The sequence below is a fragment of the Mesorhizobium sp. M1399 genome, from assembly GCF_040317735.1.
Classification (GTDB): domain Bacteria; phylum Pseudomonadota; class Alphaproteobacteria; order Rhizobiales; family Rhizobiaceae; genus Mesorhizobium.
The window spans coordinates 170,800-226,226 of the sequence record NZ_JAMYKZ010000005.1 but is presented as its reverse complement, the minus strand read 5'-3'; the positions used below and the strand labels follow the sequence as shown (position 1 = coordinate 226,226).

Here is a 55,427-nt window from a genome sequence, read left to right as displayed (position 1 = left end):
AGTTCGGCTAGATCTCCCAAGGCGTGAATCAGCGGCTGAATTGTGCTCTCATATTTTTTCCAGCGCTTGACCGATGATGTATAGATCGGCTGCCGCACCTGCCAGCGGCTGGGGGTATTGACCGACCTGTCCTTCTCGAAAAAGCGCAGGCAGGAATCGTCCCAAGGCAAGCCGAGATGATCGATGAGACGGCGCGACTGCGCCTCCTGATCCGCAATCAGCGTCTCGTAGCGGCTTTCGAAAATACGTCCGGGAAAGACCTTATTCCAATGCCGCATCAAGCGATCATATTCACGGTAGTATAGGCCGAGTGTCTCAAGGTCGGCGTTGTAGCCGTGGTCCTTGGTGAAATGCAAGACGAAGCAGGACACGCAATTGTCGATGGCATCGCGCCGGCAATGAATGATGCGCGCGTGGGGAAAAAGAATTCCAATCACTCCGATAAACTCGAAGTTGTGCGGCATCTTGTCGACTATGCGGAGCGCGGCAGGCGCGTGCTGGCGCAGATAAGACAGGTATTCTTCGGCCAGCGCCCTCGACTGATCCCTCGTCATCGACATGATCGAACTGCGCAGGTCCTCATCCGATTGTGTTCTAAAGCCCATCGAGTTCGCGATTCGGCGCAGCTTCGTAAGCTCCCCGGCGCCATGGACGTCCGGATGGCTCGCGCAGATCTGCTCGGTCAGCGTCGTCCCCGACCGGGGCATGCCCAGCACAAACACAGGCACTTCGGATGGACTGCCGTGGCCAGCCTTGGCTTCCAATAGTGACGGGCTGAATATCTCGATCATGGAATCGACACTTCGGCGGTAGTACTCCAGGTCGAAATCGTGACCAGCGGCCTTTTTTGCCTTCTGGAAGTGATCCATCGCCTCATCGTAGCGCTCGAGATCGTTCAGCACTTTGCCTGCAGCGTGATGGAGCTGGGATGCAGCAACCGGTTCGAGCCTGGGATTGGAGAGTTCGCGCAGGATAGAGTCGAGCTCGGCAGGTTTTTCGGTGAACTTTTGCGTGTCGACCAGGTAGTTGTAGGCTGCCCCAACATCGACGCGACGTTCTATTGCCTGATTGAGATAGGCTCTGGCTTCGTCCATGCGACCGAGGCTGGCGAGCGCACCAGCCAGACCAATTCGGACCATGGGATGGTCGCCGTTGATCTTCAGTGCCTTCTCGTAAAGGGGCAAAGCCATCTCGGCCTTGTCGAAGTTGACGTAGGCACGCGCCAGTCCGCAAAGCGCTTCCACCAGATCGGGCTTCAATTCGCAGGCGCGCTGCAGGTGCCTGATCGCAAGCAAGCTGTCGCCAAGCTTCAGACCGGCCTCTCCCAGGCTAAGGTGGAAATACGGATTTTGAGGCGTCTGGCTTACTGCTCGTGCAAAATATTTGAGAGCCAACTCATCGTCGATACCGAGCCCCAGCGTGCCGAGGATGTACAGCGAAAGCGGGTGGTTTGGCGTGCGGGCGAGAACGCGATGGCATAACTCCTCGGCCTCTGGAAGCCGCTTGGCTTGCTGGAGTTCGAGCGCCTGTCGCAACAGCATGTCGTCAGCTTGCGCGCGCGACGGCGGTTTCGCTTTCGGCGGCTGCACTTTCGGCGCCGGGCGGGACTTTATGTGTTTGGACCAAGCGGGCGGCAGTCGGTTGCTCATCATGTCTCGCTAGCAAAATGATCTGGGAGAATCCAGCCTGACGTGCCCGCCCGCCGCAGAACTTGGCAGCCAGGCCGGCAGCTTAGTCTAGCAACCGGTGCCCCGCCGCAATTGCAGCCCCAGCCCACAAACCTGGCGATTCAGATCTCGTGGCCCACACAAATGCAAATTGCCGACTGCAATTCCCGAGTCAAATCTCGGCGAGATCACCGAGCGACTGGATCAGCGGCTGGATTGCGCTCTCATAGTTTTTCCAGCGCTTGACAGATGAACTGTAGATCGGTTGCCGAACCTGCCAGCGACTGGCCGTGTTGACCGATCCCTCCTTGTCGAAGAAGCGCAGGCAGGTATCGTCCCAGGGCAATCCAAGATGATCGATCAGACGGCGCGATTGTGCCTCCTGATCCGCAACCAGCGTCTCGTAGCGACTTTCGAAGATGCGTCCGGGAAAAACCTTGTCCCAATGTCGCATCAGGCGATCATATTCACGGTAGTACAGCCCGAGTGTCTGCAGGTCGGCGATGTAGCTGTGTCCCTTGGAGAAATTCTGGAAAAAACACGAGAGGCAATTGTCGATGGCATCGCGACGACAGTGAATAATCCGTACATTGGGGAAGAGAAGCCCTATGAGACCGATCAGTTCGAAATTCCGGGGCATCTTGTCGACGATGCGAAGCGCGGTCGGCGCACGCTCACGAAGATAGGACAGGTGCTCCTCGGCCAGCATTTTGGATAGGTCGGGGGTGATCGGAACGATCGATTGGTCCAAGGTCCGTGCCGAAACCTTCGTGAGGCCGATAGCATTTGCGGCTCGCCTTATCTTTTTCAGCTCTCCGGCGCCATGAACATTCGGGTGGCTCGCGCAAATCTGCTCGGTCAGGGTGGTGCCCGATCGGGGCATGCCCAATACAAACACGGGCACTTCCGACGGGCTTCCATAACCCGCCTTGGCGGCCAACATGTCCGGGTTGAAGAACTCAATCGTGGAGTCGATCCAGCGGCGATAGGTCTCCAGATCGAACTTATAGCCGGCGGCCCGCTTGCCTTTCTTGAAATGATCTATCGCGTCTTCGTAGCGCCCAAGGTCGTTCAGCACTTTGCCGGCAGCGTGATGAAGTGTCGTCACACTGTCCGGGTCAAGCTTTGGCTCACCAAGCTCGCGCAGGATGGACCTAAGTTCGGCCGGCTCCTCGGTGAACTTGCGCGTACGCACAAGCTCATTATAGGCGGCGGGCATAGCGATGCGACGTTCGATCGCCTCCTTCAGATAGATTTTGGCTTCATCCATGCGACCAAGACCGGTGAGTGCGCTGGCAAGCCCCGTCCGAACGCGGGGATGATCGCGGTTGATCTTGAGCGCTCTCTCGTAAACCGGCACAGCCATGTCAGCCTTGTCGAATTCGACGTAGGCGCGCCCCAATGCGCAAAGCGCCTCCACCAAATCGGGCTTCAACTCCAGAGCGTGCTGGATGTGCGTGATTGCGGGCGAATATTCGCTTACCCTCAGATAAGCTTCACCCAGACTAAGGTGATAATAGGGGTTTCGGGGCTCCACGCCGACGGCTCGCGCCAAATATCGCAGGGCCATTTCATCGTCGAGCCCGATGAATAGCGTGCCCATGATATACAAAGCCAAGGGATGGTTGGGCGTGCGCTCCAGCACGCGACGGCACAGTTCCCGAGCCTCGGCCAACCGCTTGGCCTGCTGCAAGCCATACGCCTGTTTCAGCAGCGCATCGTCGGCCTGCACGCGCGTCAATGGTTTCGCCTTCGGCGGTTCCACTTTCGGCGCCGGGTGGGACTTTATATGCTTGGACCAGGCGGGCGGCAGTCGGTTCCTCATCATGTCTCGCTAGCAAAATGATCCGCGAGAATCCAGCCTGACCGTCGCCGCCGTTCGTGGAACTTGCGCAGGCCCAGCCGGCAGGCTAGCAAAGAAGGCCCTTTTTGAACGAGCCTTTGCCATGCGCCCTCCCCTTACGCCGCTCATCGACGCGCTTCCCTCTACGGTGCCGTTTGTCGGCCCTGAGGCGCAGGAGCGTGATCGCGGCCGCGGCTTTCGCGCCCGCATCGGCGCCAATGAGAGCAGCTTTGGCCCCTCGCCGCGGGTCGTTGCCCGCATGGCCGAGATTGCCGGCGACATGTGGATGTATTGCGACCCCGACAATCACGATTTGAAGGTAGCCGTGGCCCGACATCTCGGTATCGGCGCCGAAAACGTCGTCGTCGGCGAAGGCATAGACGGGCTGCTCAGCCTGGTGGCGCGCATGTATGTGGCGCCCGGCGACGCGGTGGTGACCTCGCTCGGCGCCTACCCGACCTTCAACTTTCACGTCGCCGGCGTCGGCGGCCGGCTGGTCGCAGTGCCCTACGAGAACGACCGAGAAAACCTCGACGGCCTGCTGGCGGCAGTGGCCAGGGACAAGGCGCCGCTGGTCTATCTGTCCAACCCGGACAATCCGATGGGCAGTTGGTGGGAAGCGGCCGAGCTCAGCCGCTTCCTCGAGGCCTTGCCGGAGACCACAATGCTGGTGCTCGACGAGGCGTATGGCGAATTAGGGCCAGCCTCAGCGATGCCGCCGATCGATGTGGCGCGGCCGAACGTCATCCGCATGCGCACCTTCTCCAAGGCCTATGGGCTAGCCGGCATACGCTGCGGCTACGCGGTGGCCGAAGCCCAGGTGATTCGCGACTTTGAGAAGATACGCAACCATTACGGCGTCAGCCGCATGGCGCAGATCGCCGGCGTCGAGGCGCTTGCCGATCAGGCATGGCTGGAGAGCGTGGTGGCGCGGGTCGCCGCCGGCCGCCGGCGCATCGCCGGAATAGCCGAGGCGAACGGGCTGAAGCCGCTGGCTTCGGCGACCAATTTCGTCACCATCGAGTGCGGCCGCGACGGCGCTTTCGCGCTGAAGGTGCTGCAGGCGCTGTTGTCGCGCGACGTGTTCATCCGCAAGCCGATGGTGCCAGTGCTCGATCGCTGCATCCGGGTCAGCGTCGGCCTCGATCACGAGCTCGACATTTTTGCCGAGGAACTGCCGGGCGCACTGGCCGCAGCGCGGGGGAATTGAGGCGCCAAAAGGGGCGACGGAGCACCACGACCTCCAGTACCGCCGCTACTTCTCCCCACCACCAAGCAGGCGCGTGACCCGTTTCAAGGCGTCCGATAATTCGGCAGCCGCGTCATCGGCGAGGCTGGCCGTCAGCCGGGCGAGATCGCGATCCGTCGCAGCCTGAAGCCTGGCGAGTTCCGCACTTCCGCGAGCGGTTAGCGACAGGATGCGTCTGCGCCGATCGGCTGGGTCAGTGCGTATCTCGGTCAGGCCAGCGGCGGCGAATCTCCTCAGTATGCGTGTGACATAGGCCGGATCGAGCCGGAGTTCGGCGGCGATTTCGGAGGCTGCCGGTCCGAGACCGAGGTGGAACGCCCGTGCCAGAAACCCAGCCTCACCGCCGCTATTGGCGGCAGCGCGGAATCGGTCGCCCAATTCGAACAGCAGCCGCGCCTCGCCCAGCGTATAGGCGCTATGCGTCAAGGTCAGGTCGAGCAGCCCGATCAGGCGCGTGTAGAAGCGATTGAAGCAACGTATCTCCGCGACAAGGGCATTCCGATCGGCCGGCATGTGGACCTCCTTCGGGCTGATCGCTCCTAAGGACCATGATGATCTATTATTTGACTTAGTCAATCATTCGATGGAGACGCCGCCTATCTCGCACGTGAAGCTGGCGGATAGCGATCGGCAGAGAGACCTTCGATGCACGTTGCCTGGTTGAATTTGCACAGCGATGCGCCAGACTCGACTCAGAAGATGGAGAGCGCGATGGCCGACCGGACGGTGCAGGTACGCATATACGGCAAGGTGCAAGGCGTCAGCTACCGGGTCTGGGCGCGGCGCGAGGCGTCTGGACTTGGCCTTGCCGGTTGGGTGCGCAACGAAGTTGACGGCTCGGTGACAGCCTCGATTGCAGGTGCCGATGCGGCGGTCTCGACAATGATCGAACGTCTCTGGCAAGGGCCGCCAGGGGCAGCAGTTTCGAAGGTCGATGTCGAGGAGATCGAGGCACGCAACATGTCCGCGGGTTTCACGATCGTTGCCTAGCAAGGCATGATCCTGCTCATTCGCTTCCATCGCACAAAATCTCCAGGGTGCAGATAGAGCAAACCTGAAGCCATTGCCTTACCCGAACACACTCCTTGAATTAATTGAACGTTTGTTTTATTGTTCTGAAAAGGCGGCTTGTCATGGCGCGTACGACCGGTTCCGACGGAGAGAAGACCGAAGCTGCGGTCCGGGAGGCGGCGGTCAGCCTGATTGCGCGTCTCGGCTACGAGGCGATGTCGATGCGCCAGCTGGCGGCCGAGGTCGGCGTCCAGGCAGCGGCGCTTTACCGCTATTTCCCGACCAAGCAGGACCTTCTGTTCACGCTGATGCGCGAGCATATGGAAGGCCTGATCGAGGCGTGGCGCACAACACGCCCTGTCGGCGCCGATCCGGCAGCGCGGCTCGCCGCCTATGTTGAAAACCACATCGCTTTCCACGTCGAACGCCGCCATTCCACCCATGTCTCGAACATGGAGCTGCGCAGCCTGTCGCACGAAAGTCTCACGCAGATCCTGCGCATGCGCACCGCTTACGAGAAGGAGCTGCGCGCCATTCTGCGCGACGGCGTCGAAGCGGGCTTGTTCAGCGTCGAGGACACCGGGCTCACCGCCATGGCGCTGATCCAGATGATGACCGGCGTCATCGTCTGGTTCCGGCCGGGCGAACGGCTGTCGATCGCCGAAGTCACCGCTACATATCTAGCAATGACAATGCGCCTTGTTGGAGCAAAGAGCGATGGCGCGAGGACGAGCCACGGCACCGTGCGTCCATTCGAGCGCGCAAAGGACGCTGTAGCACTTTGATTTCGCGCATGATCCCGATTTTCGCGGTCGTGCGCCGGGAGGAACGGCATGTACACGCAGACGCTCAACTTCGGGCTTGACGAAGACATCGAGGCGCTGCGCGATCTGGTGCGGCGCTTCGCCCAGGAGAAAATCGCGCCGATAGCCGCCGAGATCGACCGCTCGAACGAATTCCCGGCACATCTGTGGGCGGAGCTCGGCGGGCTCGGCCTGCTCGGCATCACCGCCGATCCCGATTTCGGCGGCAGCGGCATGGGCTACCTCGCCCATGTCGTGGCGATGGAGGAGATTTCGCGCGCCTCGGCCTCGGTCGGCCTCTCTTACGGCGCCCATTCCAACCTCTGCGTCAATCAGATCAACCGCTGGGCGACGCAGGCGCAGAAAGAAAAATATCTGCCTTCGCTCTGCAGCGGCGAAAAGGTCGGGGCACTGGCGATGTCGGAATCGGGTGCCGGCTCAGATGTCGTGTCGCTGCGCCTGCGCGCCGAAAAGCGCAATGATCGCTACGTGCTCAACGGCACCAAAATGTGGATCACCAACGGGCCGGATGCCGAGACGCTGGTCGTCTACGCCAAGACCGATCCGGAACTCCATTCGCGCGGCATCACCGCTTTCATCGTCGAAAAGGCTTTTGCCGGTTTTTCCGTTGCGCAAAAGCTCGACAAGCTCGGCATGCGCGGCTCGAACACCGGCGAGCTGGTGTTCGACAATGTCGAAGTGCCGTTCGACAATGTGCTGCACGAGGAAGGGCGCGGCGTCGAGGTGCTGATGTCAGGCCTCGACTACGAACGCGCCGTGCTTGCCGGCGGCCCGATCGGCCTGATGGCTGCGTGCCTCGACGTGGCGATCCCTTACGTGCACGAACGCAAGCAGTTCGGCCAGCCGATCGGCGAGTTCCAGCTGGTGCAAGGCAAGCTCGCCGACATGTATGCGACGATGAATGCGGCGCGTGCTTACGTCTATGCCGTAGCCGCCGCCTGCGATCGCGGTGAGACGACGCGCAAGGACGCCGCCGGGTGCGTGCTGTTCGCCGCCGAAAAGGCGACGCTGATGGCGCTCGACGCCATCCAGCTTTTGGGCGGCAACGGCTACATCAACGATTACCCTACCGGCCGGCTGCTGCGCGACGCCAAGCTCTACGAGATCGGCGCCGGCACCAGCGAAATCCGTCGCTGGCTGATCGGGCGGGAAATCATGGCGGAGGGCGCCTAATGGCATTCTTTTGAGATTTGCCAGAAGCCGCACGATATGGCATACTTCTGGACATATGCCATAAATACAAGCGAGACGGACCTTGGCGGGCAGAACGGGAAAGTCCGGATTTGATGAAGATCCGCAAGCACAGTTCGATGCTGGCGCCCGCAAAACGCGGCTTCGGGTTCCGGCGAAACGCGAGCGCGTCAAGCTTGGCGAGGGCGGGCGCTTCGTCATCCCTGCTGCGATGCGCGAGGAGATGGGCGTGAAGCCTGGCGAGGACATGATCCTTCATGTCGAAAACGGCGAGTTGCGGGTAAGATCGTGGCTGCAGAATCTGCGACGCGTTCAGGCCGAATTGTCGGCGCTGAAACAGCCCGGTGAAAGCGTCGTCGACGAATTTCTGAAGGAGCGGCGGGAAGAGCAGCGTCGAAGCGACAAGCGTCTCGACCGGCTTCACGCCGAAGGGACGACAGGAAAGCGGGTGAAATGAAGCCCTACGTCATGGACAGTTCGGCGGCGCTCGCAATCCTGCTCAACGAGCAAGGCACCGAGAATGCTTTGGGGTTCGCGCCGGATGCACAATGCAGTTCGGTCAATGCGGCCGAGATCATTGCCAAGCTGATCGACAAGGGACGCAGCTTGGAACAGGCTGCCGACGACCTCGGAAGTCTCGGCATGCCGATCGCCGTTTTCGACCAAGCGATGGGCATCGCCGCCGGCCAGCTTCGCCAACTGACGCGGCATCGCGGCTTGTCGCTGGGCGATCGGGCCTGCCTGGCGCTGGCGATTCGCGAGAACGCCATTGCCGTCACCGCCGATCGCGACTGGGGCGACCTGGATGTCGGCTGCAAGATCGAGCTGATCCGGTAGCGCCATGGCCCCCCTCACCTCGCAGATCTCGCCCGTCTCCGATATTTTCCGCGCCAATGCCGAGCGCATGCGGGCGCTGGTCGCCGATATTGCGGAAAAGGCTGCTACGGTCGAACACGGCGGCTCGGAGGAAGCGCGTGAGCGGCATGTTTCGCGCGGCAAGCTCCTGCCGCGGCAACGTCTTGCCCAATTGCTCGATACCGGCTCGCCCTTCCTCGAGATCGGCCAGTTCGCGGCGTGGTCGATGTATGGCGAGGACATCTCCTCGGCCGGCCTCATCGCCGGCGTCGGCCGCGTCGAAGGCACCGAAGTCATGGTCGTCGTCAATGACGCCACGGTGAAGGGCGGCACCTATTATCCACTGACGGTGAAGAAGCATCTGCGTGCACAGGAGATCGCATTGCAGAACAATCTGCCTTGCGTCTATCTGGTCGACAGCGGCGGCGCCAATCTGCCCAATCAGGACGAGGTGTTTCCCGACCGCGATCATTTCGGCCGCATCTTCTACAACCAGGCCAACATGTCGGCCGCCGGCATTCCGCAGATCGCCTGCGTCATGGGTTCATGCACGGCCGGCGGCGCCTATGTGCCCGCGATGTCGGACGAGACAATCATGGTGCGCAACCAGGCGACCATCTTTCTCGGCGGGCCGCCGCTGGTGAAGGCGGCCACCGGCGAGGACGTCACCGCCGAGGACCTCGGTGGTGCCGACGTGCACACAAGGCTTTCCGGCGTTGCCGATCACTATGCGCTCGACGACGAACATGCGCTGGCAATATGCCGGCGTATCGTCAAAAACCTGAATCGGAACAAGACTGTAAGCCTGGCCCTGAAGAAATCGATTCCGCCGCTTCACGATCCACATGAACTCTACGGCATCGTACCGACGGATTTGCGCCAGCCTTACGACGTGCGCGAGGTGATCGCCCGCATCGTCGACGGCTCCGAGTTCGATGAGTTCAAGCAGAATTACGGCACCACGCTGATCACCGGCTTCGCCCACCTCAGCGGCATGCCGGTCGGCATCGTCGCCAACAATGGCGTGCTGTTTTCGGAAAGCGCGCTGAAGGGCGCGCACTTCATCGAGCTGTGCTGCCAGCGCAAGATCCCGCTGGTCTTCCTGCAAAACATCACCGGTTTCATGGTCGGGCGAAAATACGAGGCCGGCGGCATCGCCAAGGATGGCGCCAAGCTGGTCATGGCGGTCGCAACGGCCAAGGTGCCGAAGGTGACCGTGATCATCGGCGGCTCGTTCGGCGCCGGCAATTACGGTATGTGCGGACGCGCCTATTCGCCACGCTTCCTGTGGATGTGGCCGAATGCCCGCATCTCGGTGATGGGCGGCGAACAGGCAGCAACGGTGCTGGCCGTCGTCAAGCGCGAAGGCATCGAGCGCAAGGGTGGCGAGTGGAGCGTCGAAGAGGAAGCCAAATTCAAGAAGCCGATCCTGATGAAGTACGAGCATGAAGGGCACCCGCTCTATTCGTCGGCAAGGCTCTGGGACGACGGCATCATCGATCCGGCGAAGACCCGCGAGGTGCTGGCGCTTAGCCTGTCGGCCGCGCTGAACGCCGGGATCGAGGAGACCCGGTTCGGCGTGTTCAGGATGTGAGATGAGCGCAGTCGGCCAGAGGATTCGCGTTCACACCGGCGACATCACGAAGCTGGCGGTCGATGCCATCGTCAATGCCGCCAACACCTCGCTTCTCGGCGGCGGTGGCGTGGACGGCGCCATTCACCGCGCGGCCGGCCCCGAGCTTGAGTTCGAATGCCGGATGCTGAATGGCTGCAAGGTTGGCGAGGCAAAGCTCACCAAGGGCTACAGGCTGCCGGCACGCTACATCATCCACACGGTCGGACCGGTCTGGTAAGGCGGCGGTAAAGGAGAAGCCGAGCTGCTCGCCTCCTGCTATCGCCGGTCACTCGAAATCGCCGCCGCAAAGGACTGCCGGACGGTGGCGTTTCCAGCGATCTCGACCGGTGTCTACCGCTATCCTAAGGATCAGGCGACGCAAATTGCTGTCGGTACCGTGAGTGCCTTCATCGGCCAGAATATCGTTCCGGAAACTGTCATTTTCTGCTGCTTCGACGAGCCGACGGCCGAACTGTATCAGCGGGTCGTTGCTGCACTCGGCAGGGTGTGACCCTGCGCGGGCGACGAACCCGTCCACACCTCCAGACCAATTTTTTTGCTTCTTCATCTGGCCAGCCGAAAGAATCACGGCTATTGGTCATGTCAAATACCAATGGGGATTGGGCGAAGATGAAACGGCGGCTTTTCAAGGAAACAACTGCGTCTATACTTGCGGGGTTGCTTATATTAGCGACGCCTGGCGCCAGTGCAGCGGCGTCGCTGGCTGGGAAAGTCGGCGACAAGCGTTCCTTCGTGTATCTCCCTCAGCAAGGCTCGGAAGGCAATTGCAGGCAGGCCTACAACGCCTATGTGGCTGCGGCCGGTCATTCCGCCTACGCATCGACCATCACCGGAGCAAGGGTCCTGTATTTCGTCTGCGGCGTGCACATTAACGCACCGTCCCAGAAGGCTGCCGAAGCGCTCGCGCTTAAGTCATGCGAATCCGGTCGCAAGAAGTTCAAAGTGGACATGGTCGGCGGCTGCGGCGTAGTCGCTTCCAAGTAGCTTTCGGCATCAAAGCGCCAGATAGCAATGGGGGATAGGGCGAAGATGAGACTTCAGCTTTTTCAGAAAACAACTGTATCCATATTTGCAGGGTTGCTCGTGTTGGGGGCGCCCGGTATCGGAGCAGCGGAGTCGCTGGCGGGAAGCAAGGGCGACAGCCGCTATCCCGTCTATTTCGCACCTGGCTCGACGGGAGGCTGTCAGAAGGCATACAGGGCCTATGTGGCGACCGGCAGCCATTCCGCTTATGCGTCGACTCCATTCAATTGGGCGACCGAGTTCATGATTTGCGCGCGTGCAAATGCAACGTCGCAAAAGGCTGCAGAGGCGCAGGCGCTGAAATCCTGCCAGTCAGCCAAGAGGAGCTACAAGGTCACAACCGCGGGAGCTTGCAGCATCGCTGCCTCCAAGTAGGAGATGCTGTTGGCGTTCGCTCTTCCAGGGGGAAAAATGACACCGAGACACGTCAAAAGTACAATCGCTTCGATACTTGCCGGCTTTCTTGTATTCACGGCACCTGGCATAGGAACGGCGGAATCGCTGGCGGGAAGCAAGGGCGAGACCCGTTTCTACCCCTATTTGCCGAAGAATCCGAAGGATCCATGCACCATGGCTTACAAGGCCTATGTAGCGGCCGGTGGCCATTCGGCCTATGCAAGCACTCCGTATTCCCGGGTGCGTTCGCTGTACATCATATGCGGCTCGCGCTTGAATGCACCATCACAGCAAGCTGCCGAAGAGTTGGCGTTAAAATCCTGTCAGGCCACCCGCAACAGTTATAAGGTTACGACAGGCGGAGGCTGCGAAATAGCCGCCTCCAAATAGCTGAATATCTGCCAGTCTTGGGTTTTTCAAATGGGTTGGGCAATGAAATCTTTATCCATCAGGCGAGCAACCATATTGGTACTTGCACTGTTCGTGGCCTCTGCACCGAATATTGGCGCCGCCGAATCGCTAGCTGGAAGCAAGGGCGACGTCCGTTTCTACCCGTATTTGCCGGCAACCGCGGATCGGCCGTGTACCAAGGCATATAAGGCGTATGTGGCGGCCAGCGGCCATTCAGCCTATGCGACCACTCCGTATTCCAGAGTGCGTTCGTTGTACATCATGTGCGGCTCGCGCTTGAATGCGCCCTCGCAAAAGGCTGCCGAGGATATGGCTATGAAATCCTGCCAGGCCACCCGCAGCCATTACAAGGTCACGACCGGTGGAGCTTGCGAAATCGCGGCCTCCAAGTAGGCAGGCCTCGCTTGCCTATCCTTTGACGGCCAGATTACAAAGCGGGGTATTGCCGCAGCTCGCGTGAAGAGAATTCGCGCCGTTGGCGGCGAGCTCTGCCTGTGGAGGCCCGATGTTCGCCAAGATCCTGATCGCCAACCGTGGCGAGATCGCCTGCCGGGTGGTCCGCACGGCACGCAGGATGGGTGTGCGCAGCGTCGCCGTCTATTCTGACGCCGACGCTCGCGCCTTGCATGTCGAGACGGCGGACGAGGCGGTGCATATCGGTCCCTCGCCTGCCGGCGAAAGCTATCTGCGGGGTAACAAGATCATCGCGGCGGCCTTGGCCACGGGTGCCGAGGCCATTCATCCGGGCTACGGCTTTCTCTCGGAAAATCCCGACTTCGTCGACCAGGTGGTCGCGGCGGGGCTGATCTTCATCGGGCCGTCGGCGGCCTCGATCCGCGCCATGGGATTGAAGGACGCGGCTAAGCGGCTGATGGAAAAGGCCGGCGTGCCGGTGGTGCCGGGCTATCATGGCGAGGCGCAGGAGATCGTGTTGCTCGCCTCCAAGGCGCGCGAGATCGGCTACCCCGTATTGATCAAGGCGCGCGCCGGTGGCGGCGGCAAGGGCATGCGGCGCGTCGAGCATCCCGATGATTTTTCGGAAGCACTGTCTGGCGCGCGGCGCGAGGCGAAGGCCGCCTTCGGTGACGACCGCGTTTTGGTGGAAAAATATGTCGACAAGCCGCGCCACATCGAAGTGCAGATATTCGGCGACAGTTTCGGCAATGTCGTGCACCTCTACGAGCGCGACTGCTCGGCGCAACGCCGCCACCAGAAGGTGATCGAGGAGGCGCCTGCCCCCGGCATGACGCCGGCGTTGCGCAAGGCGATGACCGAGGCGGCGGTGAAGGCCGCCAAGGCAATCCACTATTCCGGCGCCGGCACCATCGAGTTCATCGTCGATGCCTCGCAAGGTCTGAAGGCCGACCGTTTCTGGTTCATGGAAATGAACACCCGCCTGCAGGTCGAGCACCCGGTCACCGAAATGGTCACCGGCATCGACCTGGTCGAGTGGCAGTTGCGGGTGGCCTCCGGCGAAAAACTGCCGAAGACGCAGAGCGAGGTCGCGCTCTCCGGCCACGCCTTCGAGGCGCGCATCTATGCCGAGGACGCAGCAAGAGGGTTTTTGCCGGCGACCGGCACCTTGCACCATTTAAAATTTCCGCAACCGGCGCCCGAAGGTGCGAGCATGCGCATCGAAACCGGTGTGCGCGCCGGCGATGCGATCTCGCCGTCTTACGATCCGATGATCGCCAAGCTGGTCATCCATGGCAAGGACAGGCGGACGGCGCTCACGGCACTCGGCGCGGCGCTGTCGCAGACCGAAATCGCCGGCTCGACGGTCAACACCGCCTTTCTTGCCGCGCTGGCCGCTGATGCGGATTTTGCGGCGGGCGATGTCGATACCGACCTGATCGCCAGGCATCAGCAGGCGCTGACGGCGGTTCCGCCGCCGAGCGGTGAGACGATTGCCGCTGCGGCACTTGCCGCGTCTGGTGCGGGCGACTTGCCGTCCTCCGACGATCCCTGGTCGTCACTGGCCGGCTATGCGCATTTCCACGCGGTGGCGCGGCGCACGCTGCTGAGATTTGGCGAGCAGGGGATCGTCGCGCGCGTATCGGTGCGGCCGGACGGGCGGTTCGAGGTGGCGCTGGATGCCCCCTATGACAGCGCCAATTCGCATGATCTCCGCGCCGCGCCTCGCCTCGCCCGCTGGCCGGGCCACGTCACGGTCTTCGAAGGCGCCATCGGCTACGGTTTTGCCGTGCCGGATCCGCTGGCGCGGGCCGACGAAGCCGCAGCCGCTTCCGGCAGCCTGCGCGCGCCAATGCCGGGACTGGTCAAATTGGTTCGTGCTGGCAAAGGCGAGGCCGTGATCAAGGGGCAGCCGCTGCTGATCCTGGAGGCGATGAAGATGGAGCACACCATTGCCGCCCCCCATGACGGGGTAATCGCCGAAATCGCTGCCGAAGGCGCGCAGGTCACCGACGGAACCGTGCTGGTTCGCTTTGCCGAGGAACCACAGCTGACTGCTGTTTCCCTATCCACGAAGTGATCTCGAACGCGTCACAAAGGCATCGCCAAGAACAACATGGCCGGGTTTGACCCCGGCCATGTTCGATTACACCAGCGCAGCTTGCGGCGCCGCGGCCATTACGGCTGGATCGGGGCGTATTTGCCGTCGTGCCACTGGTTGATGTCGTAGCTGGCGTTCTTGAGGTCGCCTTTCTCGTCGAAGGTGACCGGACCGACAACCGTGCTGATCGGCTGGCCGTTCTTCAACGCTTCAGCGACCTTGGCCGGGTCGTCGCTGCCGGCGCGCTTGATGCCTTCGGCGAAGGCCTGGATCACCGCATAGGAAAACAGCGTGAAGCCCTCCGGCACGAAGCCGCCGGCCTTGATCTTGGCGATGGCTTCCCTGGCTTCGGGCTTCGCCTGCGGATCCGATGGGAAGACGAACATGGTGCCTTCACCGGCCGGACCGGCAACCTGCCAGAATTCCGGCGAAGCGATCGAGTCCGGCATGATCAGCTGGAACTTGAGGTTCTGCTCCGCCGACTGGCGCAGGATGAGGCCCGCTTCGGGATGATAGCCGCCGAAATAGACGACATCAGCTTTCAGCTCCTTGAGCTTGGTAACAAGCGCGGAGTAGTCCTTCTCGCCGGCGTTGATGCCCTCGTAGAGGATCTCCTTGAGACCGTTCTGGTTCATCGTTGCCTTGACGGCATCGGCCACACCCTGCCCATAGGCGCTCTTGTCGTGCATGATGACGACGTTCTTGCCGGCATATTTCTTGGCGATCCATGGACCGATGAAAGCGCCCTGCGCATCGTCGCGCGTATAGAGGCGCATGATCGTCGGCCAGCCAGCCTTCGCCGCTGCGTCGGTTAGCACCGGGTTCGAGGAAGCCGGACTCATCATCAGCGCGCCGGCTTCGGCGTAGACAGCGGAGGCCGGGATGCTGGAGCCCGAGCAGGCGTGGCCGTCGATGAACTTGACACCATTGGCGATGATGCGGTTGGCGACCGAAACCGCCTGCTTCGGATCGCACTGGTCATCCTCGATGTCGAGCTTGATCTGACGGCCATCGACACCGCCAGCCGCGTTGATCGCGTCAGCGGCGGCTTGCGCGCCCTGCTTGAACTGATCGCCGATGGTGGCAAGCTGACCGGTCATCGGTCCGACCACCGAAAAGGTGATGTCGTCGGCGAAGGCGACCGGCGCGGTCATCATCAGGCCAAATATGGCGGCGCTCAAAATACTGAATTTCTTCATGGTGACACAACTCCTCCACTCTCGCGCGACCGTCCCGGCCGCGCCTCTTCCAGAGTGGCGGGAGAATTTCATCCTTCACCGGAGCTGTCTAGGCGCATCGTCGGCACTCGATTGGGCCTGCAACACGCGGTCCCAAAGACAAAGCCGCGCCAGCCTTGTTCCGGCCGGTCGCGGCTTTTGTCATGAGCTTCCCAACGCAGCCGCGCCAGGACCCGCTCGCCTTCCCTGTCTATTGCTCAGCGGCTGCCGTGTTCTTGATCTTCTTGGCCCTGCCGTCTTGCGCGGCCTTGATTTTTCGGGCCTAACCGTCTGCGCGGCTTTGACCCGAAGCGTCCCTGTCGTGAACTCAGTACCCCCGTGAAGTCGACGTTGACGAATTCAGTGCATCGTCATCCATTCGCGGGCTTCGCGGAGCGCCTTGGCGATCTCGACCTTCGACATGGCGGCCGACAATTCAGAGCGCAGTTCCGCGGCGCGGGCCGAACCCTTGATCGCGGCGATATTGAACCATTTGTGGGCGGCGACGACATCGGTCTCGCAATCGCGGCCGGTCGCATACATCATGCCCAACTCGAAAAGAATATCGGCCTGGGCAGTTGCCCCCATGGCGCCGAAGCCGGCTTCAAGCATTTCAAAACGTGCCATTTCAAATCCCCTGTTCTGGCTCCCGAGAGGTGTCTCCGTCTGTCCCTCGGTGTCCTTGACTACCTTCGGGGCGGCTCTCTTTCGATGCTTTCGAGAATGCCGCGGAGGCTTGAATCCGTCGTTAAATGGCGTGCTTAATTTGAGGAAAACAAAGCTAAAACAAGAGGTAAACGCGAAAATTCGTTAAGGATACAAAGCCAGCAATCGCGCCGGTTTGCACAAAATTTGAAGAAAACTTGCGAGGCGCGGATCAAGACTCCGCTAACCACGGAACACAAAGACGTGTGCGGCCCGTTTCATTTTTCGCCGGCGCGGCCGTTCGGGAGCGGGCAAAAACCCGCAACCCTTCCGTCGCGGCACCGCTTTTGTTTTTCCGAGAGCTGGACTAGCTTACGTTTGCGTAAGGGGCAGACGGCCGGGGCGGAGCCCGATTGACTTGCCTGAGGGAGGAGAGACATGTTTCGACAAGTGAGCCTGGCCCTCGCGGCCGCAATAACGATGACCGGCGCGGCATGGGCCGATCCGATCGAAGGCAATTGGAAAACGCAAGCCGGATCGACTGCCGCCATTTCGGGTGGCGGCGGGGCATTTTCGATTACGCTCAAATCCGGCAAATTTGCCGGCAAGAACATCGGTTCACTGAAGGTGGCCGGCGACAACAAATATGCCGGCACGATAACCGACCCGGAAACCGACAAGACCTATTCGGGCAAGGCGTCGCTTTCCGGCAGTTCGCTCAAGATGAGCGGCTGCGTGCTCGGCGGGCTGATCTGCAAGAGCCAGACCTGGCATAAGCTCTGATCGAGCCCTTCCTGCCGGGATGAGCGGGGCCAGTTGGCCCCGTTTTCATGTTATCGGTCTCGCAGCCACGGCGTCGCCACCGGTCGCTGCTTTCAAGGCGGCCCGTCCAGAGATCATCAACCATTTTGAACCCCAGATGAACGCCGGCATCAGAGCTGGTTCAGCCGGGGCAAGGCATTGTCATGCGTGTTGAAGGAGACACCGCGCAATGCTTGCCCGCCGCTTCACCATCGTCTGCCTGCTGATGAGCCTGTTCGGCATGTTGTTCGCTGTCCTTGTCGCCGAAGCCGGCCGTCCGGCCCGCGCCTGGGACGTCGCCATTTCCTGCCGGCTCGGTTGCCCGAACCAGCTTCGCCACTGAACCCGACAGCGAGAATCTAGAAAACCACGCCATGACCCACCTCACCGCCAACGTCCTCAAGACCCTTCGGCTTCTGCCGCGGACGGCGCTCATCCTAATGCTTCTGGCGGCCCCGGTTCTGGCCGTACCGACGATGCGCGCCGATGCCGGTTCGACCATCGAGGCGCCTGCGCTGAGGAAGTCCGGTCTCGGCTTTGTGCTGCTGGTCAGCCTGCGGCGCGGTTGAATCGCAGGAAAGAAAACGCCCAACAGCGTTCTGAGACCGCCTTACCCCCTCCCAACCGCGCGCCCAACTCTCTATATTGGGTCATGGAAAAGCGAATCTATCCCCAAGCCATTGAATCGGTCGTCACGCCGGAGCCGTTTGGCCGACAGAGCTTCAACGACGCCAAGAAGGCGGTCGCCGCCCTGCAGGTGCTTTACGACCGCAATACCAAGTTCCTGCGCGATTCATTTGCCGCGCTCGCCGCGGGCGGCGACAACAACAAACGCTACCGGGCCTTCTATCCGGAGATCGGCGTCACCACGAGTTCGTTCACCCAGATCGACTCGCGGCAGGCCTATGGCCACATGCCGACGCCGGGGCATTTCTCGACCACCGTCACCCAGCCTGCCCTTTTCGAAAGCTATCTCACCGAACAGCTTCGGCTGATCATGCGCAACCACGGCGTTCCGGTCACGGTTTCGGAATCGACCACTCCCATCCCGCTGCATTTCGCCTTTCTCGAAGGCACGCATGTCGACGGCACTGCTGCCGAGCGCATTAAACGGCCGATCCGTGACCTGTTCGACGTGCCGGATCTCGACGGCACCGACGACCAGATCGCCAACGGCACGTTCGAAGTGGCATTGGGCGAGGCACGGCCGCTGGCACCGTTCACCGCGCAACGGATCGACTATTCGCTGCATCGGATGTCGCATTACACCGCGACCAGTCCCCAGCATTTCCAGAACTTCGTGCTGTTCACCAATTACCAGTTCTATATCGACGAATTCGTCGCCCGTGCACGCGATTTGATGGCCAATGGCGGTGACGGATACGTCGAGTTCGTCGAGCCGGGCAATATTGTGACCAAAGTCGGGGACAGCGCGCCCGGTGAGGGTGCCGCGCCGCCTCGCCTGCCGCAGATGCCGGCCTATCATCTGAAGAAGCCGAACCATGGCGGCATCACCATGGTCAATATTGGCGTTGGCCCTTCCAACGCCAAGACGATCACCGACCATATCGCGGTGCTCCGGCCGCATGCCTGGGTGATGCTCGGCCATTGCGCCGGTCTGCGCAACACGCAGGCGCTGGGGGATTATGTGCTGGCGCATGCGTATGTACGGGAAGACCATGTCCTCGACGACGACCTTCCGGTCTGGGTGCCGATTCCGCCGTTGGCTGAAATCCAGGTGGCGCTGCAGGAAGCGGTCGCCGAGGTCACCGGGCTTTCCGGCTACGACCTCAAGCGCATCATGCGCACCGGCACCGTCGCCACCATCGACAACCGCAATTGGGAGTTGCGCGACCAGCGCGGGCCGGTGCAGCGGCTGTCGCAGTCGCGGGCGATCGCGCTCGATATGGAATCGGCGACGATCGCCGCCAACGGCTTTCGCTTCCGGGTGCCCTATGGCACGCTGCTTTGCGTCTCCGACAAGCCCCTGCATGGCGAATTGAAGCTGCCTGGCATGGCGACCGAATTCTACAAGCGGCAAGTGGCGCAGCATTTGACCATCGGCATCAGGGCGATGGAGAAGCTGGCCGAAATGCCGATGGAGCGGCTGCATTCGCGCAAGCTCAGGAGCTTTTCGGAAACTGCCTTCCAGTAGCTGCCGATCGCATGTGTCGGTCCACGGCAGGACGTTTCGTCATCTTGATTGAGCCGCATTTCTGCCGATAGACAAAGCGATGGCACGTGTTCGAGACATGACGGTTGCACTGGCGTTCGTCGCAATGCTTGCACTCTCGGTCGCGCTGGTGGCCGGGTTCTTCGGATCGCTGCATCCGGCCTTCGATTCTTTTGCTCATTTCCGCGTTCATTTTGCCTTCTTGATGGCGCTTTGCGCGCTGCCGCTGCTCGCCACCTCGTTTCGCCTGCAGGCCGCCGCCGGATTGCTGTTTGCGGTGGCCGCCTTTGCCACCACGTCGAATGCCTTGCCGCTTTCGCGGCTATGGCAGGTGCAGGCCGCCTACGACGCCAGGCCCGGCGGCGAGGCGGACTACCGCCTGCTGCAGATGAACCTCAGGTTCAACAATCCAACGCCTGAGAAGGTGCTGTCGCTGATCGGCCGGACCCAGCCTGATGTGATCACCCTCGATGAGGTGTCCGAAATGTGGAAGGCAAAGCTTGGGCTGCTGTCCGGCGCTTATCCCTACCGGATCCTCTGCCCGTATCCCAATGGCGTGTTCGGCGTTGCGCTGCTGTCCAGACGACCGTTTGCCGCGGGCACAGAGCCGCACTGCGACAGCCGCGGCGCGATGGCAATCGCTACGGTCGATTTCGGCGGAACCGACGTCGATGTCGCCGCCATCCACCTCACCTGGCCATGGCCGCACAACCAATCACGGCAGATTGACGGACTGTCGAACGAAATCGTCTCGCTTGGCGAGACGTCGATCCTGGCGGGCGACTGCAACGCAGCGCCATGGAGCGCCGCTGTCCGGCGCGTCGCATCGCTTGGCAAGCTGACTGTAATGCCATCGGTCGGGCCGACCTGGCTCTACAGAAAGCTGCCGGATTTCCTGCGCTTCGCCGGACTGCCGATCGACCAGGTTTTCAGCAAGGGCGCTATCGCCATCCGTTCGGCGTCGACCCTTGGGGACACCGGCTCAGACCATCTGCCGGTGCTGGTGGAATTTTCGCTGCGCTCGGGTGGACAAGAGCCGCTCGACGAGCACCAGACGGCGACCGCACTTGCGGCGCTGCCTGGCGGGGCCCGAAGCTGAAAATCCGCAGTCCAATCTCTACCCTGGCTTATTATTGGCCCACAAAAGCGCGGATGAGGTGCTCGACGGGGCCGCCGTCGCGATGCTCGCGCGCATCGAAGGCCTTCTGCTTTGCTTCATATTCGGCATAGATGGCATTGATCCGGCGCTTTGCCTCGCGACGTGCCTCGAAACAGTGCGGGTCATCACCGACTGTCAACCCTCGAACCGACTTTTCGGTGGCCCGCATCATCTGTCTGGCGATGCGGCCATGGGTCTCTTCATGGGCGCGGACGCCAGCGAAGAACCGCTTCCACCGCTTCTGCAGTGCCGGCGACGTGGCTGAGGCTAGTTTGGGATAGGTATAGAAGAGATTGAGCGTCCCGTTGGCCTGGCGCAGGCGGCAGACGCCGTTTTCCGTATAGGCGTCGAAGGTCCAATCATCGACGCTGTAGCCGGTCTGCGCGATGGCGTGGGTCATGAAGCCGTGCTTCGGCCCACTGCGATCCATGGCCTCGATCAGGGCCGCGCCGGTGGTTCCGGCAATGTTATAAGTTCGTGTCTTGACCAATACTTTAGTGTCGGCCAAGGCTAAAGGGGTGCACAACGCCCCGATCGCCACAGCGCTCGTCAGAACTGCCAGACGCATTTTCCTTCCTCCCTGTCGTCACAGAAAGGAAACACAGGCAGGCGGTCTATTCAACAATCCTATGGTTGCGCTGCTCCTCATCTTGTTTGGTCCGGAGCAAACCTTGTGACTTACATGTTCTGGTAGACCGGGCCCTCGCCGCCCTGTGGCGGCACCCAATTTATGTTCTGGTTCGGGTCCTTGATATCGCAAGTCTTGCAGTGCACACAGTTCTGCGCGTTGATGACGAAGCGCACATCCTTGGCCGCAGGATCGGCGGCGGCATTGCCGTCCTTGTCGACCCATTCGTAGACGCTAGCCGGGCAGTAACGCGTCGAGGGCCCGGCATAGACGTCATGTTCGGAGCGCTTCTGCAGGTCCATGTCGGCGACGAGCAGATGCACCGGCTCGTTTTCCTCGTGGTTGGTGTTGGACAGGAACACCGACGACAGCCGGTCGAAGGTCAGCACCCCGTCCGGCTTCGGATAGGCGATCTTCTGGTGCGCGGCGGCCGGTTCCAGCGTGGCGTAGTCGGCCTTGCCGTGCTTCATCGTGCCGAAGGGCGAGAAGCCGAACAGCGTGTTCAGCCACATGTCGAGCCCGCCAAGGCCGACGCCGACAATGGTGCCGAAGCGCGTCCATAGCGGCTTGACGTTGCGCACTTTCTTCAGATCCTTGCCGATGTCGGTGGCGCGCCAGGCGGCCTCGTAGGAGGCCAGCTCGTCATTGGCGCGGCCGGCGGCTATCGCATCACAGACATGCTCGGCGGCCAGCATTCCGGAGAGCACGGCATTGTGCGAGCCCTTGATGCGCGGCACGTTGACGAAGCCGGCCGCGCAGCCGATCAGCGCACCGCCGGGGAAGGACAGTTTCGGCACCGACTGCCAGCCACCTTCGGTGATGGCGCGGGCACCATAGCCCAGCCGCTTGGCGCCCTCGAAGGTGCCGCGGATCGCCGGATGGGTCTTGAAGCGTTGGAACTCGTCAAAGGGCGACAGATAGGGGTTCTTGTAGTTCAGGTGAACGACGAAGCCGACTGCCACCTGATTGTCCTCGAGATGGTAGAGAAAGGAGCCGCCGCCGGTCTTCATATCGAGCGGCCAGCCGAAGGAATGCTGGACAAGGCCCGGCCGGTGGTTTTCCGGTTTGACCTGCCAGAGTTCCTTGAGGCCGATGCCGTATTTTCCGGGCTCACGACCGTCGGAAAGGTGATATTTGGCGATCAGTTGCTTGGCCAGCGAGCCGCGCGCGCCCTCGCCGATCAAGACATATTTGCCCATCAGCGCCATGCCCGGCGCAAAGCCCGGGCCGTGCGTGCCGTCCTTCTCGACGCCCATGTCGCCGGTGACGACGCCGGTGACCGCACCGGCCTCGTTGTAGAGCAGGCCGACCGCGGCAAAGCCCGGATAGATCTCGACGCCCAGCGCCTCGGCCTTTGTCGCCAGCCAGCGGCAGACATTGCCGAGCGAGACGACATAGTTGCCGTGATTGTTCATCAGCGGCGGCATCAGGATATTGGGCAGACGGAACGAACCGGCGGGGCCGAGAACCAAGAAATGGTCGTCGGTGACCGGTGTCCTGAAGGGATGACCCTCCTCTTCGCGCCAACCCGGCAACAGCCGGTCGATGCCGATCGGATCGACGACGGCGCCGGACAGGATGTGCGCGCCGACTTCGCCGCCCTTTTCCAGCACGACAACGGAAAGCTCGGGATTGACCTGCTTGAGACGGATCGCGGCGGCGAGGCCGGCCGGGCCGGCGCCGACGATGACCACGTCGAATTCCATGCTTTCGCGTTCGATATCGCTCATCGACCCCTCACTGGCTCGCTATTCCCGGCATCTTGCTGGCTCACGCGCTGCATAGCGCATCAAATAGCGACGGGAAACCGGCGCGGACGTGACAATACCGATTTCGTCAAAAAGTCGCGTCCTGCCGCACAGATTCGCGGTGGCGAGCACCAATCTTCAATCCTATTCCGTTTGTAGAGATATGTCGCACTGATGTTTTTAATTGTTCGACGGCTTGCTTATCGGCCATACTTCCCGCCATGCGCATATTCGGGCCGGCTGGCTTTTCATCGACGCGCTTTTTTTTCACGCCCGGCCGGATTTGCCGTGCGGCGTTCTTGGCGCTTCTGCCGCTGGCGGCCGTTGATGCCCGCGCCGACCCACGACTGGTCTGGGCGACCGGCGCCTACTCCTTTTCCGACGAGCGCGGCGGCTTCCGCATCACCGGGGCTTCGGGCGTCGGCACGAAGGAGGATCCGCTCGTCATCACCGAAGAGCTGAATTCAGCGACGCCGGTAACGCTGGCCATTCGCACGACCAAGCCGATCCAGCCGTTCGGCAAGGCTGGAGACTTCGCCAATGGGCTGATGTACATGCGCATCGACGTGCTCAACAATAGCGGCCAGGCCTGGGTCGAGTTCCAGTTCGAACTCCAGGAGATCCTCGACCAGCCGAGCGTGTTCGGCGACGGCCTGTCGTTCGACCAGCGCAACAAAACGCCCGAAAATATCTGGTCGAGCAGCTACGCCGATTTCGACCGCAATTTCGAACCGTATGACCGCCTGCTGTTCAAGAACGGCAAGATCGACCCGCTGAAGACCGCCAGCTTCTATTTCCTGATCACCGACTACACGCCGCGCTGGACGTTCTATCTGGTGCAGGATCCGCGCATACCGTCGAGCTGAACTTGCAAATTCAAGCTCCGCGGCCGAATGTGAAACCATGACTGCCGCCCCCCACAATAACCGAGCCGATCTCGCCGAGCTGCTGGCCTTCTACGCCAGCGCTGGCGTCGATGAGGCACTTGAAGAACAGCCGGTAAACAGGTTTGCAGAAGCCAGGCCGCCGGAGCGGGTACCCGCGGCGGCCGCTCTGCCGGCCGGTGAAAATGCGGCGCCGCAACGCTCGACGAGCGTGTCGCGCGCCGAAATGGGCGAGAGACCGAATACGGCCCCGGTTGTGCGAATGCCCCCGGCCACCGCAACGGTGCCCGACGAGGCGCAGGCAGCGTTAGCGCGGCAACTGGCGAGGTCGGCGGCAAACCTCGACGAGCTTCGCCAGCACATGGCGGCATTCGACGGCTGCAATCTCAAATTCACGGCCAAGAACCTGGTGTTCGCCGACGGCAATCCGACTGCCGAGGTGATGCTGGTCGGCGAAGCGCCGGGCCGCGACGAGGACATAGAGGGCCTGCCGTTCGTCGGCCGCTCTGGCCGGCTGCTCGACCACATCCTGGCCGCGATCGGTCTTGATCGAAATTCAGTCTACATCGCCAATGTCATTCCCTGGCGGCCACCGGGCAATCGCACGCCCACGCCGCACGAGACCGAGATATGCCGGCCGTTCATCGAACGGCAGATCGAGTTGGTTGCTCCGAAAGTGCTGGTCAATCTCGGCGGCCCGTCGGCAAAGACCCTGCTCAACACCTCTGAAGGCATATTGCGGCTGCGCGGCAACTGGCGCGTCCACACGACCCCATCCGGCGTCGCAATTCCCGCCATGCCGACCCTGCATCCGGCCTATCTCCTGAGGACGCCGGCGCACAAGAAGCTGGCGTGGCGGGATTTCCTCGAAGTGAAGGCGAAGTTGCGGGCGCTGAGTTGAGGTTCGCGCGCCTCTTCCTTCTCTCTGTGGTGGAGAAGGGAAAGACAGTGCCGATGACTTCCCAGGTAATTGAAATCCCTCTCCCACCGGCCTAGTCATCTCGTCATGACAGCAGTCCAGATTTCCGCCGGCAGTCTCATTCGCGAATGGCGTACACGCCGGCGCATGAGCCAGCTCGACCTCGCCATGGAGGCCGAGATCTCGCAGCGGCATCTGAGCTTCGTCGAAAGCGGCCGCGCCGCACCCTCGCGCGATATGGTGCTGCATCTGGCCGAGCAGCTTTCGATCCCGCTCAGGCAGCGCAACCAGCTGCTGCTGGCCGCCGGCTTTGCCCCGAGCTTCAGTGAGCGGCCGCTTGACGATGCCTCGATGGCGCCGGCGATGGCGGCGGTCGAGACCGTGCTCAAGGCGCACGAGCCGTTCCCGGCGCTTGCCGTCGACCGGCACTGGAACCTGGTGTCGGCGAACGCCGCCATAGGCCCGTTCCTCGCCAATGTCGCCGATGCCTCATTGCTGACGCCGCCGGTCAACGTGCTGCGCCTCAGCCTGCATCCCGGCGGCATCGCGCCGCGCATCGTCAACCTTGCGGAATGGCGGACGCATCTTCTGGAGCGGCTGAAGCAGCAGAACGATGCTACCGCCGATCCGGTGCTGGTCGAGCTCGAGCGCGAGCTTCGGGCCTATCCGTCCGGCCTCAAAGGCAGCCGGCCGGCGCCGGTCGAACCGAATGCGATTGTCCATCCGCTCAAGCTTGCCCATGGCGACGCGATGCTGTCGTTCATCAGCACCATCACCGTATTCGGCACGCCGCTCGACGTGACGTTGTCGGAGCTGGCGATCGAATCCTTTTTCCCGGCCGACGAGCAGACGCGGGCGGTGCTGGTGCGGCTGGCGAAAGGGCGGGCCGACGCGGCGAAAGGCTGATCACCCCTGTGGCGCGATCGCCTTGCGCGTGCGGGTGCGTTCGAGGCCGAGCTGGCGCTCACGCCAGATGATGAAAATGCCCGCTGCGACGACGATAATGCCGCCGACCAGCATGTTGATCGTGGCGACGTCGCCAAAGACCAGATAGCCGACCACGACGCCGAGGATCATCGAGGTGTATTCGAACGGTGCCACGACCGAAGCTTCGGCATGGCGATAGGCCGAGGTCATCAGGATCTGGCCGAGCCCGCCGCAAAAACCCGCGGCAATCAGAAGCCCCGCCTGCACTGGCGTCAGCGCCTGCCAGCCGAATGGCAGCGAAAGCAGCGCCATGACGCTCGCCGTCACAGAGAACCACAGCACGATGGTCGCCGTCCGCTCGCTCTGGACGAGGTTGCGTACCAGGAGCATGGCGATGGCCGAGATCGCCGCGGCCATGAGGGCGGCGATGACGCCGAGCACCTCCTGGTCGCCAAGGGCAGCGCCCGAGCCCAGCAGCGTCAGTTCCGGCCACGAGATGATCAGCACCCCGACCAGGCCGACGGCAACCGCGCTCCAGCGATAGATGCGGATGGCTTCGCCGAGGAAGATCGAACTGAACACCACGACCAGCAGCGGCTGCGCGTAGTTCAGCGTAATCGCCTCGGGCAGCGGCAGCCGCGTCAGCGCGAAGAAGCCGAGCCCCATGGCGCAAACCCCGACAACACCGCGCGCAATGTGGTTGAGCGGGCGCTTTGTCGAAAAGGCGGTGCCGAGTTTCCCCTGGAAGGCGAGGAAGGCGATGATCGGAAAGATGGCAAAGAAGGAGCGGAAAAAGACGATCTGGCCCGCCGGCACCGTGCCTGCCGCCTTGATGCAGGACGACATGCCGACGAAGACCGCCACCGATACGATCTTGAGCACGATCCCGGTTAGCGTGCTGTGTTCGCCGGCGTGGTCGCCGGCAGCAAGCACTGGCAAGTCCCGTTCGGCTGTCACGCCCCTTTTGCTTCCTGGATCGCCGCCAAGATGCGCGCCGGCGTTGCGGGCATGTCGATATGTCTGATGCCGTAGGCGCTATAGAGAGCGTCGGTCACCTCATTGAGCGCGGCACGCGTCGACCCGATCGTACTCGCCTCCCCGGCGCCCTTGAAGGCCTCGCGACGCAGCACCGAGGCGCCCATCCCGAATTTCGGCGTGACGACGGTCATGGAAGCCTCGCGATGATGCTTGGGAAATGATCGCCTGAAATAGACGTCGCTGCAGTTTTGTCGAGGGAGTGTTTCGTGTAAAGAGCGCAGACTTCAATTTATTTGGACCAGCGGACCCGCCCGCCACTCCCGGATCGACAGGAAAAATCAAGGAATGCGCACCGATACCGGCCAGGTCTTCAAGCTCGAAGACTATCGCCCCAGCGATTATCTCATTCCGGAAACCAGCCTGACTTTCCGCCTTTCACCTGAAGCAACGCATGTCACCGCCGTGCTGGCGGTCGAACGCCGCGACGGGATTGCGGCATCAGTGCCGCTGGTGCTCGATGGCGACGGGCTGACGCTCAGCAGCATCGCCATCGACGGCCAGGAAACGAGCCCTGCGGATTTTCTCGCCACGCCCGATCAACTGACAATCGTCAGCCCCCCTGCGGCAAGGCGCTTCCAACTGAGAATCGAAACCGTGCTGGCGCCGGCGCGGAACGAAGCGCTTATGGGCCTCTATCGCTCCAGCGACGTCTATTGCACGCAGTGCGAGGCCGAAGGCTTTCGCCGCATCACTTATTTCCTCGACCGCCCCGACATCCTGTCGGTCTATACGGTGCGCATCGAAGCTCAGCGCCGTGAGGCGCCGCTGCTTTTGTCCAACGGCAACCCGGCCGGCAGCGGCGAACTTGCCGGCGGCAGGCACTATGCGGTCTGGCACGACCCGTTCCCCAAGCCGTCCTATTTGTTTGCGCTGGTGGCGGGCGACCTCGGCAAGATCTCGGACAGTTTCGTTACCCTGTCTGGCCGCAACGTCGAGCTCGGAATCTATGTCGAACCGGGCAAGGAGAGGCTCGCCGGCTACGCCATGGATGCCTTGAAACGCTCGATGAAATGGGACGAGGAGGCGTTCGGCCGCGAATACGACCTCGATGTCTTCAACATCGTCGCCGTATCCGACTTCAATATGGGCGCGATGGAGAACAAGGGTCTCAACATCTTCAACGACAAGTATGTGCTGGCCGACCAGGAAACCGCGACGGACGCCGATTTCGCCAACATCGAAGCCATCATTGCCCATGAGTATTTCCACAATTGGACAGGTAACAGAATCACTTGCCGCGACTGGTTCCAGCTTTGCCTGAAGGAAGGCCTGACCGTTTTCCGCGACCACGAATTCTCCGCCGATCAGCGCTCGCGCGCCGTCAAGCGCATCGCCGAGGTGCGTACGCTGCGCGCCCATCAGTTTCCCGAGGACCAGGGGCCGCTGGCGCATCCCGTGCGGCCGCGCCGCTACCGCGAGATCAACAATTTCTACACGGCGACGGTCTACGAAAAGGGCTCGGAAGTCGTGCGCATGATCCATACCATCCTCGGCGCCGAGACGTTCCGCGCCGGCATGGACCTGTACTTCGAACGTCACGACGGCCAGGCGGCGACAATCGAAGACTTCATCAAGGTGTTCGAAGACGTCTCCGGTCGCGACCTGTCGCAGTTTTCGCTGTGGTACCATCAGGCCGGTACGCCGAACCTGACCGTCAGTTCAGCATATAATCCGGCGGCGCGAGAATTCACGCTCGAAATCGAGCAGTCGGTGCCGCCAACACCGGCGGAAAGCCGCAAGCGGCTGATGCACATTCCGCTTGCCTTCGGCCTGGTTGGCGCCGGTGGCGAGGCGATAGCGCATAGCGGCGTCGAAGGGGCGAACGTCGAGGACAGTGTCATCCATATCCGCAAACGTCGCCATGTCGTCAGGTTTTCCGGGATTGCCGAGCGTCCGGCCATGTCGCTCAACCGTGGCTTTTCGGCGCCGGTGACGCTTTCGGTCGAGCAACGGCCCGACGACCAGTTTTTTCTGGCTGGCCATGACAGCGACGCCTTCTCGCGCTGGCAGGCGTTCAACACGCTTTTGACCGATGCCCTGATTGCAGCCTTCCGTCAGATCCTGGACCACAGGCAACCCGAGTTCAGCGCCCGGCTGACCGAGCTTGCGGGCAAGATAGCCGGCGACGAAGCACTCGAACCCGCCTATCGGGCATTGGCGCTGGCGCTGCCCGGCGAGGCCGATATCGCCCGCGACATTGGCAAGAACATCGACCCCGACGCCATTTTCGCGGCGCGCGAGGCGCTAGTGGTTGCGATCGCCGAGACCAACAGCGAGATATTCTCCAAACTTTACGATCGGCTCGCCGACAATGGTCCGTTCAGCCCGGATGCGACCAGTGCCGGGCGGCGTGCACTGCGCAATGTCCTGCTGGATTATCTCTGCTTGCTGCCGGGAGGCGCGGAACTCGCTGCCCGGCACTTCCAGTCGGCGACCAACATGACCGACCGGGCCGCGGCGTTGACCGTGCTTGCGCACCGTCACCACGGCTCACCGGAGGCGACCAAGGCGCTGGCCGATTTCGAGGCGAGATATGCAACCGATGCGCTGGTCATGGACAAATGGTTCCAGATCCAGGCCAGTGTGCCCGGCCCGCAAACCGTCGATGCGGTGCGCGCTTTGACCGGCCACCCGACGTTCTCGATGGCCAACCCGAACCGGGTGCGCTCACTCATCGGTACGTTTTCCAGCGCCAACCAGACCGGCTTCCATAGCGCCGACGGCGAGGGCTACCGGCTTTTCGTCGAAACGGTGCTGCAGGTGGAAAAGCGCAACCCGCAGGTGGCCGCCAGGCTGGCGACGGCGCTCAGGTCTTGGCGGTCGCTCGAACCGGTGCGGCAGGCCAAGGCAAGGGAGGCGCTGCTTTCGATCGCCAATGCAGAGAAGCTGTCGGCCGATTTGCGAGACATCGTCGAGCGCACGCTGGCCTGACAACGCGCCGGCTCACCACCACAATGGCGTCTCGCCCGAAAACCGCATTATTTTAGTCGATTTTTAATCTTTTTTCGCCGCGCCTCTGGACAAGGCGAATCACCTTTGATTCTTTACAGACGATTCGGAAGTGCGGCGTTGCCGGATCGTCAAGCAGATTGAAAATCGGGGAGTGCCATTTATGGCGAAGGCGGACGCGTGGGGCGCGCCCGGTGGGACGGCTTTTGAGCGACGCGAGGCGCGAAGCGACGGTCTCGCCGGCAATACGCGGCTCATCGCCGAACCTGCCTACCGACGGCTGCTGGCAGCCGAGCCGCTGTTGCGGCGATCGATACCGGCCCTCATCATCATCTTTCTGTTGATCATTGCAGTATTGCGCTTTCTGTCGCTGATGAACGAGCGCGACGAGATCGAGCGCGACGCCAAGGCGATCCTTGCGCTGGCCGCGGGCCAACTGGCCAGTTCGATCGCTGCCGACGCGACCATGGTTTCGACGCCCGGCGCGATCCAGGACCTGCTGGAGGGAACCGGCCGTCAGGGCGCGATGGGCCGAAGCCACGTACTGGCGATCACCGACAGCGCCTTCAAGATCATTGCCGTATCGCCGCAGTCGACGCACTGGGAGGGGCGATCGCTCGATGGCGTCGTGCAGGGCGGGCAGCCGCTGTTCATGTTCGGCGACCGCGCCGGGGTGATGGAGGTCAGCATCGGCGGACAGGACTGGTACGCGGCGGTGAGCCTGGCGAATGGCCGAAGGGGTGCCGCGGCAGCCTTTGTGCCGCAGGAGGCAGTTTTTGACACCTGGCGCAAGACGGTCTCGCTCAACGTCACGCTGTTTGTGCTGACGGCCGGCGTGCTGATCATCATCCTCTACGCCTATTTCGGCCAGGCGGCGCGCGCCCAGGCCGCCGACCGCATCTATCTCGAAGCCCACCAGCGCATCGACATGGCGCTGGTGCGCGGCCGCTGCGGCCTGTGGGACTGGGACATGGTGCGCGGCAAGATGTACTGGTCGCGCTCGATGTACGACATGCTGGGCTACGAGCCTTGCGACACGATGCTGTCGTTCGGCGAAGTCGACGAAATCATCCATCCCGAGGACGGCGATTTGTTTGAACTCGCCAACAGGATCGTCGGGCGCGAGATCGACCACATCGACCAGGTGTTCCGGATGCGTCATGCCGACGGGCAATGGGTCTGGATGCGGGCAAGAGCACAGGTTATCGACCCGGAAGCCCCGGAGATCCAGCTGATCGGCATCGCCGTCGACGTCACCGAGCAGCGGCACCTGGCGCTGCGCTCCGAAGCCGCGGACCTGCGCCTGAGGACAGCCATCGAAAACATCAACGAATCCTTCGTGCTGTGGGATTCGTCCGAGCGCCTGATCATGTGCAATTCCAAATACCAGCAGGATAACGGCCTGTCGGATCGCGACGTGATGCCGGGCGCCCCGCGCGCCGTGCTGGATGAACGCATGTTGGCGTTCGCCTCGGAGCGGCGGCTTGCCAATACCAACGGACCGCAGGGGGGCGTGACCTTCGAGCGCCAGCTTGCCGACGGCCGCTGGCTTCAGGTGAACGAATTGCGGACAAGGGACGGCGGCACCGTCTCGGTCGGCTCCGACATCACCCAGATCAAGCTGCACCAGGAGAAGCTGGTCGACAGCGAGCGCCGTTTGATGGCAACGATCCACGACCTCAGCCTTGCCCGTCGGGCGGAAGAAGAACGGGCCCGCGAACTCGTCGAGCTCAATCGCAAATACATGAAGGAAACCGAGCGAGCGGAAGCGGCGAACCGGGCCAAATCTGAATTCCTGGCCAATATGTCGCACGAGTTGCGCACGCCGCTCAACGCGATCATCGGCTTTTCGGAACTGATGGAACGGGGCCTGTTCGGGCCGCTGGGTTCGCCGCGCTACGAAGAGTATGCCACCGACATCAACGGCAGCGGCAAATATCTTCTCGGCGTCATCAACGATATCCTCGACATGTCGAAGATCGAGGCCGGCCAGTTCGCGCTGGATCAGGAACAAATCGATCTCTGCCCGCTGATCAGGGAAACGGTTCGCGTCGTTTCGCTGCAGGCGGCGGAAAAATCGATCACCGTCGAAACCCGCATCGCCGATTCGCTGACGCTGTTCGCCGACCGCAGGGCGATCAAGCAGATCCTCATCAATTTGTTATCGAATGCCGTGAAGTTCACCGGGCAAGGCGGCCACATCTCGGTCAGGGCCCGCAGCATTTCCAGCGCGCTGATCCTGACGATCGAGGACAATGGCTGCGGCATCCCGAAGGCGGCGCTGAGCAAGCTCGGGCGGCCGTTCGAACAGGTGCAAAACCAGTTCTCCAAGAGCCATGCCGGCTCCGGCCTCGGCCTCGCCATCTCGCGCTCGCTGGCCGAGCTTCAGGGTGGCGCGTTGAAGATCCGCTCGACCGAAAGCGTCGGCACGATCGTCTCGGTACGCATCCCGATCAAGAAAGCCACGCAGGCGGTCAAGGCCGCTGCCTGAAACGACAAAATAAGTCTCCGGCGGCTCGCGCCGCCGGAGAGGTTATTAATTCTCACTGCATGCCGTCATTGCCGTCGCCGCCCCATTGGTGGTGACGGCCGGGACCCTTCGGCAGTTCGTTCTTCTCGATCTTGCCGTCATTGTCGCGGTCGAGCATGGCGAACACCTTCTTCTGGCGGCTGGTGATGTCGTCGGCGGTCAGCGTGCCGTCGCCCTTGGTGTCGTAGCGGGCGATGATGCGCCTGGCCATCTGCTCGAAGCGTGCCTTCTCCAGCGCGTCGGCGAGCTGTGCCACGGTCAGCTTGCCGCCATTGTCGGCGACCATCTTCTTCAGCCGCGCGTTCATGGCGTCGGAGAACTGGTCGAAGGTGATGGTGCCGTCATTGTCCTTCATGACCTTACCGAGGCGCATCATCATGCCCTCGCGCGGCCCGGCGCCGGAGTGCTCGTCTGCATAGGCAGCGGTGCCGACGGCGCCGGCCAGGGCTGCGAAAACGAGTGCAAGTCTGGTCGTCTTTCTCATGGTCTTCTCCTGTTGCATCGTCACCCCCGATGCTAGAGCGGCAGATCTTCAATCCCCGCTCTATCTCCTTGTTTGAGCATCGGAAGCTCCCAAAGCAGGTCGCCACTTTTGGCTCCGATGCTCTCGCCCGTTCGGCCGATTGCCGTCACGGTTATTTCGCACGAAGCAAAAGGTCAAAATCCTTTCTGACCTTCTGCGACGTCTCCTTGAGGTGCGCTTCAAGCACACCGAAATCCGGCAGGTCGGTGACCGCCAGAAGCAGATCCGAAAGCCCTGGCGGAACGTCGTCGCGTTCGAACGCGCCGGTAAGGCAAAGCCGTATTATCTGGGTCAGCGCCAGATAGAGCGAATAGGCATCCACCAGTTCCTGCCTGACCTGGGCGCTGGCGAAATCCGGCGCCAGGCGCGACAGGATGTCAGCCGTGCCGGTGGCCCTGCGGCCTGCCTCGATCTTTCCGGTAATCACCGCAACCTGGGCGATGAATTCGAGATCGATGAGGCCGCCCGGGATCAGCTTGATGTCCCAGGTATCGCGCGGCGGCTTCTCCTTGTCGACCATGGCGCGCATCTCGGATGCCTCGGCCATCACCTTGACTGGATCACGCGGCAGAGCGAGCACTGCGGCAACTTCCCCTTCGACCTCGCGGCAGAGCTCGGCATCGCCGCCGATCGCGCGGGCTCGCGCCAGCGCCATGTGCTCCCATGTCCAGGCGTCCTGGCGCTGATACTTCTTGAAGGCGTCGACATGGGTGGCCACCGGCCCCTTGTTGCCGGACGGCCGCAGGCGAAGGTCGAGCTCATAGAGCACGCCCTCGGCCGTCGGCGCGGAAACGGCGGCGATCAGCCGCTGCGTCAGTCGGCTGTAGTAATGCGACGGGGCAAGCGGCTTGTCGCCGTCGGACTCCTCGGCATCGGCGTCGTGATCGTAGAGCAGGATGAGGTCGACGTCGGAACCTGCCGTCAGTTCGCGGCTGCCGAGCTTCCCCATGCCGAGCAGTGCGACCCTGCCGCCGGCAATACGGCCATGACGCAGCACAAATTCCGCCGTCACCGTCTGCAATGCCGCCTCGATGGTCAGATCGGCGAGGTCGGAAAAAGCGCGGCCGGCGCGCGGTGGATCGATCGACCCGGCAAGCAGTCTGACGCCGATCAGGAACTTTTGCTCCGAAGCAAAGATGCGCAGTCGGTCGAGCACGTCCTCATAGGCCCTGTCGCCTTCGAGGAAGGCGGCAAGACGCGCCGACAGATAGGCGCGGTTGGGCAGTTCACTCAGCAGCGCCGGATCGAGCAGGCCGTCGAAGACATGTGGCCGGCGCGTGATGATGGCGGCCAGCCGCGGTGCCGCGCCCATGATCGTCGCCATCAGCTTCAGCAAAGCCGGGTTCGAATGCAGCAGCGAAAACAGCTGGATGCCGGCAGGCAGGCCGGCAAGGAATTCGTCGAAGCGGATCACTGCCTCGTCCGCCCGCCGCGTCTGGCCGAAGGCTTGCAGCAGCGCCGGCGTCAGTTCGGTCAGCCGCTCGCGCGCTTCCGCCGACCGGGTGACGCGATACCGGCCGAAGTGCCAGCCGCGGATAACCCGGCAGATGTCGCTCGGCCGCTGGAAGCCGAGCCGCTTCAGGGTCTGCAAGGTGTCGGGATCGTCGACGTCGCCGGTAAAGACCAGATTGCCGATGCCTGCCGAAAGCTCCGGCGCGGTTTCGAACAGCGCTGCATAGTGGCGCTCGACCTGGTGCAGGGCCGCGCGAAACGCTTCGGCAAAGCCTGCCGCATCGGCAAAGCCCAGCATGCGGGCGACGCGCTCCAGCCCCTCTTCGTCCTCCGGCAGGATGTGCGTCTGCTGGTCGGCAACCATCTGGATGGCGTGCTCGACGCGGCGCAGGAACCAGTATTGCCTGGTGAGCGCATCGCGCGCATCGGCAGTGATCCAGCCACGCGCGGAGAGTTCGCCAAGCATCGGCACGGTCTCGCGGCCGCGCAGTTCGGGAAAGCGACCGCCGGCGATGAGCTGCTGGGTCTGGACGAAGAACTCGATCTCGCGGATGCCGCCGCGGCCGAGCTTGACGTTGTGGCCCTTGACCGCGACCTCGCCATGGCCCTTGTGGGCGTGGATCTGGCGCTTGATCGAATGGACGTCGGCGATCGCCGCATAGTCCATGTATTTGCGCCAGATATAGGGCTGCAGTTCCTTCAGGAACGCGGCGCCGGCGGCAAGATCGCCAGCCACCGGGCGCGCCTTGATCATGGCGGCGCGCTCCCAGTTCTGGCCGCGCGCCTCATAGTAGCGCAGCGCCGCCTCGACCGGGATCGCCAGCGGCGTCGAGCCGGGGTCGGGACGAAGCCTGAGATCGGTGCGGAAGACGTAACCGTGCTCGGTGCGGTCCTGGAGAATGCGGACCAGCCGGCGGGTCAGGCGCGAAAACAGCTCGGTGGCATCGAGCGGATCGACGACGGCAGGCGCATCGGGGTCGAAGAAGACGACGAGGTCGATGTCGGAGGAGAAGTTCAGCTCATGCGCACCGAGCTTGCCCATGCCGAGCAGGATCCAGCCCGAGCGTTGCGCCGGATTTTTCGGATCCGGCAAACTGAGCTTGCCTTGCTCATGCGCGTCGCGGAGCAGGAAATCGACGGCTGCACGCGTGCAGGCGTCGGCAAGGTCGCTCAGTCGCCGCACCGTCAGCGAAGTCTCGGCCTCGCCGGCGAGATCGGCCAAGGCAATCAGGAAATGCGCCTCCGCCTTGCATCGGCGCAGCTCCATCATCAGGCTGCCTTCGGAGACGGCCTCTGCGCGCGCTGCCTTGTCGACCGCGGCGCCGATCGATGACAGCCGCGCCTCGATGGTCTCGTCAAAAAGCGCATCGAGGATTCGCGGCCGGCGGCGCGCGGTATCGCGCAGGAACGGCGACAGGTCGAAAACGGCGGCGAGGAAATCCTGGACGACCCCCTTGCCGGCGAGAAATTTCGCCAGTCGCGGCAGTTCTTCCTGCCGCGCGGCGTCGGCGATCTCCGCCAATTCCTGCCTGGCGCGGCTTGCATCCAGCGGAACGAGCTTTACCGCCGGCTTCAAAAGCCAGTCCGTCTCGCGGCGTCGCGCTGCCATCCTCGCCACCATCAGCGATCCTCCCGCCCGGGAAAACTCATGACGACGGACAATCCGGGATTGCCGGGCAGAAGCTCAAGCCGTCCATTGTGGAACGTCATGATCGCCTTGGCGAGGCTCAAGCCAAGGCCGGAACCCGGCTGCGAGCGGCTCTTTTCCAGCCGCACGAAACGCTCGGTCACCCTGGCGCGGTCGACATCGTCGGGAATGCCCTGGCCGTTGTCGGAAACAGCAAGCCTGATCTCGCCATCGATACGCTCCAGCGTCACGCGAACCGTAGGCCTGGAGGTCGAGTCGGTCGAATATTTGATCGCGTTGTCGACGATATTGGACAGCGCCTGGCCGATCAGCTCGCGATTGCCGTTGACGGCGAAGGCACCCTGTACCGAGGTTTCGAGCGTCACACCCGCCTCTTCCGCCACAGGCTCGTAGAGTTCGACGACGTCGTGCACGGCAGCGGCTAGGTCGACCCTGGTGGTGCTTTCGGAGGAATAGCCGGCCTCCAGCCGTGAGATCATCAGGATGGCGTTGAAGGTCTTTATCAGCTGATCGGATTCGGCGATCGTTCCTTCCAGCGCCTGTCGGTAGTCGCTGGTGTTGTGCTTGCCGGAAAGCGTCGCTTCGGCGCGATTGCGCAGCCTGGTCAGCGGCGTTTTCAGGTCGTGGGCGATGTTGTCGGAGACCTGCTTCAGTCCCTCGTTCAGCGTGGCGATCCTGGCCAGCATGGAATTGAGGTTTTCCGACAGCCGGTCGAACTCGTCGCCGGCGCCGGTGACCGGCAGCCGGCCGGAAAGATCGCCGCCCATGATGCGGCGGCTCGCCTCCGACACACTGTCGATGCGCTTCAGCGCAGCGCGCCCGACGAAGAACCAGATCAGCAGCCCGCCGACGCCCATCATGCCGAGCGCCAGCATCAAGGCGCGGCGAATGACGGCGCGGAAGCGCTCCGGCTCGCCGAGGTCGCGGCCAACCAGCATGATCATCTGGTTGGGCAGGCGCAGCACCAGGGCGATGGCGTTGTGGCCTTTCTCGCCTTCGGCCTGGACCTCGTTCTGCGCGGGCTCGTTCGGGTCGGAGACCGGGTTGCGCTGCCGCTCGAGCTCGCCCTCGCCGAAGCGGCGGTAGGAGAACGGTTCGGTGGTCCAGCCCTCGGCCTCAATCACGCCCGGCTCCAGGCTCTGCACGTTGCCGGTCAGGATCTGGCCGTTGGCATCGGCGATCAGATAGAGATTGGCGCCGGGCTGGCGGGAGCGCTGCTCGACGACGCGGACCAGCACCGGCAGGCCGCCGCGCTGATAGGCGCGGGCAAGGCCGAGTACCTCGTCGTTGATCGTCTCCTGCGTCTGGGCAGTCAGCATGCGCGCCGAGAGCGAGGTCATGTACAAGACCAGCAGCACAGCGCACAGCGCAAAAAGCAGAAGATAAAGCGCTGAAAGCCGCGCTGCCGTCGTCCTCATGATGGCCGGCACGGAAAGGGCCATGAGGTTCTAGCCGCTTTTCAGCATATAGCCGGCGCCGCGAACCGTGTGCAGGATCGGCTTGTCGAAGCCCTTCTCAATCTTGCCGCGCAGCCGCGAGATATGAACGTCGATGACGTTGGTCTGCGGATCGAAATGGTAGTCCCAGACGTTCTCGAGCAGCATGGTGCGCGTCACTACCTGGCCGGCATGGCGCATCAAATATTCGAGCAGGCGGAACTCGCGCGGCTGCAGCGTTATCTCGCGCCCGGCGCGCCGCACCGAATGCGACAGCCGGTCGAGTTCGAGATCACCGACCCGGTAGACGGTTTCTGCCTCCCTGGCGCTGGCGCGGCGGTTCAGCACCTCGACGCGGGCGAGCAGTTCGGAAAAGGCGTAGGGCTTGGTCAGATAGTCGTCGCCGCCGGCACGCAGACCGGTGACCCGGTCGTCGACTTCGCCGAGCGCCGACAGGATCAGCACGGGCGTCGTATTGCCTCTGGACCTGAGCCCGGCAATGACGGACAGGCCGTCGCGGCGCGGCATCATGCGGTCGACGACCATGACGTCATAGTCGCCGGAATCAGCGAGTGCGAAGCCGGTTTCGCCGTCTCCGGCGACATGGGCGGTATGGCCGGCCTCGGCGAACGCCTTCTGCAGGTAGTCGGCCGCCTCGCGATCGTCTTCTATGACGAGAATCTTCATAGAACCGTTATACGCGATTTCGCTGGAAGATTGAGTGGCCGGCATATGCATCGTGGCCGTCTCCATGGCGTATCGCGAACAAGGTGATTCAGGGATACGCGGTAAGTCTTTGTTTTAGCATGCCGTAGCCTAAACCGCTTCACGCTTTGAGCGGCATGTTCGAGCGGCAGCGGGCGATCGGAAGCCCGCTGCCGCTGGGGCGGAACACGATGACTGACTAACGTATTCAGGCCCCGTGCTTTCCCGTGCGGCGGCTCGGGGGTGTGAAAACCGCCGCACCGGAAAAGTCGAGCCGGTCGTCAGCCCTTGGCGACAGGCAGCGCGACGAAGCGGTTGCTGTCGTCGCGGGTGATCTGCATCAGCACCGCCTTGCGTCCGGACTTCACCGCGTCGGCCATCGCCTTGTCGATGTCGCCGGTGCCGGTCACTTCCGTCGAATTGACGGAGGTGATGACGTCACCGGGCTGGATGCCGCGATCGGCGGCATCGCTGTCGGGGTCGACATCGGTCACCACAAGACCCTTGCCATTGTCGGACTTGGTGACGGTCAGGCCGAGATCGGCCAGCGTGTCGGTCTTCGGCGCGGGTGCAGGCTGCTGGTCGGCCGAGGCCTGCTTGTCGCTCGACGGCAGCTTGCCGAGATCGACCTTGACCGCCTCGCTCTTACCGTTGCGCCACACCGTGACATCGACCGATTTGCCGGGCGGGTAAGCGCCGATCAGACGGGCGAGTTCCTTCGGCGAAGCAACGTCCTTGCCGTCCACCTGAGTGATCACGTCACCGGCAGTGATGCCGGCCTTCTTGCCGGGACTGTTGTCCTGCGCGCTGGCAACGAGCGCGCCCTTGCCGGACCCAAGGCCAAGCGACTCGGCGATTTCGGGCGTGACCGGCTGGATTTCGACGCCGAGCCAGCCGCGCTGGACTGTGCCGTTCTTCATCAGATCCTGCACGACCTGCTTGGCGGTCGAAGCGGGAATATCGAAGGCAATGCCGACGCTGCCGCCTGACGGCGAGAAAATCGCGGTGTTGATGCCGACGACCTGGCCGTTGAGATTGAAGGTCGGGCCGCCCGAATTGCCGCGGTTCACCGAGGCGTCGATCTGGATGAAGTCGTCATAGGGACCGGCGCCGATATCGCGGCCGCGGGCCGAAACTATGCCTGCGGTAACCGTGCCGCCGAGGCCGAACGGATTGCCTACCGCCACCACCCAGTCGCCGACGCGAACCTTGGAATCATCGGCGAAGTCGACATAGGTGAACTTGCTGCCATCATTGACCTTGAGCACGGCAAGGTCGGTGCGCGGATCGGTGCCGATCAGCTTGGCGTCGAGTTCCTTGCCGTCATTGGTCACCACGGTGAAGGCGGTGCCTTCCTCGACGACATGGTTGTTGGTGACGAGATAGCCGTCATCGGAGATGAAGAAGCCCGACCCTTGCGCCACCGGCCGCGGCTGGTCGTTGTTGCGGTCACGGTACCCAAAACGGCGCATTCCGTTCGGACCCTGGTCGCCGCCTTGGTCGCCAAAGCCGCGGAATTCGCGGAAGAACCGGCGCAGCTGCGGATTGTCGGGAAGATTGCCTAGGCCGTCCTCGTCGTCCATCTGGCCGGAACCGTCATCGGCCGTCGACTGGATCTTGGCCTTGACGCGCACGCTGACGACCGCCGGCGAAACGCGCTCGACCACATCGGCGAAGCTCGGGACCTGCGGTGCCTCGACACGCACGGCGTCGGCCAGAACCGGGGCTGTCCCGGTAGCAACAGCACCAAAGCCGATCGCGCCGGCAATGGCCAGGGATGCGGCTGCGGCCAGCAGGCGTTTGCGGGTGCGAAGATATGAATTGGGGGCAACATTCATGGTTCTCGTATCCTCTTTTCAAGGGACGCCCCTTGATTGGCATCCTCGACAAAGGAAATAGAGAACCGCACATTACGGCGCCATTTCCGGTACATGAAACTTTCGTAATGTTAGGATCAATCGCGGCGGAGTATCGCGTCCAGCGCCGCCTTCTCGTCCGCGGTCAGGGCATTGGTCGCCGTCGAGCGGCGCGAGCGGGCGGCCAGCAGGATGAACGTCCCGCCAACGAGCAGCAGAAGAACTGGCGTCCCCCAGAGCAAGGCGTTGCGCAGATTGAAGCGTGGCTTCAGCAGCACGAATTCGCCGTAGCGCGAAACGACATAGTCCATCACCTGCCGGTCGGTATCGCCGGCGACCAGGCGCTGGCGCACAAGGATGCGCAGGTCACGGGCAAGGTCGGCATCGGACTCGTCGATCGACTGATTCTGGCAGACCATGCAGCGCAAGCCTTCCGACAAAGCGCGCGCCCTCGCCTCGAGCGCCGGGTCGGCGAGCACCTCGTCGGGCTTGACCGCCTGCGCGGCGCCGGCGAACAACAGCGCCAGCAAGAGGACCAGCGAGGCCAGCGTGACCCTTTGGCTCATGGCGGGCTCGCCGATGGCACGGCGCCCGCCGGCTTGCGGGACGACGGCGCGCCGACACGCAGGCGGCGGTCGAGCAGCGACATCGCCGCACCCGCCATCATCACCAGGCCGCCACCCCAGATCAGCGTCACCAGCGGCTTCCACCACAGACGAACGACTACAGAGCCGTCGCTGGCCTCGTCGCCAAGCGAGAGATAGAGCTGGCTGAAGCCGATCGTGCTGATGCCGGATTCGGTCGTTGTCATCTGGCGCACCGGGTATGAACGCTTGGCTGAGGTGATCTCGCCAGCGATGCTGCCGTCAGCGCCAAGCAGGGCGAAGCGGCCGCGATCCTCGCTGTAGTTAGGCCCCTGGGCCGGGTAGAGCCCCTCGAAGCGCAGGGTGTGGCCGGACAGTTCGACTGTATCGCCGGCATGCATCGACAGGATTTTTTCGGTGCCGAAGCAAAGCGTGCCGACAATGCCGAGCGTCGTCAGGCCGAGGCCGAGATGCGCAAGCGCTGTGCCGAAGACCGAGCGCGGCAGGCCGGCGAAGCGCCTGAGCACGGTGGCGGGCGCGACGGTGCCGAAGCCGGATTTGACGGCGAGATCGGTGAACGCGCCGCAGATCAGCCAGAAGGCAAGGCCGACACCGAGTGCCGCCAACACCGAAGCGCCATCGATGAACAGGGCGGTCACCAGCACGGCGAGCAGCGCCGCCGCGAAAGCCGCCATCAGGCGTTGGGCGACCGCGAAAATGTCGCCGCGCTTCCAGGCGAGCAGTGGCCCGAACGGCACGACGACCAGCAGCGGCACCATCAGCGGGCCGAATGTCAGGTTGAAGAACGGCGCGCCGACAGAAATCTTGTCGGCCGAAAGCGCTTCGACTACGAGCGGGTAGAGCGTGCCGACCAGCACGGTGGCGGTGGCGGTGGTCAGGAACAGATTGTTGAGGACCAGCGCGCCTTCGCGCGAGATCGGGTGAAACAGGCCGCCGGCCGTCAGCCGGGAGGCGCGCAAGGCAAACAGCGCCAGCGAGCCGCCAATGAACAGCGTCAGGATGCAGAGGATGAAAACGCCGCGCGTCGGATCGGTGGCGAAGGCATGGACTGAGGTCAGCACGCCGGAGCGCACCAGGAAGGTGCCGAGCAGCGACAGCGAGAAGGTCAGGATCGCCAGCAGCAGCGTCCAGATCTTCAGCGCCGAGCGCTTTTCCATGACAATCGCCGAATGCAGCAGCGCCGTGCCCGCCAGCCACGGCATGAAGGACGCGTTCTCGACCGGATCCCAGAACCAGAAGCCGCCCCAGCCGAGCTCGTAGTAGGCCCAGTAGGAGCCCATGGCGATGCCGCCGGTGAGGAACATCCAGGCGACCAGCGTCCACGGCCGCACCCAGCGCGCCCACGATGCGTCGATGCGGCCTTCGATGAGGGCGGCGACCGAGAAGGAAAAGCATATCGAAAAGCCGACATAGCCGAGATAGAGCAGCGGCGGATGGATGGCGAGGCCGAGATCCTGCAGGATCGGATTGAGATCGCGGCCCTCGATGGGCGCCGGATTGAGCCTGACGAACGGGTTCGACGTCGTCAGGATGAACAGCAAGAAAGTAGCGCCGATCGCTCCCTGCACCGCAAGCACATTGGCCCGGAGCGTCGCCGGAAGATTGCCGCCGAAGACGGCGACAAGCGCGCCGAAGAAGGTCAGGATCAGCACCCAGAGCAGCATCGAACCTTCGTGATTGCCCCAAGTGCCGGTGATCTTGTAGATCAGCGGCTGCAGCGAATGCGAGTTCTCCCAGACGCTCTCCACCGAAAAGTCGGAGCCTGCATACGCGGTCGCCAGCGCCACGAAGGACAGCGCTGTCAAGGCAAAGCCGGTCAGCGCGGCGGGTGCGCCGACGGCCATCATCTTGTGGTTGCCGGTGCGCGCACCGAACAGCGGCACCACCGTCTGCACCAGGGCCAGCGCAAACGCCAGGACCAGGGCGAAATGTCCGGTTTCAACCATTGTCGCCGCGCTCGCCAGGTTTTGCCGCAGGTTCTTGCCGCAAAACCGTGGAACACTTTTGCGGAACCTCTCTAGTCACTCTTGCTCTCCTGCCAGACGCCCTTGGCCTTGAGGCCGTCGGCCACTTCCTTGGGCATATAGGTCTCATCATGCTTGGCGAGCACGCTGTCGGCGACAAAGATTCCGTCAGGGCCGAACGAGCCTTCGGTGATCACGCCCTGCCCTTCCCGGAAAAGGTCGGGAAGAATGCCGGTATAGGTAACCTTGACGTCCTTCTGGTTGTCGGTCACCGAAAAGGCGACGGTGGCGCCCTGGCTACGCTCTACTGTGCCTTTTTCGACGAGGCCGCCGAGCCTGATACGCTGGCCCGGCTGAAGGCTGGCGGTGGCCAGATCGGCCGGCATGTAGAAGTAGGAGGCCTTCTGGCCGAGCGCATAGAAGGTCAGCCCGGTGGCAACCCCGAGGAAGGCCAGCCCCGCAGCGATCACCGACAGTCGTTTCTGCTTGCGCGTCATCGTCTACTCCGTCGCCGTCACGCCGAGCGAGGCGGCAAAGGCGGTGAATTTCCTGGCCTGGTCGCTGTCCGCGCCAAAGACGGCGATACCGCGATTGAGTGCGTCACGCGCCTGATCTGTCTTGCCCAGCACGGCATAGGAACGAACGAGCTGCATCCACCCTTCCTCGTCGCGCGGATTTTGCCGAAGCTTTTCGTCGAGGCCGGCAACCATGGTGCTGATCATGGCTTGCCGGTCCTGCGGCGACATCGAGGAGGCAGCATCGATATCGTCGGCGCTCGGCCCTTTCGCGGGCGCCTCCGAAGCGACGTTGCGGGCGGCGGATTCAGCGAGCGCCTGCTCGACGGCACCGCGCCACGGCGAGCCCTGCGGCAAGGCGGCAAGCATCTTTTGCCAAGCCGCCGTCGCTTCAGCTGTGCGGCCTTCCTGCGCCAAGCCCATGGCGAGATAGAACGAGGCCTTCGGGTTTGCCGGATCGAGCTTCAGCGCCGCCTCGAAAGCAGCCTGGGCGTCGGCTGAAACGATGCCGCCGGCCGCATTGGCGATCGCCTCGCCGAGGCCGGCTTGACGGGCGGCACTGTCGCCGTCAAGGCGAATGGCATTGCGGTAGGCGGTTACCGCATCGGCGTATCGCTGCATGCGCAGATAGACCGGCGCCAGCACGTCCCAGCCGCGGCCATCGGACGGGTTGGCCGCAAGGTGCGCTTCGGCGCGTGCCACCAGCTCGTCCACCGAGCTGTCGGCGGGGTTCTTGGCCAGGCGTTCGCTGAGCGGCTGCGACGGCAGGTCGGGTGAGCCGAGCTGGCCGTAAAGGCCCCAGCTAACCAGCGGAACCACCAGCACGGCAGCGGTCGCCACCAGCCTTGTCGACCGCTGTGTCGCCGTCGTGCCGGCCGGGCCGGCATTGCTCAGGCGAAGGATGCGGCGGGCGATCTCGGCGCGCGCCTCTTCGGCCTCCATTGGCCGGATCAGGCCACGCGCCACGTCGCGGTCAAGCTCGGCCAATTGGTCGCGATAGACTTCAAGGTCGTGATCGCCGGCAGCGGACGTGTTCTTTGTTTCGCCCGCCAACGGCAGCAGCACCGCCAGGCTTGCGCCCAGCGTCAGGATTGCGGCTATGACCCAGAACAGCATGGCTCTTCCAATAGAACGAGACCCTTGCCCTGCCAACACAAGCGTGCTGCGACGCTTTGACGGGACCGCTCCGATCGATAGTGCCGGACCGGGATCGGTGTATCAACGGCCGGCGAGCTACGTCAGCGGGGTCCAGCTGCCGTCGGCATTGCGACAGGCGGTTCCGCGCGCGGTGGCGCCGGCAGCGCCGGTAAACACCGTATGGGTGTATTGCCGGCAGTCCTGCGAGCCGACGCGATAGGGCTGGGCGGCGACAACTTCGCCGCGATGGGCCGAACTGTCGCTCTTCCACGCCACCTTCTGGCCGCTCGCCGTATATTCAAGCGCCTTGTATTCCGCCTCGAGCGCGCTGCGCTTCTCGGTCTCGCTCAAGCCGGTGCCGATCGAGCCACCGACGAGGCCGCCGCCCATGGCGGCGATGATCGTCGTCGCGACCTTGGCGCCACTGGGAGGCGTGGCGGCCGGTGTCACCGTAACGGCTGGGCCCTTGCCGAGCGTCGTACAGCCGGAGACGGCGAGCAGGGCGGAAACGAGCGCGACGCGAATCTTCATGCCAATACCGGCTTTCTTGAGCTGGACCGCCGCGCTGTCAGCAGGCTGGCGCGGCCATAATGTCGATGTTTATCGGAAATTTGGCCGCAGCCAGCCGCCCGGAAAAGCATTACTGAAGGCTCCGCAATCGAACCACCGCCTTCAATCCACCCATGACGGATCGTTCCAGCGCCAGAACGCCTCCATACTCGTTGATAAGGTCGGCGACAATGGCAAGTCCGAGCCCGCTGCCGGGTTTTGTCTCGTCGAGACGCCGTCCGCGCTGCAATGCCTCGCGCGCCTTGTCTTCGGGAATGCCGGGGCCGTCATCCTCGATGGCTATCTCGAACAGATTGGCCGCCCCTTCCCTGCCGGCGATGGGCTTGACGGAAACGGCGACCGCGCTCCTTGCCCATTTCATCGCATTGTCGAGCAGATTGCCGAGCAGCTCCTCAAGGTCCTCACGTTCGCCGGCAAAGACGATGTCGGTGGCCGGCAGCGAGAGCGAGAGCGCGGTCCGCGGGTTGAGCTTCTGCAGCACGCGCACCATGCGCTGGACCAGCGGCGCCACCGGCGTGCGGTAAACGACGCTGTCGCGCTGCGCGGCAACGCGGGCACGTTGCAGATAGTGGTCGACCTGCTTCTGCATGGAAGCGGCCTGCTCGGCGATGAGCTGGCCCTTGGCGCCACCCAGCGCCCGCCCCTCGTTGAGCAGCACGGCCAGCGGCGTCTTCAGCGAGTGCGCGAGGTTGCCGACCTGCGTGCGCGACCGCTCGACGATACGCCTGTTGTTCTCGATCAGCGCATTCGTCTCGTTGGCGAGCGGCTCGATCTCGGCCGGGAAGCGGCCGTCGAGCCGTTGCGCAGTTCCTTCGCGCACCATGGCAAGGGCATTCCTGACCCGGCGCAGCGGCTGCAGGCCGAGCAGGATGGCGATTGCATTGATGGCGATCATGCCGACGCCGAACAGCGACAGATAGGTCAAAAGGCGCCGCTGGAAGGTGGCGATTTCCTGCTCGAGCTCGGTCTGGTTGCCCATGACACGGAAGCGCGCGGCGCGGTTTTTCGCATCGAGGACGAACTCGCTCTCGAACACCTCCAGTTGCTCGCCTTCGATGCCGTCCGCCGAATAACTGCGCTGGAAGCTGGCATTGAATGGCACCTCGGCAACGCTTGGCGACGGGATCGCCTTGGTCATCGACGACGAATGGAGATCGCCGTGCACGCCTTCCGAGGCGGGCTCGACCGACCAGTACCAGCCGGAATTCGGCTCCGAGAACCTCAAATCGCCAAGGTCGGGAGCGCCGGTCAATTGGCCGCTTTCGGAAACGCCGACCGAGCCGATCAGGTTGAACAGATGCGCCGAGAGCAGGCTGTCGAAACCGCGCTCGCTGGCCTGGCGATAGAGCGTGGTGATCAAGGTGAAGATGACGACCAGAGTGAGGATCGCCCAGACCGTGGAAAAGGCGATGACGCGAAACGCCAGCGAACGCGGCCATGACCGCAGCGACGGCGTGTTCGAGACGGCGGGTTTTGTAGGCAGCGGTTCCGCGTTACGCCTCCGGCTTACGCATGCGGTAGCCCATGCCGCGAACGGTTTCGATCATGTCGATGCCCATCTTCTTGCGAAGCCGTCCGACGAAGACCTCGATCGTATTGGAATCGCGGTCGAAATCCTGATCGTAGAGATGCTCGACCAGTTCGGTCCGGGACACGACCTCGCCCATATGGTGCATCAAATAGGCAAGCAGGCGGAATTCATGCGATGTCAGCTTCAGCGGTACACCATCGACGTCGGCCTTGGAGGCCTTGGTGTCGAGGCGCAGCGGTCCGCAGGTCAGCTCCGACGAGGCATGCCCGGCGGCACGCCGGATCAAGGCCCGCACCCTGGCCAGGATTTCCTCGATGTGGAAAGGTTTGGTGACGTAGTCGTCGGCGCCTGCGTCGATACCGGCAACCTTGTCGCTCCAGCGGTCGCGTGCCGTCAGGATCAGCACCGGCATCTTGCGGCCGCCACGCCGCCAGCGCTCGACCACGCTGATGCCGTCCATCTGCGGCAGGCCGATGTCGAGCACGACGGCATCGTAGGGCTCGGTGTCGCCGAGAAAGTGCCCTTCCTCGCCGTCGAAAGCGCGATCGACGACATAGCCGGCATCGACCAGCGCGTCGCCGATCTGCCGGTTGAGATCCTTGTCATCTTCGACGACGAGTACGCGCATGCGGGAGGCCTGTTGAAGCTGTTCAGATATAGGCCGATTCCGGCAGACTGGGAAACGGCACGGTTCAGTTCAGCGGAACGACGATCTCCGAGCGACGCGGACGCTGCCCTTCTTTGCCCGGAACCAGCACGACGATGACGCAGACCGGCTGGCCGCCGCGTGTCGACTGCGAGGCCTTGGCCAGGGTGCCGCCATTCTGCTCGGCCACCTGCTGGCCGATCGCATAGCAGTCCGAGGCGGCGAGGACGACCGGTTGGGGCTGCTCGGGCACGACAACGGGGATCGCCATCGCCTGCGACGCAAGCAGACCGGCGGCTGAGAGCGCCAGTGCCGCGGTCCGGAAGTGGGAGCAAAGGATGTTCATGGTCAGCGTTCTAACGCGCTGGTGCTGAACGTGATATGAACGGTGAACGCTCGAATGCATGCCCGCCACACCCCTGAAGCGCGAGATTACCGGATTGCCATCTCGCCGCCCGTCTCGCGAAATCGCCAAAGTTTAACCTAGCCCTCCGATCCTTCGCCGACAACCGGCATCATTTGGCGGAGAAGGCAATCGCTTCAGGTGTGCGCCGACTTCGACAATCGATCCGGGACAATCGATCCGGCAACCGAAGGCAGGTTCAGGCGAACCGACCTGAAACAAAAAAACCCGCTCGGCGGCGGGTCGTTGGCGCCAATCAGCACCATAGTGAAATTAGTAGCATAGCTGCCGGCACAAAGCAAGAACAAAATTGCCCGATTCTTACGGAAAGTGCCCGGCGGTCAGCCCTCATCCTCGATCATGGCGCGGAAACGCAGCAGCCCGTGATGGGCCGAAAGGTCCTCGTCGTAGCGGGCTTCGGCGAATTCGAGCTTGAGATAGGCGCGGCGATGTTCGCCAAGCGAGAGTGCCGCATCTCGCAAGCGGGCGCTGACCAGGTCCATGATGTCGAGCGTTTCCTTGCTGGCCTCGGACTTCGACCAGACATGCAGCGTCAGCAACTGCTCGGCGTTGTTCTCCGTGCCCGTAGCCCAGTCGTAAACGCTGGTGCGGCCGAAGGTCATGTGGGGAAACGCAACATTTTCCGGCGCACGGTCGAACAATCTTGCGTCGCCCAGTGCCGCCGATAAATCGGGATCGCCATTCACTGCCTCGAATATGGCCTTCTGCAATTCGACGGGTGGCGCGGTCATTGTCTTTCCCCTCGCCCGTCGCGTCGACCTCCCTGCTGCGTAGCTGCGTTGCATGGCGGCATCCCGGCAAAGCGCGAATCAGCGCGTCTCATACGGATTATGAACCTTCATGATCTCGGGAATAAGCCCTGCTACTGGAACCCGCGACGCCGCGGCCTTTCGCGTCACGGACGCCCTTGAGGGTGACGCGAATTCATTTGGCGTGCAGGGCGTTCGAAGAACGATGCTATGAAGATTCTGGTTTCCAAACATTCGAGGTCGTTTTCGTGCGCGAGCCATCGCTGCTGCCTGTTTTCGGAAAGCTTGGGGTCAGGGCGCGGCCGGTCGCGATTGCGGCGCCGACCATGTCGATGACCATCAAGAATTTGGTCAACCGCACTCGGGAGCTGCTCTCGGCGCACGGTAGCCTGGCCCTGAAGCTGTTCGTCGTTTTGTGGACGGTGCTTATCCTGGCGGCAATATTCTTCGTCGCCCAAGCCTGACCGAGCGACATTCATCGATCGGGCGGAAACTAAAGGATGCCAAGATGGCAAACCGCTACGCGCTGCGTATGGAACGTCCTCACAGCTGGACCGTCTTCTACGTCTTCACCGGCCAGCCTGTCGAGCTCAAGCAGCAATCCATGGTCGGCATGAACACGTGCGATGCGCACGCGATGGTCGATCGGCTGAACAGTCGTGACATCGCGGCGGATGCAGGCGGACCGGAAGCCCCGAGAAAGCGTCTTGTGGACGGATCGCGACGGATCTAGCGAAAATCGGCCGCAGTCAGCACATATATGCTCCTGCGGGTGCGGGCATAGGCATTCCTGGCGACATCGTGGATCGAGCTGGAAGCCGTGTCGAAGGCCGCCAGATAGGTAGCTTCCGAGGCCGCCGTTCCCGGCTGCACTTTGGAGATGGCATCGGTTGCGACAGAGAAGGAAATCTGGAACATGCCGTCATGGCCGACGAAGCGGATGCGTTTGCTTGCCTCGTCGTAGCTGCGGCTGGGATTGGGAAATGTCAGGCTCATGATTTGGCCTCCGTCGATGCGGATACGGCCTGCTTGACTGTCCGCGCCGCCCGCTTCTTCTTTGGGGCGACCGGATTCAGAGCTGCCGCCGCGCGATCCGCCTCTTCCTTGGCCAGTCGCAATTCCCTCAGTCTTGCCGTTTTGATCGCCCTGGCCTTGGCCTCCGAGAGATATTCGGCAGTTGCCTTGTTCCGCTCCGCCGTTTTCTTTTGATTTTCCATGAAGCGAGCCTGAGCTTTTTCCATGATGTTCTGATTGCCTTCGGCCATCGGTAAAATCTCCCTTGCAGCGAAAGTCGTGAGTGTGAACTTCACCATAAAATAGGTGTTCAAAGACAGAAATTCAATTTCATTAATATTCGGCAATGCCCGAACACCAAGGGATAGCCAGGCAAAATAATTCATTCAATATTTGACATACCCCATGAATATTTTTTGGCACTCCTATCAATCGAGTGCCAAGGCGCCTATAGAGAGGGGCGGCCGCCTAAGCCGGCCCCAGAAAGAGTCCCCATGAAATTCCGGCCACTCCACGATCGCGTCGTCATTCGGCGCGCCGAAAGCGACACCAAATCCAAGGGCGGCATCATCATCCCCGACAATGCCAAGGAAAAACCGCAGGAAGGCGAAGTGATCGCCGTCGGGCCGGGCGCGCGGGACGAAAGCGGCGCGCTGATGGCGCTCGACGTCAAGGCCGGCGACCTCATCCTGTTCGGCAAATGGTCCGGCACCGAGGTCAAGATAGACGGCGAGGACCTTCTGATCATGAAGGAGGCCGACATCATGGGCATCATCGAGAAGAGCGAGATGGGCATCATCGACAAAACCGTGGCTGCCAAGAAGGCCGCCTGACTGGAATGCCGCGCGCCCTGCCGGGCGCGCAAAGGATGCTCCAAGCTTTGATTCAGGCGCGCTGCAAGCGTCTTGCCACAACCAACCGAACTGGAAAAAATCATGTCTGCCAAAGAAATCAAATTTTCCACCGACGCGCGTGACCGCATGCTGCGCGGTGTCGAAATCCTCAACAACGCCGTCAAGGTGACGCTCGGCCCTAAGGGCCGCAACGTCATCATCGACAAGGCCTATGGCGCGCCGCGCATCACCAAGGACGGGGTGACTGTGGCCAAGGAAATCGAACTTTCCGACAAGTTCGAGAACATGGGCGCACAGATGGTGCGCGAAGTGGCCTCGAAGACCAACGACCTCGCCGGCGACGGCACCACCACCGCCACGGTGCTTGCCGCTTCCATCCTGCGCGAGGGCGCCAAATTCGTTGCCGCCGGCATGAACCCGATGGACCTCAAGCGCGGCATCGACCTTGCCGTCACCGCCGTCGTCAAGGAAATCCAGGCTCGAGCCAAGAAGGTCAAGTCCTCAGGCGAGATCGCGCAGGTCGGCACCATTGCCGCCAATGGCGACACCAGCGTCGGTGCCATGATCGCCAAGGCGATGGACAAGGTCGGCAATGACGGCGTCATCACCGTTGAGGAGGCCAAGACCGCCGAAACCGAACTCGACGTCGTCGAAGGCATGCAGTTCGACCGCGGCTATCTCTCGCCCTATTTCGTCACCAATGCCGAGAAGATGCGCGCCGAGCTGGAAGACCCTTACGTGCTCATCCACGAAAAGAAGCTCGGCAATCTGCAGGCGCTGCTGCCCATCCTCGAAGCCGTGGTGCAAAGCGGCAGGCCGCTGTTGATCATCTCCGAGGACGTCGAGGGCGAAGCGCTGGCGACGCTGGTCGTCAACAAGCTGCGCGGCGGCCTCAAGGTCGCGGCCGTCAAGGCGCCTGGCTTCGGTGACCGCCGCAAGGCGATGCTGGAAGACATCGCCGTGCTCACCGCCGGACAGATGATTTCCGAGGATCTCGGCATCAAGCTGGAGAACATCACCATAGACATGCTCGGCCGCGCCAAGCGCGTGCTGATCGAGAAGGACACCACCACGATCATCGACGGCGCCGGCGAGAAGGCCACCATCCAGGCGCGCGTCCAGCAGATCAAGGGGCAGATCGAGGAAACCACTTCCGACTACGACAAGGAGAAGCTGCAGGAACGTCTCGCCAAGCTGGCGGGCGGCGTTGCCGTCATCCGCGTCGGCGGCGCCACCGAATCCGAGGTCAAGGAAAAGAAGGACCGCATCGACGATGCGCTGAACGCCACCCGCGCGGCCGTCGAGGAAGGCATCGTTCCCGGCGGCGGCGTCGCGTTGCTGCGCGCCAAGGCTGTGCTGAACGGGCTGACCGGAGCCAATGCCGATGTAACGGCGGGCATTTCGATCGTGTCGAGAGCGCTCGAAGCGCCGATCCGGCAGATCGCCGAGAATTCCGGCGTCGAAGGTTCGATTGTCGTCGGCAAACTCGCCGACAGCAAGGACCACAATCAGGGCTTCGATGCCCAGAACGAGGTCTATGTCGACATGATCAAGGCCGGCATCGTCGACCCCGCGAAGGTGGTGCGGACGGCGCTGCAGGACGCGGGCTCGATTGCGGCGCTACTGATCACTGCTGAGGCCATGATCACAGACGTTTCAGCCAAGGAAGCCGCTGCTTCGCCCGGCGGCATGGGCTATTGACCAGCCGCTGCCGGAAACAAGCCTGAAAGACAGCCGCCGGGGGATATTCCCCGGCGCGCGCCATCGGCAAGGAGATCGATCCATGATCGCATTCGTCCCGAAGCCAAATGCAGCCACGAAGACCAAAGTGGCAGAGGAAAGCCGCTTCGATCGCATTCGCAGGCTTGCCGACAAGCACAGGAAAGCCGACGCCGGCACGATAGGCCGCGACCCGAAAAAGATCGCGGACAAGCGTCCCATGTGACGATTGCCAATCCTCGGCACCCCGCGCAAGCGCGGCACCAGACCCTTATCGCGTCTCGTCGCTGATCAGCGCCAGCTGAATGCGATTCTTGCCCGAACGCACAAGCGCCGTCAGTGCCTGCATGGTGCGGTCAAGCTTATCTCCGAGCGGCGGCAACTGGGGCCGCTACTTGGCGGCGTCATCGTACCGTTGGTTCTGCGCCATGAGGTGGCGGACCACGAGGTGAAGGAAAGCCTGATCGTTCAATCCAGGCTCGACTGGACCATCGTGGAGCCGCCCAGGTTGAGCAATGGAGCGGCAACGGGCGAATTCCGCCACGGCAACGGCATCCGGTCGGCGTCGCTGCTGCCGACGCTGGCGCGTGCCGACGTGGCGGCCTTCATGCTCGCCCAACTCGACGGCACCACCTACTCGCGCAGGGTAGCCAACATCCTGCGCTGACGCCTCGCAGGAGCCGTCTTCCCCTCGACGAACCGCCCGCTATATCTTCATCGTCCTTACCTTCATCGCCCTTGTCGGCAGCACCAAAATGGACGAATAGTCTTGCAAGGTGCGCCGCCGTGAAATTGCCGGCATGCGGTTTCTCAGGTGGCGGCATCGCCGCAGCCGGATCCTGGAATGGCTAGTCCTTTGGAACCACGCAAGAGAAGAGGTCCGATCGCCGCAAGGCTGCTGGCAGTGGATGCGTGGATCGATTCCTCGGTCTACGAAATCGGCTTCAGGGCGCGTCAGTTCTGGGAAGCGGCGACCATCTTCTCGCGGCGTTTCCGCGTCGGCGGCTGGCGCCGCGGCATGATTGAACTGTTGAGTGAAGGATTTACGCTCGGTGCGGGCGGCATCGTTGTGCTTTTGGCGCTGGCCTTGCCGGCCTTTCAGATAACCGCCGGCGACTGGCGCACGCAGGGCGACTTCGCCGTCACCTTCCTCGACCGCTACGGCAACGAGATCGGCCAGCGCGGCATTATCCAGCGCGATTCGGTGCCGGTCGACGAGATGCCCGACCATGTCATCAAGGCGGTGCTGGCCACCGAGGACCGGCGCTTCTTCGACCATTACGGCATCGACGTGCTCGGCCTGTCGCGGGCGATATTCGAGAACGTACGGGCGAATTCTGTCGTCCAGGGCGGCTCGAGCATCACCCAGCAGCTGGCCAAGAACCTGTTCCTGACCAATGAGCGGACATTCGAGCGCAAGATCAAGGAAGCCTTCCTGTCGCTATGGCTCGAAGCCAATCTGTCGAAGAAGGAAATCCTGCAGCTTTACCTCGACCGCGCCTATATGGGCGGCGGCACCTTCGGCATCGAGGCGGCGGCAGATTTCTATTTCGGCAAGAGCGTCAAGGACCTGAACCTTGCCGAGGCGGCGATGCTGGCCGGCCTGTTCAAGGCACCGACCAAATATGCGCCGCACATAAACCTGCCCGCCGCCCGGGCGCGCGCCAATGTCGTGCTGTCCAACCTGGTCGATTCCGGCTTCATGACCGAAGGCCAGGTGCTGCAGGCAAGATTACACCCGGCCGAAATCGTTGATCGCGGCGAGCAGAAAAGCCCCGACTACTATCTCGATTGGGCCTTCGAAGAGGTCAAGAAGATCGCCGCCAAAGGCGGCCCGCACTCGCTTGTCGCCCACACCACCTTCGACGCCAACATCCAGAAGGCGGCCGAAGAATCGATGGAGTTCCACCTCCGCCAGTTCGGCAAGGAATACAACGTCACCGAGGGCGCCATCGTCGTCATCGAGACCAACGGCGCGGTCCGGGCGATCGTCGGCGGCCGCGACTACGGCGCCAGCCAGTTCAACCGCGCCACCAAGGCACTTCGCCAGACCGGCTCCTCGTTCAAGCCCTATGTCTATGCGACGGCGATGGAGCATGGCTTCACGCCGGATTCGGTGGTTTCCGGCGGACCCATCTCCTGGGGCAGTTGGTCGCCCCACAATTACAATGGCGGGTCGGCCGGCAAGGTGACGCTGATCACGGCGATGGCCAAATCGATCAACACCGTGCCGGTGCGGCTGGCCAAGGATTATCTCGGCATCAAGCCGATCAAGGCGATGGCCGAGGCGATGGGCGTCGAGTCGCCGCTGGAATCACACAAGACCATGGTGCTCGGCACGTCGGGCATGACCGTGATGGACCAGGCGACGGGCTACAGCGTGTTCGCCCAGAACGGCTTTGCCGGAACCCGGCACGGCGTCAGCCAACTCTTCACCCGCACCGGCGAGGTGGTCTACGACTTCGCCAAGGATGCGCCGCCGCCGCACCGGGTGCTGTCGGAGCAGGCGCTCAAATACATGAACACCATGCTGGCCGCCGTTCCGGTGATCGGTACGGCCCGGCGCGCGGCCCTTCCAAACATCGTCGTCGCCGGCAAGACCGGCACGACCCAGTCCTACCGCGATGCCTGGTTTGTCGGCTTTACCGGCAACTACACGGCCGCCGTCTGGCTTGGCAATGACGACTTCACCGCGACCAACAAGATGACCGGCGGCACCCTGCCGGCCATGGTGTGGCAGCGCCTGATGCTCTATGCGCACCAGAATATCGACCTCAGACCGATCCCTGGCCTCGATCACCCCTTCGTCGATGCCGAAATCGCTGCCAAGGCCGAGGAAGCGGAAAAGAAGAGCGCCGAACAGGCAGCAGCCGATGCCGCCGCCGAGCGTCCGCCGGTGCTGTCCAGCCGGACCACCCAGACCCTGAAGGAACTCACCAAGCTGTTCCAGGCGGCACCCGTGCTCGACGCGCCCGCTGCACCGGAGACCCTCTCGGCGCTCTGAGCGGTCAATTCCACAGGGCCGCTTGCCACAAGCCCCCGCACCGCGATATCCCGAGCGACAGTCTTTCAGTCCCCGGCCTTCGGTTCCCCGGCTCCTCATGCTCAAGAATGCCTTCCTGACACTGCTTTCGCTTGCCATCGCCGTCGTCGGCGGTGGCGGCAGCGTCTGGTATGCACTGAAGCTGCAGGACGGCGTCGGCGCCATCAGGATCGGCCAATGGACCGCCTTCCCCGATATCGGCACGCCGACGGCGGATCCTTATTCGAAGGCCCGCGTGGCGCGCGAAGGCGTGCTGGCGCTCGGACAGGCGGAAGGACTGTCCTTCATCGCCGAGCGCGATTCCGGCGGCGAGCAACTCAAGCGGCAATGTGCCTACAAGATTGCGGGCGGCTTTCCCACCGCCCGGTTCTGGACCCTCTATGCCGCAGATCGGTCGCTTGGCGTGATCGAGACCGGCAAGCCGAGGCTGGCTGCGCTGCAGTCCTATCAAGTGCTGCGCGAGGCCGACAATTCGGTGATCATTTCCGTCGGCAGCCGCCCGGCGCCCGACAACTGGCTGCTGACCAGCGGCGCCGGCGGGATGTACTTCGTGCTCACGTTCTATGACACGCCGATCGCCAGCAGCACCGGCCTCTCGGACGTCACGCTGCCGCAGATCCAGAAGGTCGGCTGCAATGCGTAGCCTGCTGCATGCCGTGCTGCTCGGCCTGCTTGGCGGCGGCATCGTGCACATCATCGTGCTGCTGCTCGTCCCCGAGTTTTCCGAACGCGACGCCTGGTCGCGATTGGCCATGGCTTCGGATCTCTACAAGATGACCAGGCTCGACGCGGAAGCC

At 62.8% G+C, this 55,427-nt stretch carries 57 protein-coding genes and 1 pseudogene (2 of these 58 only partly in view); 32 read left to right on the top strand and 26 right to left on the bottom strand.

What is annotated here, in order from left to right:
- Together NKH05_RS10425 and NKH05_RS10420 are read right to left on the bottom strand one after the other, a co-directional pair.
- Positions 1–1,649, bottom strand: partial view of a tetratricopeptide repeat-containing sulfotransferase family protein gene (locus tag NKH05_RS10425; protein ID WP_023718349.1) — the 5' portion only. It extends 4 nt beyond the left edge of the window; 1,649 of the gene's 1,653 nt are visible here — the first part of the coding sequence; its start codon is at positions 1,647–1,649; the stop codon falls past the left edge of the window.
- 190 nt (positions 1,650–1,839) lie between these two features.
- The gene (locus tag NKH05_RS10420) at positions 1,840–3,492 is read right to left on the bottom strand and encodes a tetratricopeptide repeat-containing sulfotransferase family protein (RefSeq protein WP_023718350.1); all 1,653 of its coding nucleotides are present in this window, start codon (positions 3,490–3,492) and stop codon (positions 1,840–1,842) included.
- A 121-nt stretch (positions 3,493–3,613) separates the two neighbouring features.
- Here NKH05_RS10420 and NKH05_RS10415 point away from each other — a divergent pair, with 121 nt between their 5' ends.
- Positions 3,614–4,720, top strand: a complete 1,107-nt coding sequence (locus NKH05_RS10415; RefSeq protein WP_353025359.1) for a pyridoxal phosphate-dependent aminotransferase — start codon at positions 3,614–3,616, stop codon at positions 4,718–4,720.
- A gap of 45 nt (positions 4,721–4,765) precedes the next feature.
- Here NKH05_RS10415 and NKH05_RS10410 read toward each other — a convergent pair whose 3' ends face one another.
- A complete protein-coding gene (locus NKH05_RS10410; RefSeq protein WP_023718352.1) occupies positions 4,766–5,272 on the bottom strand; it encodes a MarR family winged helix-turn-helix transcriptional regulator in 507 nt (168 codons plus the stop codon).
- A 198-nt stretch (positions 5,273–5,470) separates the two neighbouring features.
- Here NKH05_RS10410 and NKH05_RS10405 point away from each other — a divergent pair, with 198 nt between their 5' ends.
- The 12 genes and pseudogenes from NKH05_RS10405 (at position 5,471) to NKH05_RS10350 (ending at position 14,600) form a co-directional block, all read left to right on the top strand.
- Positions 5,471–5,749 carry an acylphosphatase gene (locus tag NKH05_RS10405; protein ID WP_352494841.1) on the top strand — a complete coding sequence of 93 codons (279 nt, stop codon included), beginning with the start codon at positions 5,471–5,473 and terminating at the stop codon, positions 5,747–5,749.
- A gap of 143 nt (positions 5,750–5,892) precedes the next feature.
- Positions 5,893–6,555 carry a TetR/AcrR family transcriptional regulator gene (locus NKH05_RS10400; RefSeq protein ID WP_352494840.1) on the top strand — a complete coding sequence of 221 codons (663 nt, stop codon included), beginning with the start codon at positions 5,893–5,895 and terminating at the stop codon, positions 6,553–6,555.
- A gap of 48 nt (positions 6,556–6,603) precedes the next feature.
- Positions 6,604–7,767, top strand: a complete 1,164-nt coding sequence (locus tag NKH05_RS10395) for an isovaleryl-CoA dehydrogenase (protein ID WP_352909993.1) — start codon at positions 6,604–6,606, stop codon at positions 7,765–7,767.
- Positions 7,768–7,849: 82 nt separating this feature from the next.
- On the top strand, positions 7,850–8,242 hold the full coding sequence (locus tag NKH05_RS10390; protein WP_023718356.1) for an AbrB/MazE/SpoVT family DNA-binding domain-containing protein: 393 nt from the start codon (positions 7,850–7,852) through the stop codon (positions 8,240–8,242).
- Entirely contained in the window at positions 8,239–8,622 is a 384-nt protein-coding gene (locus NKH05_RS10385; protein WP_023718357.1) for a type II toxin-antitoxin system VapC family toxin, read from the top strand. The genes NKH05_RS10390 and NKH05_RS10385 overlap by 4 nt, the downstream gene beginning before the upstream one ends.
- Positions 8,623–8,626: 4 nt before the next feature.
- Positions 8,627–10,234, top strand: coding sequence for a carboxyl transferase domain-containing protein (locus tag NKH05_RS10380; RefSeq protein ID WP_352494838.1), 1,608 nt, complete (start codon positions 8,627–8,629; stop codon positions 10,232–10,234).
- 1 nt (position 10,235) lies between these two features.
- Positions 10,236–10,766, top strand: a pseudogene (locus NKH05_RS10375) (O-acetyl-ADP-ribose deacetylase).
- An 89-nt stretch (positions 10,767–10,855) separates the two neighbouring features.
- Complete coding sequence (locus tag NKH05_RS10370; protein WP_352909995.1) at positions 10,856–11,260, top strand: hypothetical protein; 405 nt, start codon at positions 10,856–10,858, stop codon at positions 11,258–11,260.
- Positions 11,261–11,305: 45 nt separating this feature from the next.
- The gene (locus tag NKH05_RS10365; protein ID WP_023718361.1) at positions 11,306–11,674 is read left to right on the top strand and encodes a hypothetical protein; all 369 of its coding nucleotides are present in this window, start codon (positions 11,306–11,308) and stop codon (positions 11,672–11,674) included.
- A gap of 36 nt (positions 11,675–11,710) precedes the next feature.
- Positions 11,711–12,085: a hypothetical protein gene (locus NKH05_RS10360; RefSeq protein ID WP_023718362.1), complete on the top strand. Its 375-nt coding sequence runs from the start codon at positions 11,711–11,713 to the stop codon at positions 12,083–12,085.
- A 42-nt stretch (positions 12,086–12,127) separates the two neighbouring features.
- A complete protein-coding gene (locus tag NKH05_RS10355) occupies positions 12,128–12,499 on the top strand; it encodes a hypothetical protein (RefSeq protein ID WP_023718363.1) in 372 nt (123 codons plus the stop codon).
- A 112-nt stretch (positions 12,500–12,611) separates the two neighbouring features.
- A complete protein-coding gene (locus tag NKH05_RS10350) occupies positions 12,612–14,600 on the top strand; it encodes an acetyl/propionyl/methylcrotonyl-CoA carboxylase subunit alpha (RefSeq protein ID WP_352494835.1) in 1,989 nt (662 codons plus the stop codon).
- Positions 14,601–14,698: 98 nt separating this feature from the next.
- Here NKH05_RS10350 and NKH05_RS10345 read toward each other — a convergent pair whose 3' ends face one another.
- Positions 14,699–15,820: a branched-chain amino acid ABC transporter substrate-binding protein gene (locus NKH05_RS10345; protein ID WP_352494834.1), complete on the bottom strand. Its 1,122-nt coding sequence runs from the start codon at positions 15,818–15,820 to the stop codon at positions 14,699–14,701.
- Between the two features lie 378 nt (positions 15,821–16,198).
- A complete protein-coding gene (locus NKH05_RS10340) occupies positions 16,199–16,465 on the bottom strand; it encodes an SEL1-like repeat protein (RefSeq protein ID WP_010915070.1) in 267 nt (88 codons plus the stop codon).
- 456 nt (positions 16,466–16,921) lie between these two features.
- On the opposite strand from NKH05_RS10340, the gene NKH05_RS10335 reads away from it, so the two are divergent.
- The 5 genes from NKH05_RS10335 (at position 16,922) to NKH05_RS10315 (ending at position 20,556) form a co-directional block, all read left to right on the top strand.
- Positions 16,922–17,266 (top strand): DUF2147 domain-containing protein, encoded by a 345-nt coding sequence (locus tag NKH05_RS10335; protein ID WP_023718366.1) that lies wholly within the window; start codon positions 16,922–16,924, stop codon positions 17,264–17,266.
- A gap of 208 nt (positions 17,267–17,474) precedes the next feature.
- Positions 17,475–17,627 carry a hypothetical protein gene (locus NKH05_RS10330; RefSeq protein WP_023718367.1) on the top strand — a complete coding sequence of 51 codons (153 nt, stop codon included), beginning with the start codon at positions 17,475–17,477 and terminating at the stop codon, positions 17,625–17,627.
- Positions 17,628–17,658: 31 nt separating this feature from the next.
- Positions 17,659–17,853, top strand: a complete 195-nt coding sequence (locus NKH05_RS10325) for a hypothetical protein (protein WP_352494833.1) — start codon at positions 17,659–17,661, stop codon at positions 17,851–17,853.
- An 83-nt stretch (positions 17,854–17,936) separates the two neighbouring features.
- Entirely contained in the window at positions 17,937–19,439 is a 1,503-nt protein-coding gene (locus NKH05_RS10320) for an AMP nucleosidase (protein WP_352494832.1), read from the top strand.
- 79 nt (positions 19,440–19,518) lie between these two features.
- On the top strand, positions 19,519–20,556 hold the full coding sequence (locus tag NKH05_RS10315) for an endonuclease/exonuclease/phosphatase family protein (RefSeq protein ID WP_353025354.1): 1,038 nt from the start codon (positions 19,519–19,521) through the stop codon (positions 20,554–20,556).
- A gap of 31 nt (positions 20,557–20,587) precedes the next feature.
- Here NKH05_RS10315 and NKH05_RS10310 read toward each other — a convergent pair whose 3' ends face one another.
- From NKH05_RS10310 to NKH05_RS10300, 3 genes are all read right to left on the bottom strand, one after another.
- A complete protein-coding gene (locus tag NKH05_RS10310; RefSeq protein ID WP_352481881.1) occupies positions 20,588–21,184 on the bottom strand; it encodes a DUF922 domain-containing protein in 597 nt (198 codons plus the stop codon).
- Positions 21,185–21,294: 110 nt separating this feature from the next.
- A complete protein-coding gene (locus NKH05_RS10305; RefSeq protein WP_352639544.1) occupies positions 21,295–22,974 on the bottom strand; it encodes an electron transfer flavoprotein-ubiquinone oxidoreductase in 1,680 nt (559 codons plus the stop codon).
- Between the two features lie 106 nt (positions 22,975–23,080).
- The gene (locus NKH05_RS10300) at positions 23,081–23,263 is read right to left on the bottom strand and encodes a hypothetical protein (RefSeq protein WP_198030476.1); all 183 of its coding nucleotides are present in this window, start codon (positions 23,261–23,263) and stop codon (positions 23,081–23,083) included.
- On the opposite strand from NKH05_RS10300, the gene NKH05_RS10295 reads away from it, so the two are divergent.
- The 3 genes from NKH05_RS10295 to NKH05_RS10285 all read left to right on the top strand — a co-directional run bounded on the left by NKH05_RS10295 (position 23,214) and on the right by NKH05_RS10285 (position 25,701).
- Positions 23,214–23,858: a hypothetical protein gene (locus NKH05_RS10295; protein ID WP_023718372.1), complete on the top strand. Its 645-nt coding sequence runs from the start codon at positions 23,214–23,216 to the stop codon at positions 23,856–23,858. The genes NKH05_RS10300 and NKH05_RS10295 overlap by 50 nt on opposite strands.
- Positions 23,859–23,895: 37 nt before the next feature.
- Complete coding sequence (locus tag NKH05_RS10290) at positions 23,896–24,777, top strand: uracil-DNA glycosylase (RefSeq protein ID WP_352850251.1); 882 nt, start codon at positions 23,896–23,898, stop codon at positions 24,775–24,777.
- Positions 24,778–24,882: 105 nt separating this feature from the next.
- Positions 24,883–25,701: a helix-turn-helix domain-containing protein gene (locus NKH05_RS10285; protein ID WP_352481886.1), complete on the top strand. Its 819-nt coding sequence runs from the start codon at positions 24,883–24,885 to the stop codon at positions 25,699–25,701.
- Here the strand turns inward: NKH05_RS10285 and NKH05_RS10280 are convergent, their stop codons facing one another.
- Both NKH05_RS10280 and NKH05_RS10275 read right to left on the bottom strand, forming a co-directional pair.
- Positions 25,702–26,679 (bottom strand): DMT family transporter, encoded by a 978-nt coding sequence (locus NKH05_RS10280; protein WP_502899437.1) that lies wholly within the window; start codon positions 26,677–26,679, stop codon positions 25,702–25,704.
- Entirely contained in the window at positions 26,676–26,891 is a 216-nt protein-coding gene (locus tag NKH05_RS10275) for a hypothetical protein (RefSeq protein ID WP_023718376.1), read from the bottom strand. The genes NKH05_RS10280 and NKH05_RS10275 overlap by 4 nt, the downstream gene beginning before the upstream one ends.
- Before the next feature lie 154 nt (positions 26,892–27,045).
- Between NKH05_RS10275 and pepN the strand changes: the two genes are divergently transcribed.
- Together pepN and NKH05_RS10265 are read left to right on the top strand one after the other, a co-directional pair.
- The gene (gene pepN / locus NKH05_RS10270) at positions 27,046–29,691 is read left to right on the top strand and encodes an aminopeptidase N (protein WP_352481888.1); all 2,646 of its coding nucleotides are present in this window, start codon (positions 27,046–27,048) and stop codon (positions 29,689–29,691) included.
- A 181-nt stretch (positions 29,692–29,872) separates the two neighbouring features.
- Entirely contained in the window at positions 29,873–32,200 is a 2,328-nt protein-coding gene (locus tag NKH05_RS10265) for a PAS domain-containing sensor histidine kinase (protein WP_023718378.1), read from the top strand.
- 52 nt (positions 32,201–32,252) lie between these two features.
- Here the strand turns inward: NKH05_RS10265 and NKH05_RS10260 are convergent, their stop codons facing one another.
- The 14 genes from NKH05_RS10260 to NKH05_RS10195 all read right to left on the bottom strand — a co-directional run bounded on the left by NKH05_RS10260 (position 32,253) and on the right by NKH05_RS10195 (position 47,982).
- On the bottom strand, positions 32,253–32,723 hold the full coding sequence (locus NKH05_RS10260) for an EF-hand domain-containing protein (protein ID WP_352481890.1): 471 nt from the start codon (positions 32,721–32,723) through the stop codon (positions 32,253–32,255).
- A gap of 151 nt (positions 32,724–32,874) precedes the next feature.
- On the bottom strand, positions 32,875–35,835 hold the full coding sequence (locus NKH05_RS10255) for a bifunctional [glutamine synthetase] adenylyltransferase/[glutamine synthetase]-adenylyl-L-tyrosine phosphorylase (RefSeq protein ID WP_353025353.1): 2,961 nt from the start codon (positions 35,833–35,835) through the stop codon (positions 32,875–32,877).
- On the bottom strand, positions 35,835–37,304 hold the full coding sequence (locus NKH05_RS10250) for a sensor histidine kinase (protein ID WP_352788993.1): 1,470 nt from the start codon (positions 37,302–37,304) through the stop codon (positions 35,835–35,837). The genes NKH05_RS10255 and NKH05_RS10250 overlap by 1 nt, the downstream gene beginning before the upstream one ends.
- 6 nt (positions 37,305–37,310) lie before the next feature.
- Positions 37,311–37,985: a response regulator transcription factor gene (locus NKH05_RS10245; protein ID WP_254819962.1), complete on the bottom strand. Its 675-nt coding sequence runs from the start codon at positions 37,983–37,985 to the stop codon at positions 37,311–37,313.
- Positions 37,986–38,284: 299 nt separating this feature from the next.
- The gene (locus tag NKH05_RS10240; RefSeq protein ID WP_353025351.1) at positions 38,285–39,841 is read right to left on the bottom strand and encodes a Do family serine endopeptidase; all 1,557 of its coding nucleotides are present in this window, start codon (positions 39,839–39,841) and stop codon (positions 38,285–38,287) included.
- 116 nt (positions 39,842–39,957) lie between these two features.
- Entirely contained in the window at positions 39,958–40,425 is a 468-nt protein-coding gene (locus NKH05_RS10235; protein WP_352588740.1) for a cytochrome c-type biogenesis protein, read from the bottom strand.
- Positions 40,422–42,410, bottom strand: a complete 1,989-nt coding sequence (locus NKH05_RS10230; RefSeq protein ID WP_023718385.1) for a heme lyase CcmF/NrfE family subunit — start codon at positions 42,408–42,410, stop codon at positions 40,422–40,424. Before NKH05_RS10230 ends, NKH05_RS10235 begins: the two co-directional genes overlap by 4 nt.
- 71 nt (positions 42,411–42,481) lie before the next feature.
- Positions 42,482–42,925 carry a cytochrome c maturation protein CcmE gene (ccmE, locus tag NKH05_RS10225; protein WP_023718386.1) on the bottom strand — a complete coding sequence of 148 codons (444 nt, stop codon included), beginning with the start codon at positions 42,923–42,925 and terminating at the stop codon, positions 42,482–42,484.
- Positions 42,926–42,928: 3 nt separating this feature from the next.
- Positions 42,929–44,059 (bottom strand): c-type cytochrome biogenesis protein CcmI, encoded by a 1,131-nt coding sequence (gene ccmI, locus NKH05_RS10220; RefSeq protein ID WP_023718387.1) that lies wholly within the window; start codon positions 44,057–44,059, stop codon positions 42,929–42,931.
- Between the two features lie 117 nt (positions 44,060–44,176).
- The gene (locus NKH05_RS10215) at positions 44,177–44,611 is read right to left on the bottom strand and encodes an RT0821/Lpp0805 family surface protein (protein ID WP_023718388.1); all 435 of its coding nucleotides are present in this window, start codon (positions 44,609–44,611) and stop codon (positions 44,177–44,179) included.
- Between the two features lie 109 nt (positions 44,612–44,720).
- Complete coding sequence (locus NKH05_RS10210) at positions 44,721–46,133, bottom strand: ATP-binding protein (protein WP_051409642.1); 1,413 nt, start codon at positions 46,131–46,133, stop codon at positions 44,721–44,723.
- Positions 46,134–46,143: 10 nt separating this feature from the next.
- The gene (locus NKH05_RS10205; RefSeq protein ID WP_023718390.1) at positions 46,144–46,809 is read right to left on the bottom strand and encodes a response regulator transcription factor; all 666 of its coding nucleotides are present in this window, start codon (positions 46,807–46,809) and stop codon (positions 46,144–46,146) included.
- A gap of 64 nt (positions 46,810–46,873) precedes the next feature.
- Positions 46,874–47,173 (bottom strand): hypothetical protein, encoded by a 300-nt coding sequence (locus tag NKH05_RS10200; RefSeq protein ID WP_023718391.1) that lies wholly within the window; start codon positions 47,171–47,173, stop codon positions 46,874–46,876.
- 398 nt (positions 47,174–47,571) lie between these two features.
- Positions 47,572–47,982 (bottom strand): DUF3168 domain-containing protein, encoded by a 411-nt coding sequence (locus tag NKH05_RS10195; RefSeq protein ID WP_023718393.1) that lies wholly within the window; start codon positions 47,980–47,982, stop codon positions 47,572–47,574.
- Positions 47,983–48,248: 266 nt separating this feature from the next.
- On the opposite strand from NKH05_RS10195, the gene NKH05_RS10190 reads away from it, so the two are divergent.
- Together NKH05_RS10190 and NKH05_RS10185 are read left to right on the top strand one after the other, a co-directional pair.
- Entirely contained in the window at positions 48,249–48,464 is a 216-nt protein-coding gene (locus tag NKH05_RS10190; RefSeq protein ID WP_352588751.1) for a hypothetical protein, read from the top strand.
- A 44-nt stretch (positions 48,465–48,508) separates the two neighbouring features.
- Positions 48,509–48,733, top strand: a complete 225-nt coding sequence (locus tag NKH05_RS10185; protein WP_031193831.1) for a hypothetical protein — start codon at positions 48,509–48,511, stop codon at positions 48,731–48,733.
- On the opposite strand, the gene NKH05_RS10180 is transcribed toward NKH05_RS10185, so the two are convergent.
- The gene (locus NKH05_RS10180; protein ID WP_023718394.1) at positions 48,730–48,996 is read right to left on the bottom strand and encodes a DUF1488 family protein; all 267 of its coding nucleotides are present in this window, start codon (positions 48,994–48,996) and stop codon (positions 48,730–48,732) included. The two genes, NKH05_RS10185 and NKH05_RS10180, sit on opposite strands and share 4 nt — an antisense overlap.
- Positions 48,993–49,265, bottom strand: coding sequence for a hypothetical protein (locus NKH05_RS10175; RefSeq protein WP_023718395.1), 273 nt, complete (start codon positions 49,263–49,265; stop codon positions 48,993–48,995). Before NKH05_RS10175 ends, NKH05_RS10180 begins: the two co-directional genes overlap by 4 nt.
- Before the next feature lie 243 nt (positions 49,266–49,508).
- Between NKH05_RS10175 and NKH05_RS10170 the strand changes: the two genes are divergently transcribed.
- From NKH05_RS10170 to NKH05_RS10140, 7 genes are all read left to right on the top strand, one after another.
- Positions 49,509–49,847, top strand: a complete 339-nt coding sequence (locus tag NKH05_RS10170) for a co-chaperone GroES (RefSeq protein ID WP_352588754.1) — start codon at positions 49,509–49,511, stop codon at positions 49,845–49,847.
- Positions 49,848–49,949: 102 nt separating this feature from the next.
- Positions 49,950–51,569: a chaperonin GroEL gene (gene groL, locus NKH05_RS10165; protein WP_352788997.1), complete on the top strand. Its 1,620-nt coding sequence runs from the start codon at positions 49,950–49,952 to the stop codon at positions 51,567–51,569.
- Between the two features lie 82 nt (positions 51,570–51,651).
- Positions 51,652–51,813, top strand: a complete 162-nt coding sequence (locus NKH05_RS10160) for a hypothetical protein (RefSeq protein WP_023718397.1) — start codon at positions 51,652–51,654, stop codon at positions 51,811–51,813.
- A 3-nt stretch (positions 51,814–51,816) separates the two neighbouring features.
- Positions 51,817–52,254 carry an NAD(P)H-binding protein gene (locus NKH05_RS10155; RefSeq protein ID WP_023718398.1) on the top strand — a complete coding sequence of 146 codons (438 nt, stop codon included), beginning with the start codon at positions 51,817–51,819 and terminating at the stop codon, positions 52,252–52,254.
- A 177-nt stretch (positions 52,255–52,431) separates the two neighbouring features.
- Complete coding sequence (locus NKH05_RS10150) at positions 52,432–54,591, top strand: transglycosylase domain-containing protein (protein WP_023718399.1); 2,160 nt, start codon at positions 52,432–52,434, stop codon at positions 54,589–54,591.
- A gap of 97 nt (positions 54,592–54,688) precedes the next feature.
- Positions 54,689–55,273 (top strand): DUF1214 domain-containing protein, encoded by a 585-nt coding sequence (locus NKH05_RS10145; RefSeq protein ID WP_023718400.1) that lies wholly within the window; start codon positions 54,689–54,691, stop codon positions 55,271–55,273.
- Positions 55,266–55,427 carry the 5' portion of a DUF1254 domain-containing protein gene (locus NKH05_RS10140; protein WP_023718401.1) on the top strand. Its footprint extends 387 nt past the window's final position, so only the first 162 of its 549 coding nucleotides appear in the window; the start codon lies at positions 55,266–55,268; the stop codon falls past the right edge of the window. Before NKH05_RS10145 ends, NKH05_RS10140 begins: the two co-directional genes overlap by 8 nt.

What these genes read in the sequence shown, in the direction of transcription:
- NKH05_RS10420 (WP_023718350.1), bottom strand. Translation starts at nt 3,492, where the DNA reads ATGAGGAACCGACTGCCGCCCGCCTGGTCCAAGCATATAAAGTCCCAC.
- NKH05_RS10415 (WP_353025359.1), top strand. Translation starts at nt 3,614, where the DNA reads ATGCGCCCTCCCCTTACGCCGCTCATCGACGCGCTTCCCTCTACGGTG.
- NKH05_RS10410 (WP_023718352.1), bottom strand. Translation starts at nt 5,272, where the DNA reads ATGCCGGCCGATCGGAATGCCCTTGTCGCGGAGATACGTTGCTTCAAT.
- NKH05_RS10405 (WP_352494841.1), top strand. Translation starts at nt 5,471, where the DNA reads ATGGCCGACCGGACGGTGCAGGTACGCATATACGGCAAGGTGCAAGGC.
- NKH05_RS10400 (WP_352494840.1), top strand. Translation starts at nt 5,893, where the DNA reads ATGGCGCGTACGACCGGTTCCGACGGAGAGAAGACCGAAGCTGCGGTC.
- NKH05_RS10395 (WP_352909993.1), top strand. Translation starts at nt 6,604, where the DNA reads ATGTACACGCAGACGCTCAACTTCGGGCTTGACGAAGACATCGAGGCG.
- NKH05_RS10385 (WP_023718357.1), top strand. Translation starts at nt 8,239, where the DNA reads ATGAAGCCCTACGTCATGGACAGTTCGGCGGCGCTCGCAATCCTGCTC.
- NKH05_RS10380 (WP_352494838.1), top strand. Translation starts at nt 8,627, where the DNA reads ATGGCCCCCCTCACCTCGCAGATCTCGCCCGTCTCCGATATTTTCCGC.
- NKH05_RS10370 (WP_352909995.1), top strand. Translation starts at nt 10,856, where the DNA reads ATGTCAAATACCAATGGGGATTGGGCGAAGATGAAACGGCGGCTTTTC.
- NKH05_RS10365 (WP_023718361.1), top strand. Translation starts at nt 11,306, where the DNA reads ATGAGACTTCAGCTTTTTCAGAAAACAACTGTATCCATATTTGCAGGG.
- NKH05_RS10360 (WP_023718362.1), top strand. Translation starts at nt 11,711, where the DNA reads ATGACACCGAGACACGTCAAAAGTACAATCGCTTCGATACTTGCCGGC.
- NKH05_RS10355 (WP_023718363.1), top strand. Translation starts at nt 12,128, where the DNA reads ATGAAATCTTTATCCATCAGGCGAGCAACCATATTGGTACTTGCACTG.
- NKH05_RS10350 (WP_352494835.1), top strand. Translation starts at nt 12,612, where the DNA reads ATGTTCGCCAAGATCCTGATCGCCAACCGTGGCGAGATCGCCTGCCGG.
- NKH05_RS10345 (WP_352494834.1), bottom strand. Translation starts at nt 15,820, where the DNA reads ATGAAGAAATTCAGTATTTTGAGCGCCGCCATATTTGGCCTGATGATG.
- NKH05_RS10340 (WP_010915070.1), bottom strand. Translation starts at nt 16,465, where the DNA reads ATGGCACGTTTTGAAATGCTTGAAGCCGGCTTCGGCGCCATGGGGGCA.
- NKH05_RS10335 (WP_023718366.1), top strand. Translation starts at nt 16,922, where the DNA reads ATGTTTCGACAAGTGAGCCTGGCCCTCGCGGCCGCAATAACGATGACC.
- NKH05_RS10330 (WP_023718367.1), top strand. Translation starts at nt 17,475, where the DNA reads ATGCTTGCCCGCCGCTTCACCATCGTCTGCCTGCTGATGAGCCTGTTC.
- NKH05_RS10325 (WP_352494833.1), top strand. Translation starts at nt 17,659, where the DNA reads ATGACCCACCTCACCGCCAACGTCCTCAAGACCCTTCGGCTTCTGCCG.
- NKH05_RS10320 (WP_352494832.1), top strand. Translation starts at nt 17,937, where the DNA reads ATGGAAAAGCGAATCTATCCCCAAGCCATTGAATCGGTCGTCACGCCG.
- NKH05_RS10315 (WP_353025354.1), top strand. Translation starts at nt 19,519, where the DNA reads ATGGCACGTGTTCGAGACATGACGGTTGCACTGGCGTTCGTCGCAATG.
- NKH05_RS10310 (WP_352481881.1), bottom strand. Translation starts at nt 21,184, where the DNA reads ATGCGTCTGGCAGTTCTGACGAGCGCTGTGGCGATCGGGGCGTTGTGC.
- NKH05_RS10305 (WP_352639544.1), bottom strand. Translation starts at nt 22,974, where the DNA reads ATGAGCGATATCGAACGCGAAAGCATGGAATTCGACGTGGTCATCGTC.
- NKH05_RS10295 (WP_023718372.1), top strand. Translation starts at nt 23,214, where the DNA reads ATGCGCATATTCGGGCCGGCTGGCTTTTCATCGACGCGCTTTTTTTTC.
- NKH05_RS10290 (WP_352850251.1), top strand. Translation starts at nt 23,896, where the DNA reads ATGACTGCCGCCCCCCACAATAACCGAGCCGATCTCGCCGAGCTGCTG.
- NKH05_RS10285 (WP_352481886.1), top strand. Translation starts at nt 24,883, where the DNA reads ATGACAGCAGTCCAGATTTCCGCCGGCAGTCTCATTCGCGAATGGCGT.
- NKH05_RS10275 (WP_023718376.1), bottom strand. Translation starts at nt 26,891, where the DNA reads ATGACCGTCGTCACGCCGAAATTCGGGATGGGCGCCTCGGTGCTGCGT.
- pepN (WP_352481888.1), top strand. Translation starts at nt 27,046, where the DNA reads ATGCGCACCGATACCGGCCAGGTCTTCAAGCTCGAAGACTATCGCCCC.
- NKH05_RS10265 (WP_023718378.1), top strand. Translation starts at nt 29,873, where the DNA reads ATGGCGAAGGCGGACGCGTGGGGCGCGCCCGGTGGGACGGCTTTTGAG.
- NKH05_RS10260 (WP_352481890.1), bottom strand. Translation starts at nt 32,723, where the DNA reads ATGAGAAAGACGACCAGACTTGCACTCGTTTTCGCAGCCCTGGCCGGC.
- NKH05_RS10255 (WP_353025353.1), bottom strand. Translation starts at nt 35,835, where the DNA reads ATGGTGGCGAGGATGGCAGCGCGACGCCGCGAGACGGACTGGCTTTTG.
- NKH05_RS10250 (WP_352788993.1), bottom strand. Translation starts at nt 37,304, where the DNA reads ATGGCCCTTTCCGTGCCGGCCATCATGAGGACGACGGCAGCGCGGCTT.
- NKH05_RS10245 (WP_254819962.1), bottom strand. Translation starts at nt 37,985, where the DNA reads ATGAAGATTCTCGTCATAGAAGACGATCGCGAGGCGGCCGACTACCTG.
- NKH05_RS10240 (WP_353025351.1), bottom strand. Translation starts at nt 39,841, where the DNA reads ATGAATGTTGCCCCCAATTCATATCTTCGCACCCGCAAACGCCTGCTG.
- NKH05_RS10235 (WP_352588740.1), bottom strand. Translation starts at nt 40,425, where the DNA reads ATGAGCCAAAGGGTCACGCTGGCCTCGCTGGTCCTCTTGCTGGCGCTG.
- NKH05_RS10230 (WP_023718385.1), bottom strand. Translation starts at nt 42,410, where the DNA reads ATGGTTGAAACCGGACATTTCGCCCTGGTCCTGGCGTTTGCGCTGGCC.
- ccmE (WP_023718386.1), bottom strand. Translation starts at nt 42,925, where the DNA reads ATGACGCGCAAGCAGAAACGACTGTCGGTGATCGCTGCGGGGCTGGCC.
- ccmI (WP_023718387.1), bottom strand. Translation starts at nt 44,059, where the DNA reads ATGCTGTTCTGGGTCATAGCCGCAATCCTGACGCTGGGCGCAAGCCTG.
- NKH05_RS10215 (WP_023718388.1), bottom strand. Translation starts at nt 44,611, where the DNA reads ATGAAGATTCGCGTCGCGCTCGTTTCCGCCCTGCTCGCCGTCTCCGGC.
- NKH05_RS10205 (WP_023718390.1), bottom strand. Translation starts at nt 46,809, where the DNA reads ATGCGCGTACTCGTCGTCGAAGATGACAAGGATCTCAACCGGCAGATC.
- NKH05_RS10200 (WP_023718391.1), bottom strand. Translation starts at nt 47,173, where the DNA reads ATGAACATCCTTTGCTCCCACTTCCGGACCGCGGCACTGGCGCTCTCA.
- NKH05_RS10195 (WP_023718393.1), bottom strand. Translation starts at nt 47,982, where the DNA reads ATGACCGCGCCACCCGTCGAATTGCAGAAGGCCATATTCGAGGCAGTG.
- NKH05_RS10185 (WP_031193831.1), top strand. Translation starts at nt 48,509, where the DNA reads ATGGCAAACCGCTACGCGCTGCGTATGGAACGTCCTCACAGCTGGACC.
- NKH05_RS10180 (WP_023718394.1), bottom strand. Translation starts at nt 48,996, where the DNA reads ATGAGCCTGACATTTCCCAATCCCAGCCGCAGCTACGACGAGGCAAGC.
- NKH05_RS10175 (WP_023718395.1), bottom strand. Translation starts at nt 49,265, where the DNA reads ATGGCCGAAGGCAATCAGAACATCATGGAAAAAGCTCAGGCTCGCTTC.
- NKH05_RS10170 (WP_352588754.1), top strand. Translation starts at nt 49,509, where the DNA reads ATGAAATTCCGGCCACTCCACGATCGCGTCGTCATTCGGCGCGCCGAA.
- groL (WP_352788997.1), top strand. Translation starts at nt 49,950, where the DNA reads ATGTCTGCCAAAGAAATCAAATTTTCCACCGACGCGCGTGACCGCATG.
- NKH05_RS10160 (WP_023718397.1), top strand. Translation starts at nt 51,652, where the DNA reads ATGATCGCATTCGTCCCGAAGCCAAATGCAGCCACGAAGACCAAAGTG.
- NKH05_RS10150 (WP_023718399.1), top strand. Translation starts at nt 52,432, where the DNA reads ATGGCTAGTCCTTTGGAACCACGCAAGAGAAGAGGTCCGATCGCCGCA.
- NKH05_RS10145 (WP_023718400.1), top strand. Translation starts at nt 54,689, where the DNA reads ATGCTCAAGAATGCCTTCCTGACACTGCTTTCGCTTGCCATCGCCGTC.